The organism is Pseudomonas sp. H1h, assembly GCF_000633255.1.
Taxonomy (GTDB): domain Bacteria; phylum Pseudomonadota; class Gammaproteobacteria; order Pseudomonadales; family Pseudomonadaceae; genus Aquipseudomonas.
Genome location: NZ_AYMJ01000016.1, coordinates 114,474 through 164,636 on the forward strand (window position 1 = coordinate 114,474; position 50,163 = coordinate 164,636).

A 50,163-nucleotide genomic window follows, 5' to 3' on the forward strand; every position below is an offset into this window, starting at 1 on the left:
GCGTGTCCGGAATCAGGCTGCCGCCGATGCCGAAGCGGGTGCGGCTTTCGTTGCCGCTGTAGTACGACTGATCGATGTAACCGTGGGTCTCGTTGGTCGGCGCCTTGCTGGTGATGTTGAGCACACCGGCCGAGGCGTTCTTGCCGAACAGGGTGCCCTGCGGGCCGCGCAGTACTTCGACACGCTCCAGATCCAACAGATCGAGGGTCGACTGGCCGGGACGCGCATAGACCACGCCGTCAATCACCGTGGCCACTGTGGGTTCGACACCGGGTGAGGTAGAAATCGTACCGACGCCACGCACGAACAACGAGGTGTCCTTGTTCGACGCGCCGGTGCGGAAATTCAGCGACGGCACTTGCTGGACGATGCCTGCCACACCATTGCGGTTGTCGCGCTCCAGCTGTTCACCGTCGATCACCGAGACCGCCACCGGGACCTTTTGCAGCGACTCTTCGCGGCGGGTGGCGGTGACCGTCACCGACTTGAGGGTCGGCTCCTGATCGCTGCCGTCAGCTGCAAAAGCGTCGGCCAGCGGCAACGCCGCCAGCCCGGTAAAAATCCAGCCGGCAGCGCAAATCGATTGCGCCAGTTTAGGTGTCGCCCCAGGAATGTTGTGCATGTTTGCCCGCTCGAAATTGGCCCTGAACCGCTGCCGTTCTGCGACGACAGCGCCTGAATCGGTGTCTTGGGCATTCGCTCGAGCGAGTAGCAGACAACGCGCATTGTTAGCGCTAACATCGCCAGTATTGGCAAGCTGCACATAGAGCGTCCAATACTGAAAAATTACTTTTATATGCGTTTTTGTTTTTAACAAGGATCGAGACTTGAGCCAGGAAAAGCCCCGCAAACGCCGTGGCGCCGGACGTGTGACCCTCAATGCGGTAGCACGCCAGGCTGGCGTATCGGCGATCACCGTATCGCGTTATTTCAATCAACCGGAATCGGTCTCGCCCGAGCGCCGTGAGCGAATTGCGGCGGTGGTGGCCGAGTTGGGCTACGTGCCGAACCTGGTGGCCGGCGGGCTGGCTTCAGCACGGGGAAAAATCGTCGGAATGGTGATCCCGAACATCTCCGGGCCGATCTTTGCCAACACCATTCAAGGCTTCAGCGACACCCTCAGCCGCCACGGTTATCAGTTGCTGCTGGCGTCGAGTTACTTCAGCGCCGAACAGGAAGAAAACGCGGTGCGGGCCTTCCTCGGCTGGTCGCCGGCGGCGCTGGTGGTCACCAGTCACTTTCACAGCGCGGGCACGGAAAAAATGCTGGCCGAAGCAGATATCCCGGTGATCGAAACCTGGGATTACCAGCCGGAGCGCGAGCCGATGCAGATCGGTTTTTCGCACTTCGAGGTAGGTGTCAGCGCCGCCCGTTTTCTACACGACAAGGGCTATCGGCGAATCGCATTTGTGCAGAACAGCGCACCCGGCGACTTCAGCGCACTGGAGCGCCGTGACGGTTACGCCGCGACCGTGCGTGAACTCGGTCTGGAGCCCTGGGTGTTCGCACCGGACGCCGATCGCGCCCCGTTCGAGGCGGGCAAGCAAGCGATGGGAGCGCTGATGAACGCCTCGCCGCGCCCCGACGCGATCTTCTTCGCCAACGACAACCTCGCCGCCGGCGCCCTGCTCGCCGGGCAACGCGCCGGCCTCAACATCCCCGAAGACTGCGCCGTGCTCGGCTTCGGCGATTACCCGTTCGCCGAGATGCTGCTGCCCAGCCTGAGCACGATCAAACCGCCCGCGCTGGAGATCGGCGTACTGGCGGCGACACGAGTGCTGGAAAGCCTTGGCGTATTGCCGAGCAATGAGGTGCAGCGCCTGAATTTACTGCAATGCGAAGTGATCGAGCGCGAGAGCACCTGATTCTAAAACCACTGTAGGAGCTATCGAGCGCTGCGATCTTTCGCTCAAAGCCAGAATCAAAAGATCGCAGTCTGCTCCAGCGCAGGTTCTTCGTTATGCCGACAATTCGCGCAAAGCAGCAGCCGCCAGAAACCCGGAACGGGAGCTGTAGCGCTGATCACGCCGGACTGTCTGATCGATACGCTCGAGCAGTTGTTCGGGCAGCGTGGCGTTGAAGCGTACCGATTTGCCGAAATAGGGCGTGATATCAAAGTCGACAACACCCCAGATCCCACCCGCGTAATCCGGATTATCAAGATGAGCATCAATGTCCTGAACTCGGGGCAACGGTGCACCATCAGCGACGAGTCCCTCATAGTGCAGGGCCAGAGCCTCCTGAGTGTTTTCAAAAGCTTCGGCTACCGTAGTACCTGCGGAGAAGCACCCTGGTACATCCGGGACAATCACTCCGTAGTCTGAGTCGGCATCCTTGTGCAGAACGACCGGGAATTTCATAGACGTGAATCCTTCCTCTGACGTGTCCATAAAAGGACTTTCATTTCCAGTGACGGGCTTCATTTCAATCCCGCTTGTTTCAAAAATGCTGTTGATCGTCCCTTTGGGAAGGTCCGAATCCGGATGCTTGACCGTCACCCGTCCCGACTTGTGCGGATGCCTGTATTGATGGTGACTGCCCTTCACTGCAACCAGATACCAACCGTCGTCCTCGATCATCCTGATCATTTCCCGACTACGCATTGCCTTCGCCCTGTTCGACAGCAAGAGCTGGTCACTTTAGGGCGTGGACACTTGATTTATACACACGATACACACTCAGACAAATATTAGCTGACGGAACATGTCCGCCGTTTTTGGTCAGACCGATGGCAGGTGCGGGCCAGCGAGAAAGTGCCTCGCCGACCAGATACATTTGAACGAGTCGCGAAATATGTCCGATGACGAAAGTCCTGCGTGTATTGAGGCGGGCTGACTTAGCTATGCTCTAGTTGACACCGAGATGGCCCCTTCGCGGGCAAGCCCGCTCCCACAGTGTTTCGCGTCGTTTACAGACTCTGTATCCAACACAAAAAACTGTGGGAGCGGGCTTGCCCGCGAAGACGGCCGATCAAGCACCGCATATCCAGCAGGCACACCCATGCATACCGCCATCATCATCTTCTTCGGCCTGGTTCTGCTCGCCCTGATGCTCTACATCGGCGAGCGAATCGGCTTCAGCCGGCAGACTTTGGCCTACAGCTTCGCCGCGCTGTGGCTGGCGTTGACGGTGATCAATGGCGCGGTGGGAGTGGTGCATGCCGGGCAGCCGCTGGGGTCGGAAATTGCGGTGGGCAGTGCGGTGTTCGGGGTGCCGATGGCGGCGATGGTGTTGTTCATGGTGCTGAGCGCCGAGTCGTAAAACGTCCCGACGCCCAGCGGCCGATCAACGCACCAGATGCAGGAACTGCATGTGGCGTTCGTACTGGTCGAGGATGTCGTTGATGATCTGTTCCTTGGTGTAGCCCACCAGATCGTAGTCCTGACTGCCCTCGCTCAAATGCACTTCAGCGCGGTAATAGCGGCGGTTGTTGAGTTGCTTGGAACCCATGCCACCGCGCGCAAACGACGGCGTGAAATAGCCGCGCATCTGCACCTGGTAGATAAACGGATGCAACTCGCCATGGCCGATTTCCAGGCTGACGCTGTCATGCGCCGGGTCCGGCTGGGTGACCACGTTCAGGCCTTTTTCGACGAATACCGCCGTCACCTCTTCGATCGCCGGACGCACGGTGGTGTCCATGAAGCGATACACCTCGTCGCGTGACGGGAAATGCACGGCCTGACTCAGGCGCTGACGCCAGCCACCCTTGCCACGACGTGAACCGGACACCGGGGCCAGCGAATGCAGTTGCGCGATCTGTTTCTGCGACTCCAGATAGAACGCCTTGTGCAGGCCCCACATCATCAGCAACAAAATCAGCGAGAACGGCAACGAGGTCAGCACCACCGCCGACTTCAGCGCATCGATACTGCCGGAGAACAGCAGCGCACTGGTCACCAGCGCGGTCATCGCGCCCCAGAACACCCGCAGCCATTTCGGCCCGTCTTCGTCCGGGTTGCCACCCTTGGCCGAGAGGGTCGAGAGCACCACGGTGCCGGAGTCGGCCGAGGTGACGAAGAACACGAAGCTGATGAACACCGTCACGGCGATGACGGTCTTGCTCCATGGATAGGTTTCCAGCAGCAGATAAAGGCTCATCGACGGATTGTCGAGGGCCGACATGCCCAGCGCCGACATGCCGTGGTTGAGCACCTGATCGATGGCACTGTTGCCGAAGATCGACATCCACGCCAGGGTGAAACCGAGCGGGATCAGCAACACGCCGAAGACAAATTCACGGATGGTCCGGCCACGGGAAATCCGCGCAATGAACAGGCCCACGAACGGCGACCACGCGATCCACCAGGCCCAATAGAACACCGTCCAGCCACCGAGCCAGTCGCTCGGTTTGTCGTAGGCGTAGAGGTCGAAACTCTTCATCGGCAAGGCGCCGAGGTAGTCGCCGAGGTTCTGGATCAAGGTGTTGAGCAGGTGCTGGGTGGGGCCGGCGAACAGCACGAAGAGCAGCAGCGCACAGGCCAGCAGCATGTTGATGTCGGACATCACTCGCACGCCCTTATCCACACCCGACACGGCGACGATGATCGCCGCGCCCATCATCAATGTGATCAGGCCGACCTGAATCCACTGGGTGTGGGCGATACCGAACAGGTAATCCAGGCCGGAGTTGAGGTGCAGCACGCCGAAGCCCATGTCCGCACCGAGGCCGAACACCGTGGCAATGATGCCGAAGCCATCCACCGCGTAACCGATGGGGCCGTTGATGCGTTTGCCGATCAGCGGATACAGCGCTGAACGCAGGGCCAGCGGCAGGTTATGCCGGTAGGCGAAGTAGGCCAGGGCCATGCCGACGAAGGCGAACACGCCCCAGCCGTGCAGGCCCCAGTGCAGAAACAGGATCTGCATCGCCTGGCGCGCCGCGTCGGCGGTGCCGGCTTCGCCTTGTGGCGGTTGGGCCAGATGCGTCAGTGGCTCGGACACGCAGAAGAAAAACAGGGTGATGCTGATCCCGGCAGCGAACAGCATGCCGGCCCAGGACAAGTAACTGAATTCGGGCTCGTCGTGGTCGGCACCGAGTTTTATCTTGCCGTAGCCCGATAACGCGGTGACCACCACGAAGACCAGATACAGCGTCATCGCGAGCATGTAGTACCAGCCGACCGTATTGGCCGCCCAGTTTTGTGCAGCCAGCAACCAGGCTCCAGCCTGCTCCGGCATGGCGATGACAACGAGACCAAACAGCAGAATGACCGTCGCGGCGAAGTAGAACACCGGCGGATTCATGCGTACCAGACCGCTGGCGGGGGTGGACGATGCACTCATGGACGGTGCACCTCGTGGGGTTGAAACGTGGCTGAAATGATCGGACTCAGCAAAGGCAAGCCTCCTGTTGTGAGCGGGCAGCGAACCACCGGTTTAACTTGAATGAACGTTCAAGTTAAACATGGATAGGGTGGTAAGGACTAATCGCAGGGCTAGGCGGTAGTTTTCCTACAGTAGCCCAAGGAGGGGGTATGACGCGGATCAGAGGCAATTCGTTCACTGCACAATTGGCTGAATGCCATTATCTCGATTCGACCTGAAAACCATTCGCGAGCAGGCTCGCTCCCACATTGGATCTGTGATCGACACCCGTCCCCTGTGGGAGCGAGCCTGCTCGCGAAGCGGCCCGCTACAGCAACGCAGATTCAGCGCCTTACTTCTGCGTCCCGTCATCATGCTGCAGATTGGCCTGAGTCAGGTTGCTCCCCGCCGGCACGCTGCGCGTCAGCCAGACATTGCCGCCGATGGTCGACCCCTGGCCGATGGTGATCCGCCCGAGAATCGTCGCCCCGGCATAAATCACCACGTCGTCTTCGACAATCGGATGGCGTGGATGACCCTTCTGCAACTGCCCGTCCTCGTCTGCCGGGAAGCGCTTGGCGCCCAGGGTCACGGTCTGATAGATGCGCACGCGCTCACCGATGATCGTGGTCTCGCCGATCACCACACCGGTACCGTGGTCGATGAAGAAGCTGCGACCGATCTGCGCGCCCGGGTGAATATCGATGCCCGTCGCCGAATGCGCGATTTCTGCGCTGATCCGCGCCAGCAACGGCAGTCCGGCGCGATACAGATGGTGCGCCAGACGATGGTGGATCACCGCCAGAATCCCCGGATAGCACAGCAGCACTTCATCGACGCTGCGCGCCGCCGGGTCACCGTGATAGGCCGCCAGCACGTCGGTGTCGAGCAGGCTGCGCAGGCCCGGCAACGCCAGGGCGAAGTCCTGGATGATGCGGATCGCCTGCTTCTCGACGTCGCCGTTGTCCTGCGCGCTGTGCCGGGCGACGTAGCGCAACTCAAGTCTGGCCTGCGCCAGCAAGGCATTCAGCGCCGTGTCGAGGGTGTGACCGACATAGAAGTCTTCACTTTCCTCACGCAAATCCACCGGCCCCAGACGCATCGGGAACAAGGCGCCACACAAGGCTTCGAGAATTTCCGCCATCGCCGCGCGGGACGGCAACTCGCGCCCGCCCTGCTCGCCGGTGGCCCGGCCATTTTGTGCACGCCACTGATCCCGCGCACTGCGCAGTTGGCTGACGATGGTCTGCAGTTGCCAATGGCTGGAACGCTCGCTCACGGTAAAGACTCCTCAGGGCGGCCGGACGGTCTGGCCGCGTTAACGGCGACTACTTTACGGCATGCCCGCGAGGGCGAATTAAGAACCGATAGTGCTGGCCTAAGCACATTTGGCTATAAGCGATTGACGGTTGCCCCAAGAAAACCGCGTGCCTATAGTCCTTTCATCTTTCTCCGCCAGTACGGGCTCATGATCAAACAACAGCTGGAACGCTTTAACCGTCTCGACCTGCTCGGACAACCCACGCCGCTGGAAAAACTCGAACGTCTGTCCGCCTGGCTCGGTCGCGAGGTGTACATCAAGCGCGACGACCTGACGCCGCTGGCGATGGGCGGCAACAAGCTGCGCAAACTCGAATACCTCGCTGCCGACGCCCTCGCTCAAGGCGCCGACACGCTGATCACCGCCGGCGCCTTGCAATCGAACCACGTCCGCCAGACCGCCGCACTGGCGGCCAAGCTCGGCCTCGGCTGCGTGGCGCTGCTGGAAAATCCGCTGGGCACCGACGACAGCAATTACACCGGCAACGGCAATCGCCTGCTGCTGGACCTGTTCGACACCAAGGTCGAACTGGTCGACAACCTCGATAACGCCGACGAACAACTTGCCGCCCTCGCCGTGCGCCTGCGCAGCAACGGCAAGAAGCCGTACCTGGTGCCGATTGGTGGCTCCAATGCCCTCGGTGCGTTGGGCTACGTGCGTGCCGGTCTGGAGTTGGCCGAGCAAATCAAGGACACCGGCCTCGATTTCGCCGCCGTGGTGCTGGCCTCGGGCAGCGCCGGGACCCACAGCGGCCTGGCACTTGCCCTGAGCGAAGCCCTGCCGCAACTGCCGGTGATCGGCGTGACCGTCTCGCGCAGCGAAGAAGATCAGCGCCCGAAAGTGCAAGGGCTGGCCGAACGCACGGCGGACCTGTTGGGCGTGAAATTACCCGTGAACTTCAAGGTCGAGTTGTGGGACGAATACTTCGGCCCGCGCTATGGCGAACCGAATGCCGGGACACTGGCAGCGGTGAAACTGCTGGCGAGTCAGGACGCGGTGCTGCTTGATCCGGTGTACACCGGCAAGGCCATGGCAGGGTTGCTCGACGGGATCGGCCGTCAGCGCTTTGATGAGGGGCCGATCATTTTCCTGCATACCGGCGGGGCGCCCGCATTGTTTGCCTATAAAGGCTCACTGTCGAGCTGAGTTCGAGGCGAAGAAACTTTGTGGTGAGGGGATTTATCCCCTCACCACAAAGGATTACCCTGATATTCTATTTTCGAATATCAAATTTTATATTAAGTATTTTCAAGTCTAAAGCAGACATCTTATAGTCTCGCCGCAGGCGAATTTCGCGCAAGACGCATAAGCTGCTTTAGGGCACGATAACGCAGTCGTTCAAATCCCGAATTCGCCAACTTTCCTTAAGCGTCTTCCATAAGAAAACACAGGGGCTTGTCATGAATTTTTCCGCACTACGTCGCAATCTGCTGGTAGGTTCGCTGGGCCTTGCACTGAGCGCCGGCCTGATCAGCCAGGCGACTGCCGGTGAGCAGTTGCAGCAGATCAAGGACAAAGGCGTTATCAACGTCGGCCTGGAAGGCACTTACCCACCGTTCAGCTTCGTTGACGAGAACGGCAAACTTTCCGGCTTCGAAGTCGAACTCTCCGAAGCACTCGCGCAGAAGCTGGGCGTCAAAGCCAAGATTCAACCGACCAAATGGGACGGTATTCTCGCCGCGCTGGAATCCAAGCGTCTGGACGTTGTAGTCAACCAGGTGACCATCTCCGACGAGCGCAAGAAGAAGTATGACTTCTCCGAGCCGTACACCATCTCCGGGATTCAGGCGCTGGTGCTGAAGAGCAAAGAAGCCGCGTTGAACATCAAGACCGCTGCCGACCTGTCCGGCAAGAAAGTCGGTGTGGGTCTGGGCACCAACTACGAACAATGGGTCCGCGCCAACGTTCCCGGCGCTGACGTGCGCACCTACGACGATGATCCGACCAAGTTCGCCGACCTGAACAATGGCCGTACCGACGCCATCCTGATCGACCGTCTGGCCGCACTTGAATACGCCAAGAAAGCCCCGAAAACCGTGGCGGCCGGTCAAGCCTTCTCCCGTCAGGAATCCGGTATTGCCCTGCGCAAAGGCGAGCCTGAATTGCTGGCAGCTTTGAACAAGGCCCTCGACGAGCTGCGTGCCGATGGCACCCTCGAGAAGCTGTCCAAGAAATACTTCAACGCTGACGTCACTAAATAATGGAAGAAGCTTTCCAACTCGCACTGGACTCCGCGCCCTTTCTGCTCAAGGGCGCGTACTACACGGTCATCCTCAGCCTCGGCGGCATGTTCTTCGGCTTGCTGCTGGGCTTTGGCTTGGCGCTGATGCGCCTGTCGCGGTTCAAATCGGTCAGCTGGCTGGCCCGCATCTACGTGTCGTTCTTTCGCGGCACGCCGTTATTGGTCCAGCTGTTCGTGATCTATTACGGCTTGCCGCAGATGGGGCTGGAACTCGATCCGCTGCCGGCAGCCCTGATCGGCTTCTCGCTGAACATGGCCGCTTATGCCTGTGAAATCCTGCGCGCCGCGATCGGTTCGATCGAGCGTGGCCAGTGGGAAGCGGCTGCGAGCATCGGTATGACCCGCGCGCAAACCTTGCGCCGGGCGATCCTGCCGCAAGCGATGCGCACGGCGTTGCCGCCACTGGGCAACAGCTTCATTTCGCTGGTCAAGGACACGGCACTGGCCGCCACCATTCAGGTGCCGGAACTGTTCCGTCAGGCGCAGCTGATTACCGCCCGGACTTTCGAAGTCTTCACCATGTATCTTGCCGCCGCGCTGATCTACTGGATTCTGGCCACAGTGCTTTCGCACTTCCAGAACAAGTTGGAAGAGCGGGTCAATCGGCACGACCAGGAGTCCTGACCCCATGATTGTCGTGGAAAAACTGACAAAGCAGTTCAAGGGTCAAGAGGTGCTCAAGGGCATTGATCTTGAGGTGAAAGAAGGCGAGGTCGTGGCCATCATCGGCCCCAGCGGTTCGGGTAAAACCACGTTCCTGCGCTGCCTGAACTTCCTTGAACAACCCACCAGTGGCCGGATCAAGGTCGGCGATATCGAAATCGATACCAGTCGCCCGCTGAACCAACAGCAAGCGCTGGTGCGCAATCTGCGCCAGCACGTCGGCTTCGTGTTCCAGAACTTCAATCTGTTCCCTCATCGCACCGCGCTGGAAAACGTCATCGAAGGCCCGATCGTGGTCAAGAAGATGCCGCGCGAGCAAGCCATTGCCTTGGGCAAGAAGCTCATGGCAAAGGTCGGTCTGGCAGGCAAGGAGGACGCTTATCCGCGTCGTCTGTCCGGTGGTCAGCAACAGCGCGTGGCGATTGCCCGGGCGCTGGCGATGGAACCGGAAGTGATCCTGTTCGACGAGCCGACTTCGGCCCTCGACCCGGAGCTGGTCGGCGAAGTACTGGCAACCATTCGCGGCCTCGCCGAAGAAAAACGCACCATGGTCATCGTTACCCACGAGATGGGTTTTGCCCGCGACGTGGCCAACCGTGTGGTGTTTTTCGACAAAGGCGTGATCGTTGAACAAGGCGAAGCCAAGGCGCTGTTTGCCAACCCTAAAGAAGAACGCACCAGACAGTTTCTCAGCAAGTTTCTGAATCACGCCTGATAAACTTTACGCACGACCATTTAACTTCCATGGATGGAAGTTACATGTATCTCCCCTGCCGCGACACGCCCCCTCACAACAAGTCGTTCAAACACACTTATATATGTTCTGCAACAGATGCGCGCCATCCAGGGCGTACCTGATCGCCTGCACAACGGTTTAAACGGGCTTGCCGAAAAACACTGAATATCCGGAAAAACCGTAGTTCCATTCGTCAATTCAGTTAGGCAGCTTGCCTCTCAAGCGTAGGAAGCGTCTGATTAATTCGTAATTCACGGATTAACTAAGCCCGGCCATTGACACGCTTTACCGCACACTCTTATCTAGTCGCCACCCGGCACCACTTAGTTGAATCATTCCATACTCAGCCTGAACAAAAGTTCACGGTTGTATTACCGATTCATCACACCTTTTGTTTTTTCAAGAAACGGAATTCGCCGCAAGACTTCAAGGAGAGAACCCGATGACCCGCACTTCGCCTACCCCCGAACTGGCAGCGCCGACCCTGGCATCCGCGCAAAAAAACGCCATCAACCTGGCCGCTGCCGCGCATTTGCTGATTGACGTCCTGCCCTACCCCGGCATGGACGCCGGCGATCTGATCGAACTGTTCTGGAACAACTGCTACGTCGCCTCCCGGGTTTTGACCAGCGCAGACCTCGGTGCCTCGGTCAGTCTGCGGATTCCGGAGAGCTTCATCAGCAGTGGCACCGCACGCCTCCATTACCGGGTCATGCAGGTCGGACAGGGCCCAGCGCTGTCCGCGGCAACCCGGGTTCAGGTCAAGCTCGACTGCCCGGGCGGCCAGCCCTCGACATTATGCGCTGACGAGAATCAGCAACTGGCACCGGTCATGCTGCCCGACACCATCCGCCGTCAGGGGGTGAACCCGAATCAGATCAAGCGCGGCGTTCCGCTGACCATCGAGCCCTACCTGAACATGGCCGAGGACGACGAAATCACCTTGCGCTGGGGTGATGTGCGCATGGACCTGCCGAGGATCACCGCTGCAGATGTCGGCCAGCCGATCAATGTCTGGGTACCCCCGGCGATCATCGTCGAGGGCGGAGAAGATCTGCGCCTGGACGTGACCTATTGCGTCATCGACTGGGTGGGTAACAACTCCCGCTGGGCACCGCCACGGACGCTGAAGATTGGCTGTGTGAACCCGTATCTGAAGGTGCCGCTGCGGCCGGAGTTGAAGGTGGCCGAATCAACCGGAAGCTGACCATGGGACTGTTAACCAAACGGGCCACACACCCTTCTATGCATATTCCTAAAAGTTAGTTTATTTAATATTTATACGCGCTTAGGGTATATGAACCGGACCACCGGACATTCTTTCGTTCGCCGCACTTTTGCGGCGTTTTTCATGAGATGTGAGGTAGGTAGTATGGTCCGGAACACAATCACCCCAGTGCAGATCGCCAGGGCATTGCGTGCAGCCAAGGAGCGGCATTGATGTCCAGTCTGGCAGACGCAAACGTCCAGTCGGATCTGGACATCGCCCCACTGTTGTTGCCCGCGCAGGTGTTGCGCAACGACGCCCAAGCCATCAGGGCCGCCCATGAGCTGGCGCAAGTCGCCCGCGTGCAGGCCGCCAGGCGCGACCGCCAGCGCAAGCTGCCATGGTCGGAAATCGAACAGTTCACTCGTAGCGGCCTGGGCAGCATTGCCATCCCGCGTGAGTACGGTGGCCCACAGGTTTCGTTCGTCACCCTGGCCGAGGTGTTTGCGATCATTTCCGCCGCTGACCCAGCGCTGGGACAGATCCCGCAGAACCAGTTCGGCATTATCAACCTGGTGCTTGGCAGTGCCACGCAAGCGCAGAAACAGCAGCTGTTCCAGAGCGTTCTGCAAGGCTGGCGCATCGGCAACGCGGGCCCTGAGCGCGGCACCAAAAACACCCTGGAATTGAAAGCGCGCATCACCGCGGATGGTGATGATTACGTGATCAACGGCCAGAAATTCTACTCCACCGGCGCGCTGTTCGCGCACTGGGTCGCCGTCAAGGCGCTCAACGACGACGGCAAGCAAGTGCTGGCCTTCGTGCGCCGTGGCACGCCGGGATTGCGCATCGTTGATGACTGGTCGGGCTTCGGCCAGCGCACCACCGCCAGCGGCACGATTTTGCTGAACAACGTGCGGGTCGAGTCGAGCCTGGTGGTCGACAACTGGAAGATCAACGAAACCCCGAATACCCAAGGTGCGGTGTCGCAACTGATTCAGGCCGCCATCGACGCCGGCATCGCCCGTGGCGCTATCGACGATGCCATCGAGTTCGTCAAAACCCGCGCGCGGCCATGGGTCGACGCCAAGGTCGAACGCGCCAGCGATGACCTCTACGTGATCGCCGACATCGGCAAACTGAAAATCGAGCTGCACGCTGCCGAAGCACTGCTGCGCAAGGCCGGGCAAGTACTCGATCAGGTACACGCCGCGCCGCTGACCGCCGACTCCGCCGCCCGCGCCTCGATTGCCGTAGCCGAAGCCAAAGTGCTGACCACCGAGATTTCGCTGCAGGCCAGCGAAAAACTTTTCGAACTGGCCGGCAGCCGCGCGACCCTCGCCGAATTCAACCTCGACCGTCACTGGCGCAACGCCCGGGTGCACACCTTGCACGACCCGGTGCGCTGGAAATATCACGCGGTCGGCGCCTATCGCCTCAACGGCACGTTGCCGGCCCGCCACTCCTGGATCTGACGACCGCACACTTTCTCAAGAGCCTGGAGAAAACCTATGACCTTTTCCCATTCCGTCGCGGTCATCACCAGCGACGAGCAAGCCCTGATCGTCGCCAGCGACCTGGCCGAAGATTTCAAACGCGACAGCGCTGTACGCGACCGTGAACGGCGCCTGCCGCTGCCCGAACTCGACGTGTTTTCCCGCTCCGGCCTGTGGGGCATCAGCGTGCCCAAGGAGTACGGCGGCGCCGGTGTGTCCAACGTGACCTTGGCCAAAGTCATCGCCCTGATCGCTCAGGCCGACGGCTCGCTGGGGCAGATTCCGCAGAACCATTTTTACGCCCTCGAAGTGCTGCGAGTGAACGGCAGCCACGAGCAGAAACAACGCCTGTACGCCGAGGTGCTGGCCGGCCAGCGCTTCGGCAACGCCCTGGCGGAACTGGGCACCAAAACCGCCCACGAGCGTGTCACCAGCCTCAAGCGTGACGGCGATGGCTACCGCATCAACGGTCGCAAGTTTTATGCGACCGGGGCGATCTACGCGCAACGCATCCCGACCTCGGTGATCGATGAAAGCGGCGTGCAACAACTGGCGTTCGTCCCGCGTGACAGCCGAGGCCTGACCGTGATCGACGACTGGAGCGGCTTCGGCCAGCGCACCACCGGCAGCGGTTCGGTGGTGTTCGAAGACGTGTATGTCGCCGCCGCAGACGTGATCCCGTTCCAGAGTGCCTTCGAGCGTCCGACCACGGTCGGTCCGCTGGCGCAGATCCTTCACGCCGCCATCGATACCGGCATCGCCCGCGCCGCGTATGAAGATGCCTTGCACTTCGTGCGCAGCAAGACCCGCCCGTGGATCGACTCCGGCAACGACAAGGCCACCGAAGATCCGCTGACCTTGAAGAGCTTCGGCCACTTGAGCATCCGCCTGCACGCCACCGAAGCCCTGCTCGAACGCGCCGGCGAATTCCTCGACACCGCACAAGCCGAACTGAATGCCGAAATTGTCGCCGCCGCCTCGATCGCCGTCGCCGAAGTGCGGGCGATCAGCACCGAGGTTTCCCTGGCCGCCGGCAGCACGCTGTTCGAGCTGGCCGGCAGCCAGGCCACGTTGATCGAGCACGGCCTCGACCGCCACTGGCGCAACGCCCGCGTGCACACCCTGCACGACCCGGTGCGCTGGAAGTATCACGCGGTGGGCAATTACTACCTCAACGATGAAAACCCGCCGCTGCGGGGGACCATCTGATGGCGAAGAAAAAAATTCTGCTCAACGCGTTCAACATGAACTGCATCGGGCACATCAACCATGGCTTGTGGACGCATCCGCGCGACACCTCCACTCGTTACAACACCCTTGAATACTGGACCGAACTGGCGCAGTTGCTGGAGCGCGGACTGTTCGACGGGCTGTTCATTGCCGACATCGTCGGCGTGTACGACGTCTATCAGAACTCGGTGGATGTCACGCTGAAAGAGTCGATCCAGTTACCCGTCAACGATCCGCTGCTGCTGGTCTCGGCCATGGCTGCCGTAACCAGGAACCTCGGTTTCGGCTTGACCGCCAACCTCACCTACGAACCGCCGTATCTGTTCGCCCGGCGCATGTCGACGCTCGATCATTTGAGCCGTGGCCGCGTGGGCTGGAACATCGTCACCGGTTACCTCGACAGCGCCGCCAAGGCCATGGGCCTGAGTGAGCAGGTCGAGCATGACCGTCGCTACGATCAGGCCGACGAGTACCTGGAGGTGCTCTACAAACTCTGGGAGGGCAGTTGGGAAAACGGCGCAGTGCTCAATGACCGTGAGCAGCGGATCTATGCGCAACCGGAGAAAGTGCACAAGGTCGAGCACAAGGGCGAGTTCTATCAAGTCGAGGGTTATCACCTCTGCGAGCCGTCACCGCAGCGTACGCCGGTGCTGTTCCAGGCCGGCAGCTCCGATCGCGGCCTGCTGTTCGCCGGGCGTCACGCCGAGTGCGTATTCATCAGCGGCCAGAACAAACCGGCGACCAGGGCTCAGGTCGACAAGGTGCGCGCCAGCGCCGTCGAGGCCGGGCGCAACCCCGAGGACATCAAGGTGTTCATGGGCCTCAACGTGATTGTCGGCGCCACTGAAGAAGCCGCATGGGCCAAGCACGCCGAGTACCTGAGCTACGCCAGTGCCGAGGCCGGCGTCGCGCACTTTTCCGCGTCCACCGGCATCGACTTTTCCCAGTACGAAATCGACGAACCGATCCAGTACGTCAAGAGCAACGCCATCCAGTCCGCCACCAAAAACCTGCAGAACAACGACTGGACCCGGCGCAAATTGCTCGACCAGCACGCCCTCGGCGGCCGCTACATCACCGTGGTCGGCTCAGCCGAGCAAGTGGCTGACGAACTGGAGTCGTGGATCGCCGAAACCGGCCTCGATGGCTTCAACCTGACCCGCATCGTTACCCCGGAAAGCTATGTCGATTTCATTGAACGGGTGATTCCGGAATTGCAGCGGCGTGGATCGTACAAGACGGCGTATGACAGCGGCAGCTTGCGCGAAAAGCTGTTTCACGCCGAGGCGCAGCTTCCGCAGCAACACACCGGTTCTTCGTACCGGCGTTAAAAGCTTCGCGAGCAGGCTCGCTCCCACATTTGGAATGCGCATCCCCTGCTCGCGAAGAGGCCCGACCAGACACCACAATTTTTTGCATTGACTGGAAACCACACCATGACCCAGAAATTCCTGACCCACCCAGTCAAAGCACTGGCCCTGGCCTTCAGCCTGTTCAGTTCGGCGGTATTCGCCGCCGACGCTCCACTGAAAATCGGCACCACCGCCGCGTTCGCCATTCCGCTGGAAGCCGCCGTCGAAGAGGCTTCCAGACAAGGCCTGAAAGTCGAGCTGGTGGAGTTCACCGACTGGATCGCGCCGAACGTCAGTCTCGCTGCCGGCGACATCGACGTGAACTACTTCCAGCACATCCCGTTCCTCGAAAACGCCAAGGCCGCCGCCGGTTTTGACCTGGTGCCATTTGCCCCGGGGATCATCAACAACGTCGGTCTCTACTCGGAAAAATACAAAAGCTTCGACGAGCTGCCCGAGGGTGCCAGCGTCGCCATCGCCAACGACCCGATCAACAGCGGGCGCGGCCTGCAACTGCTGGCCAAGGCCGGGCTGATCACGCTGAAACCGGGCGTCGGCTACAAGGCCACCGAAGACGACATCATCGCCAACCCGAAGAAGATCAAAATCCTCCAGGTCGAAGCCGTGCAATTGGTGCGTGCCTATGACGACGCCGATCTGGTCCAGGGCTACCCGGCCTACATCCGTCTGGCGAAGACCTTCGATGCCGGCTCCGCACTGCTGTTCGACGGTCTCGACCACAAGGAATACGTGATCCAGTTCGTGATCCAGCCGAAGAGCAAGGACGATCCGCGTCTGATCAAGTTCGTCGACATCTATCAGCATTCGCCGGCCGTTCGTGCGGCGCTGGACAAGGCCCACGGCAAGCTGTACCAGGCCGGTTGGGAAAGCTGAGGATGACGGCCGCGATCCAACGGCGACTGGAGACTCCAGAGCCCAAGAATGCTGAAAGAACCGAACTGCACCCCGAGTTGAATCGCGCCCACGTACGCTTCATCGGCCTGGGTAAAACCTACGACGGCCGGCAAGGCCCGGTCGCGGCGCTGCAAGGCATCGACCTGGCAATCCGGCACGGCGAGGTGTTCGGCATCATCGGCCGCAGCGGCGCCGGCAAGTCGTCGCTGATCCGCACGATCAATCGTCTGGAGCAACCGACTGCGGGGCGGGTGCTGATCGATCAGGTCGACATCGGCGAGTTCGATGAAGACCGCCTGGTCGCCCTGCGCCGACGCATCGGCATGATCTTCCAGCACTTCAACCTGATGTCGGCCAAGACGGTTTGGCAGAACGTCGAACTGCCGTTGAAAGTCGCTGGCGTGCCGAAAGCGCAGCGCGACAAAAAAGTCCGCGAACTGCTGGAACTGGTCGGCCTGCAAGCCAAGCACAAGGCTTATCCGGCGCAACTGTCCGGTGGGCAGAAACAGCGTGTCGGCATCGCCCGCGCGCTGGTGCATGACCCGGATATTCTGCTGTGTGACGAAGCCACGTCGGCGCTGGATCCGGAGACCACCCAGTCGATCCTCGGCCTGCTGCGCGAAATCAACCAGCGTCTGAACCTGACCATCGTGCTGATCACCCACGAAATGGCGGTGATCCGCGAAATCTGCGACCGCGTGGTGGTGCTGGAACACGGGCGGATCGTCGAGCAAGGCCCGGTCTGGGAAGTGTTCGGCAACCCGCAGCACGAAGTCAGCCAGACCTTGCTCGCGCCGCTGCAACACGCCTTGCCCGAAGAGCTGCAAAGCCGTTTGCATGCCTCACCGCCCTCCTCCGAGGCGGCGGCGGTGCTGCGCTTGCAGTTCACCGGCAGTGCCAGTGACGAGCCGGATCTGGCGGCACTTTTTGCAGCGCTCGGCGGCCGGGTGAAGTTGCTGCTGGGCGGTGTGGAACGGATTCAGGGTCATGCGCTCGGGCAACTGCTGCTGGCCGTAAGCGGCTCGGCGGCGAGTGCCGAACAATTGCGTGAGCGCGCCGGGCAATGGGCGCAACGGGTGGAGGTGTTGGGTTATGTGGTTTGATCGTTTGCTGCAGGGTTTCATCGACACCTTTCTGATGGTCGGCGTGTCGTCGCTGATCGCCTTGCTGGTGGGGATTCCGATGGCGGTGATTCTGGTCACCAGCGACAAGGGCGGGATCTATCAAGCGCCAGTGCTCAACAAAGCGCTGGGCGCGTTCGTGAACCTGTTTCGTTCGATCCCGTTCCTGATTCTGATGGTCGCGCTGATTCCGTTCACCCGACTGATTGTCGGCACCACGTACGGTGTCTGGGCGGCAGTGGTACCGCTGACGATCGCCGCGACGCCATTTTTTGCGCGGATTGCCGAGGTCAGTCTGCGCGAGGTAGACCACGGTCTGATCGAGGCCGCGCAAGCCATGGGTTGCCGACGCTGGCACATCGTCTGGCATGTGCTGCTGCCTGAAGCGCTGCCGGGGATTGTCGGCGGGTTCACGATTACGCTGGTGACGATGATCAACTCGTCAGCCATGGCCGGGGCGATTGGTGCCGGTGGCTTGGGCGACATTGCTTACCGCTATGGCTATCAGCGGTTTGACAGCCAGATCATGCTGACGGTGATTGTGTTGCTGGTGGCGTTGGTGGCGGTGATTCAATTGGGTGGCGATCGCTTGGCGCGTGGCTTGAACAAGCGCTGATTTCAGCAGGGCTCATTCGACGCTTTTGAAACCGCTTTCGCGAGCAGGCTCGCTCCCACATTTGGAATGCGTTCCCCTGTGGGAGCGAGCCTGCTCACGAATGGCTGCGCAGCAGCCCCGGACCTGATGGCGTATATTCGGCAAATCCTCATTGCCCGCGCAGCCCTCGACCATGAAGCAAACCCCCACCGATCTGCAACAGATCACCGCCACCACCCTCGGCCATTACAACTCGGTGGCCGAAGACTTTCGCGAAGGCACCCGCGATCACGATGTCAGCCAGAACATTGACGCGCTGCTGCGGCATATCCACGGCACGGCGCCGTTCACGGTTCTCGATTTCGGCTGCGGCCCCGGCCGCGATCTGCAAACGTTCACCCGCATGGGCCACGTCGCGATCGGCCTCGATGGCGCAGAAAAATTTGCGCAGATGGCGCGGGCAGACAGTGGCTGCGAAGTGTGGTGCCAGGACTTTCTGAAACTTGATCTGCCGGCCGAGCGCTTCGACGGCATCTTCGCCAATGCGGTGCTGTTTCATGTGCCGCTGCAGGAGTTGCCGCGAGTGCTCAAGCAACTGCACGGCACGCTGAAACCGGGCGGGGTGTTGTTCAGTTCCAATCCGCGTGGGGATAACCGTGAGGGCTGGACCGGGCCACGGTATGGCTCGTATCACGACCTGGAGGCGTGGCGCGGGTTGCTGACGGCGGCGGGGTTTGTCGAGCTTGAGCATTACTACCGGCCGGCCGGGTTACCGCGGGAGCAACAACCTTGGTTGGCCAGCGTTTGGCGTAAAGTTGCGTAGACCGTTCTGACGCCTTCGCGAGCAAGCCCGCTCCCACAGTTGGAATGACTCTCCCTGCAGGAGTGAGCCTGCTCGCGAACAGAGTGCGCAGCACTCGCTTTTAGCGGGTCTCTTTCTGCGGCTCGCGAATCTTGTACCAGGCCACATACAGCGCCGGCAAAAACAGCAGTGTCAGCAGCGTCGCCACTACGATCCCGCCAATCATCGCGTACGCCATCGGCCCCCAGAACACTTCCCGGGCAATCGGGATCATGCCCATGCTCGCCGCCGCCGCCGTCAGCAGGATCGGCCGGCGCCGATGCTCGGTCGCCTCCACCACCGCATCCCACGGCGCGGAGCCGTTGCGCTCGAACTCATCGATCTGCGTCACGAGAATCACCGAGTTACGGATGATGATGCCGATCAGCGCCAGAATCCCGAGGATCGCCACGAAGCCCATCGGCGTGCCTGTCGGCACCAGCGCCAGCACCACGCCGATCAGCCCCAGCGGCGCGACACTCGCCACCAGGAACATTTTCTGCACGCTGTGCAACTGGATCATCAGGAAGGTCGCCATCAAAAACAGCATCAATGGCAGCACCTTGGCAATCGGCCCCTGGGCCTTGCCGCTTTCCTCGACCGTACCGCCAGTGGCGACCTTGTAGCCCACTGGTAGCTTGGCGGCGAAAGCGTCAATCGACGGCTTGAGGATTTTCACCAGGTCGGTCGGCTGAATCTCGTCACGCACCGAGGCCTTGATGGTGATGGTCGGCAAGCGGTCGCGACGCCACACCAGCGGCTGCTCCAGCTCATAACGCACGGTGGCGAACGCCAGCAGCGGGATCGACGTGCCGTTGGGCGTGACGATCTGCAGGTTCTGCAGGGTTTCCGGCGTACCGCGTTCGGAGCTCACCGCGCGGCCGACCACGTTGATCAGGTAGATGTCGTCGTTGACCTGGGTCAGCGGCGAACCACTGACGATGCTGTTCATCAGTTTCGCCACGTCTTCGGACGACAGCCCGAGCTGGCGCGCCTTGTCCTGCGCGATGTCGATGCGCAGGACTTTGCCCGGCTCGTTCCAGTCGTAAATGATCTCGCCGATGTGCTCGTTCTTGTCCAGTTCGGTCGCCAGGTCGATGGCGTGCCTGCGCACCTGATCGATGTCCTTGCCGCTGACCCGGTACTGGATCGGACGGCCTACCGGCGGGCCCATTTCCAGTGCTTGCACGTAACTGCCGATGCCGACGAAGTCCTTGTGCAAGCGCTCACGCAGGCGCTGGCTCAGGGCCTCGCGGGCCTCGAAGTTCTTGCTGACGATCACCAGTTGCGCGTAGTACGGGTTCTGCAGTTGCTGGTCGAGAGGCAAGTAGAAACGGATCGCGCCCTGACCGATGTAAGTGCTCCAGCGCACGATGTCGGGGTCACCCTTGAGCGTGGCTTCGAGCTTGTCGACAGCCTTGCGGGTTTCGTCGATGGAGGCGTTTTGCGGCAGGTTCAGGTCGACGAGGATTTCTGGGCGATCCGACGACGGGAAGAACTGGTTCTGCACAAAACGCATGCAGAACACCGCCAGCACAAACAGCAGCACGGTGATGCCGATGGCCCACCAGCGATTGCGCATGCACCACAGCAAACCGCCGTTGAAAGCCCGGCCGACTCGGCCCGGCTCGGCTTCATGGGGTTTCACGTTGGTGCTGAGAATGTGCACGCCGATGACCGGGGCAAAGAACACCGCCACCACCCACGACACCAGCATCGCCACTGCGATCACCGCAAAAAGGGTGAAGGTGTACTCGCCGGCGGAGCTGGCGTTGAGGCCGATGGGCACGAAACCGGCCACGGTCACCAGCGTACCGGTGAGCATCGGGAACGCCGTGGAGGTGTAGGCGAACGTGGCCGCCTGCTCCTTGCTCTCGCCCATTTCCAGGCGCGTGACCATCATCTCCACGGTGATCATCGCGTCGTCCACCAGCAGGCCGAGGGCGATGATCAGCGCGCCGAGGGAAATCCGCTGCATGGTGATGCCACTGTATTCCATGAACAAGAACACCATCGCCAGCACCAGCGGAATCGAGCACGCCACCACCAGCCCGGCACGCACGCCGAGGCTGATAAAGCTGACCACCAGCACGATCACCACCGCTTCGAACAGCGCACTGGTGAAACCGCCGACCGCCTCTTCCACCACCACCGCCTGATCGGACACGGTGTGCACGCCGACGCCCACCGGCAGGTCAGCGGTAACCTGGTCGATACGCGCGTGCAACGCCTTGCCGAACTCCTGAACGTTGCCGCCCTTCTGCATGGCAATCGCCAGACCGATTGCCGGCTTGCCGTCGAAACGAAATTCCGGCGTGGCCGGGTCGACGTAACCGCGACTGATATCAGCGATGTCCGCTAACCGGTAAAAACGGTCATTGAGCTTGAGATTGACCTCGGCCAGGTCTTTTTCCGAAGCGAACTGCCCCGAGGTGCGCACCGAAATGCGCTCCGGACCGGCCTCGATGACCCCCGCCGGAGTCACGGCGTTCTGCGATTGCAGGCTCTGCACCACTTGGCGCTGGTCGATGCCCAGGGCGGCGAGTTTGCGGGTGGAGAAGTTCAGGTAGATCACTTCGTCCTGCTGGCCGATCATCTCGATCTTGCCCAACCCCGGTACGTTGCGGATCTCGGCGCGTGCCTGCTCCACGTAGTCGCGCAACTGGCGCATGGTCAGGCCGTCGGCGGTAAACGCGTAGACCGAACCGTACACATCGCCGAACTCGTCGTTGAACCCGGGGCCTTGAATGCCCTGGGGAAACTGGCCGCGAATGTCGTCGATCTTCTTGCGCACCTGGTACCAGATTTCCGGGATGTCCTTGGCACTGGTGGTGTCGCGCAGGTACACGTACACCGTCGATTCGCCGGGACGCGTGTAACTTTTCACGTAATCGAGGGAATCGAGTTCCTCAAGCTTTTTCTCGATGCGGTCGGTGACCTGTTTGAGGGTTTCCTCCTGGGTCGCGCCCGGCCATTTGGTCTGGATTACCATGGTCTTGATGGTGAACGAGGGGTCTTCTTCGCGCCCCAGATTGAAGTACGAAAACACCCCCATCAACAACGCGACGAACATCAGATACCAGACGAACGACTGATGCTTGAGGGCCCATTCGGATAGGTTGAAAGAGCCTTTCATTGACTGTCCTCGTCGAGTTTCACGGCTTGTCCGGGTTTGAGACTGTTGACGCCTGCACTGACCACCCGCTCGCCGGACTTGACCCCGCCGGCCAGCACCACGGTGCCGTCAGTGCGGCTGATAACGCTGACATCACGCGGGGCTACGGTCTTGCTCTGTGTATCGATCACCCAGATGCGGGTCTTGCCGTCGGCTTCCTGCAGGGCGGTGGCGGGCAATTCGATCCGCGGCTTGATCGCCGAGCTGAGGGTCACACTGATTGCCGTGCCGAGTCGAAAGCCATCGGGGGTATTGGCCAGCGTCAACCGCGCGCGGCGGGTGCGCGTAGCGCTTTGGGCCTGTGGTTCGATTTCGCGAATGGTCGCCGTGGTATTGATGCTCGGATCGAGTTGCCCGGCCACCAGAAACACCACGTCGGAAGGGATCTGATCGACCAGCGTGTCCGGCAGATCGATCACCGCTTCCTTGATGTCCGGTTGCGCCAGAGTCACCACCTGTTGACCGGCCGTCACCACTTGCCCGGCTTCGGCGTTCCACGCGGTCACGACTGCTTTGTGGTCGGAGCGCAGTTCGGTGTAACCGAGTTGATCCTTGCTTTGATTGACCGCTGCCCGCGCCTGATCGAGCGAGGCCTGAGTGGTTTTCAGGTCGGTGTTGGCGATGTCCAGGTTCGCCTGCGCGCCAACCCCGCGATCGAACAGCGCCTGCTGCCGCCGGGCGTTGGCCTGGGCGTTGATCAGCTGCGCCTGGACCTTGGCCAGATCGCCCTGGGCCGAACGCAACTGGTTCTGTTGATCGGACGGGTCGAGAGTGGCAAGCAGCGTGCCCTTTTGCACCTCGGCGCCGACATCGACGTTACGGCTGGCGATGCGCCCGCCGACGCGGAACCCGGTGTTGCTCTCGTAACGCGCCTGAATGCTGCCGGCGAAACGCCCGAGGGTTTCCTCGTTCAGCGCTTGTACCTTGATCGACAGCACCGGCCGTACCGGCTCCGGTGGTGGCTCGCTTTTCGAGCAGGCGGCCAGCAGCACACCGATGGATAACAGCCCCAGACGCTTCATGGCTGTGCTCCCGATTGCAGATCTTTATAGGTGTTTTCGGCAATCTCGACTTTCATGCCCGGGTGCAGCAACTGCCCACCCGCGACAATCACTTTTTCCCCGCCCTTGAGGCCGTCGCTGATGATGACCTTGCCGATCAGATAGCGGCTGACGGTGACGTTGTGCAGCTGCGCTTCACCCTTGTCGTCGACCATCCACACGGCCGGATCGCTGATGTTTTTGGTCAGTGCCGACCACGGCAATTCCACCGCCGACTTGCCGCTGCCCTTGGCGGTCGCGCTGACCACTGAGCCCAGCTGCATGCCCTGCGGCAGGCTGTCGAGGCTGACTTTGACTTGCACCGTGCCGGACTGCGCCGACACCGCCGGGGTGATTTCACGCACCGTGCCGGTGGTCTTGATGGCGGGATTATCGAGCAGGCTGACGACAATCGAGCGATCCGAAGGACGCTCGGCCAGCAGCGATTCGTAAACGTTGAACACGGCGTCACGGTCGCCATCGCGGGCCAGCGAGAAAATCGGCGCGGTGGCCTGCACCACCTGACCGACTTCGGCCTGCCGCTGGGTGATCACCCCGGGAGCATCAGCGATCAGCGCGGTGTAGCTCAACTGGTCTTTGGCGTTGGCCAATTGCGCCTGCGCCGCACTCAGGGCGCTCTGGCTGCTGCGCAATGCGGCTTGCGCGGAATCGTATTCGCTCTGGCTGGTGTAGCTTTTGGGCAGCAATTTCTGCTGGCGCACGAACGCCGCCGCACTCTGTTTGACCCGCGCCTGTTCGGCGATAACCTGGGCTTGAGCAGAATCGACGTTGGTCTGCAGATCCTTGGGATCGAGTTTGGCCAGCACCTGTTTGGCGCTGACCCGGTCGCCGACATCGACCATGCGCTGGATGATCTTGCCACCGACCCGGAACGACAGTTCGGTCTGCACCCGCGCCTGCACATCACCGGTGAGGGTCACCGCAGCGGCGTAGTCGGCTGGCTTGACCTCTTGCACAAAAACCCGTGGCAGGTACTCCGCCGGCGCTTCTTTCTTGCCGCAAGCGGTCAGCAACGTGAGCAGGCTCAGCACGACAACTGTTTTCAATCCGGGACTCGCCATGCAGACTCCTTCCTGTGTACGAACGTGCAAGTGACGATACGACTGTGAGCTTAGAACAGGGTTCAACGTTCGCTCGCGGGAATAACGCATTTTTCAACAATGATTTCCGGGGCCGGCAAACACACCCGCCACCCAACCAGACGCACGGCAAACGGCCGTTCCGGTACAAGGATGCAGTCATGCTCAAGACACTGGCGGTGGCCAATTACCGCTCGATCAACAAACTGGTGATTCCACTGGGCCGGCTGAACCTGATCACCGGCCCCAACGGCAGCGGCAAATCCAATCTCTACCGGGCCTTGCGCCTGCTGGCAGAGACCGCTCAGGGCGGCGTGGTGAATGCGCTGGCCCGCGAAGGCGGGCTGGATTCGACGTTCTGGGCCGGCCCGGAAACCATCAGCCGACGCATGCGCAGCGGCGAAGTGGCGGTCGAGCCGACGGTGCGTCAGGGTGTCAAGCGTCTGCGTCTGGGTTTTGCCGGGGAAGACTTCAGCTACGCGATCGCCCTCGGTTTGCCGGAACCGAGCCGTTCGTTCTTCTCCCTCGACCCGGAGATCAAGAAAGAATGCATCTGGGCCGGCCCGCTCTATCGCCCGGCCAGCCTGCTGGTGGATCGCCACGGCCCGATGATCCGCGCTCGCGAAGGCCGCGGCTGGGACGTGCTGGCACAGCACACGCCGAACTTCGACAGCCTGTTCGATCAGGTCGGCAGCCTGCGCAGTTCACCGGAAGTGTTTCAGATGCGCGAGTTCATCCGCCGCTGGCGCTTCTACGATCACTTTCGCAGCGACGCGGACGCCCCGGTGCGCCAGCCGCAACTGGGCACCCGCACGCCAGTGCTGCACCACGACGGTCGCGACCTCGCCGCTGCCTTGCAGACCATCAATGAAATCGGCGACCCCGAGGCGTTGCAGGCGGCGATCAGCGATGCGTTTCCCGGCGCACGGCTGAACATCGCGCCTCTGGCCGGCGGACGCTTTGCCATCGAGTTCTTTCAGGAAGGACTGCTGCGGCCATTGTCGGCGGCGGAGCTATCGGACGGGACGTTGCGTTACCTGTTGCTGGTCGCGGCCTTGCTGACGCCGCGGCCACCGACGCTGATGGTGCTGAACGAACCGGAAACCAGCCTGCACCCGGATCTGCTGCCGGCGCTGGCGCGCTTGATCATTCGTGCCTCGCAGGAGTGTCAGGTTTGGGTGGTGTCGCACGCGCGCAGGTTGATATCAGCGTTGCAGGAAGATCCAGAATGCAATTGCATCGTGCTGGAGAAGACGCTGGGGCAGACCGGGATTGTCGGGCAGCGGGTGCTGGATGAACCGGCGTGGAACTGGCCGGATTGAGCGGCGCGACACAGATTCGCGAGCAGGCTCGCTCCCACAGTTGGTCTCGTACTCCTGTGGGAGCGGGCTTGCTCGCGATGGCAATTTCGTCACCGCTGACTCAATGAATCACCCCTGCCACTTGCCGCCTTCGACAATCACGCTCTCGGGTTTGGTGTCATCGCTCAGCTCTTTGCGCACATATTGGTCGTACAGCTTGAGCAGATATTTCTCTTCACCCAGCTTCGCCAACTCGGTATTCACCCAGTCCCGCAACTCGACGTTGCCTTTCTTCACTGCCGGTGCAATCGGTGCTTCGGCGCCGAGTTTTTCATCCAGCACGCGGTAGCCCGGGTTCTGCTTGGCCCAGCTGAACAACACCAGGTTGTCCTGCGCGTAGGCATCGCCACGGCCGTTGGCCAGGGCTTGCAGGGACTCGGAGTTTTTCTCGAATTTCAGCAGTTTCCAGTCCGGATGATTCTTGGTCAGCCAGATGTCCGCCGTAGTACCGGTGGTGACGATGGTGGTGCGAGTTGCCAGGTCATCAAGGTTTTTCACTGAGCTGCTTTGCGGCACCAACGCCTGCACCGCGACCTTGAGGTTCGGGTTGGTGAATTCCACCGCTTCCTTGCGCTCCGGGGTCACGGTCATGTTGGCGAGGATCAGGTCGACCTTGTCACTTTGCAGGAACGGAATGCGGCTCGCCGGCTCCACGGCAACAAACTCGACTTTGTTTTCATCGCCCAGCAAGTCCTTGGCGAAGCGCCGACCGATGTCGGTGTCGAAGCCGACATAGCGCCCTGCCTCATCGACGAAACCAAACGGCGGCTTGTCGGTAAACACGCCGACGATCAATTTGTCGCGGGCCTTGATCTTGTCCAGATAACCGGCCGGCGCGGTACTTTCACTGGCGACTTTCGGCTTGGCCGGTTCTTCCGATTTGTTGCAGCCGGCGAGCAGCGCAAGGCCGAGCAGTGGCAGTAAAAACAGGGATGACTTGGCAGTTTTCATAGCAGTTCCAGTTCCTTTGTCGGATTCGTTTCGGGCAGTGTTGCAACGAAGGAGAACTTCTCCAGGAACTGCTGCGCGCGTGCGGTTTGCGGGTTCGTAAAGAAAATCTCGGGCGGGTTCTGTTCAAGGATGCGCCCGGCATCCATGAACACGATGCGATCGGCCACCGCGCGAGCGAAGGCCATTTCGTGGGTGACGATCAGCAGGGTCATGCCCTCGCGGGCCAGGCCCTGAATCACTTGCAGCACTTCCTTGACCATCTCCGGGTCGAGGGCCGCAGTGACTTCATCGAAGAGCATCACTCGCGGGTTCATGCACAGCGAACGGACGATGGCGATACGTTGCTGCTGGCCGCCGGAGAGCTGGCGTGGATAGGCGTCACGCTTGTCCGCCAGGCCCACGCGTTCAAGCAAGGCTTCGGCTTGTTGCTGCGCTTCGCGGCGCTGGCGTTTCTGCACTTTGAGCGGGCCGAGCAGCAGGTTGTCGAGCACGCTCATGTGCGGGAACAGGTGATAACTCTGGAACACCATGCCGATCTGCTGGCGCACTTCACGCCAGTCAGTGGCCTTGTCCAACAGTTCACGACCGACAAATTTCAGGCTGCCACCGTGCGCCTGTTCCAGGCCGTTGAGGCAGCGCAGCAAGGTGCTTTTGCCGCAGCCGCTGGGGCCGAGAATGACGATCACTTCGCCGCTGCGCACTTGCAGGTCAATGCCCTTGAGCACCTGCTGCTCGCCGTAGAATTTGTTGAAGCCCTGAAACTCGATCAATGCGCTCATGCTTGCGTCCAGCGCCGCTCCAGCACGCGCGAGGCGGCCGACAGCGGGTAGCAGATAAAGAAGAAAAACAGGAACAGCGCGCCGTAGATCAGCACTGATTCGTAGGTGCGCTCGATGATCTGCTGTCCGACCTTGATCACATCGACCACGCCGATCAGCACCGCCAGCGAACTGGTCTTGATGATTCGCGTGTAGACGTTGATGGTCGGTGGCGTCATGCGTTTCAGCGCTTGCGGCAGCAGCACGTAGCTGTAGAGCTGCGCAGCGTTCAGGCCGATCGACAGCCCCGCTTCACGCTGCCCGCGCGGCAACGAATGCAGCGCACCGCGTGCCACCTCGCCAACCTCACTGGCGCCCCACAGCGACAGCACCAACACTGCGCACCAGAAGCTCGGCAGGCTCAGGCCGAAGAAAATCGGCAGGCCGAAGAACAGCAGGTACAGCCAGACCAGCACCGGAATCGCCCGGAACAACTCCAGATAGACCCGCAGGATCGCGTTCAACCACGTCACATTGAGCGTACGCAGCACGCCATAGAGCACGCCGCCAACGGTGCTGATGGCGATGCTCAGGAACGAGATCGACAGGGTTTGCCCAGCGCCTTTTGCCAGTTGCGGCAGCGACACCCAGAGCAGTTCAAGACCCGAACTGGCCATGCTGGAGCCTCCTTTCCAGACGGCTGAGCAGCAGCGACAGCGGCAAGAACAACAGCACACAGATCAGCGTCAGTACGGCGAGCATTTCGTAGGTTTTGTAGTAGAGCGCGATGTAGCTCTTGGTGGTGTAGAGGATTTCCGGCACCGCGACCGCCGAGACCACGGTGGTCTCCTTGAGCAGGAAAATGAAATTGGCGAACAGCGACGGCAGGCTGAGGATCCCCGCTTGCGGCAGGATCACGTAGCGCAGCAACTGGCCGTGCGACAGACCGATGGAGCGCCCCGACTCCAGTTGTGCCTGCGGCACCGCATCGACGCCCGCACGCAGCACTTCGGTGAGGTAAGCGCCGCCGAGAAAGGTCATGGTGACGATTGCGGCGGTGAAGCCGGAAACCTTGATACCGAGGGCCGGCAAGGCGAAGTAGACGAAGAACAGCTGGATCAGCAGCGGCGTGTTGCGCGCCAGCTCCACATACAGGCCGACGGCGCGATGCAGGTAAGGCGTGCGAAACACCAGAATCGTCGCGTTGAGCAGCGCCACCAGCAGTGAAGTGCCAATGGCAATGAATCCGACCTGCAGCGTCACGCCCACGGCTTTGAGAAACGCCGGCAGCGTGCTGAGGATAAATGCGTAATCGAAAGTCATGAAGCATCCTGGACGCCGCTCGGTAAGCGACGGTCATGCAGTCCATGGACAGCGGGTAACTGTCCGGCAGGTGCTGACTTTATAGGTATAAAAACAAGAATTTAAATACCGATAAAGCATATTGATATCACCCAAAAAACTATCTTGTGGGTTTGCCGGGAAGGAATAAGAAGGCTATTTTCCCCTGCGCTGTAGGAAGGATCTTTTTTGCATGAAAGCCCTCCAAGGACGAACAGCTTTTGGCCAGACTCCCCCGGCCAAACCATTACAAGGAAGACAACATGGACGTAAAAGTGCCGCAGCGACTGGATCCGCAGGACATCGTGAAATTGCTCGTGGCGTTGCGCCGGGCCTTGAAGACTCAAGTGGCCTGAGCCTGGAGCGAGGCACAGGTGTGGCGAGGGGCTTGCCCCCTCGCCACAAAAGCATTCATATGCCCCAAATCGAACAAGTACAAAAACGCCGATGACCATCACTGGCCATCGGCGTTTTCATACCTTGAAGGGGTGGTTCAAGCGTCGAATCAGAACGCCGGCAATACAGCGCCGTTGTACTTCTTCTCGATGAACGCTTTGACTTCCGGGCTGGTCAGGGCTTTGGCCAGTTTCTGGATCGCGTCGCTGTTCTTGTTGTCCTCACGGGCCACCAGGAAGTTCACGTAAGGCGAGTCAGCGCCTTCGATCACCAGCGCATCCTTGGTCGGGTTCAGCTTGGCCTCCAGCGCGTAGTTGGTGTTGATCATGTCCAGGTCAACTTCGTTCAGAACGCGTGGCAGCAGCGCCGATTCCAGTTCCTTGAACTTGAAGTTGTGCGGGTTCTTGGCGATGTCTTTCGGGGTGGCGAGAGCGTTTTTCGGGTCTTTGAGCTCGATCAGGCCAGCCTTCTGCAGCAGGATCAGGGCACGACCGCTGTTGCTGCCTTCGTTCGGGATGGCGATGGTGGCGCCGTCCGGCAGTTCAGCCAGGGTTTTGTACTTTTTCGAGTAGCCACCGAACGGTTCAACGTGGACGCCCTGCACGGTCACCAGATACTTGGATTTGTCATCCTTGTATTTGCCCTGGTTGAAGCTGTTCAGGTACGGCAGGGTCTGGAAGTAGTTGGCGTCCAGACGCTTCTCGCCCACCTGTACGTTTGGCTGCACGTAGTCAGTGAAGACTTTGATTTCCAGATCCACGCCTTCTTTGGCGAGGGTCGGTTTGATCAGCTCGAGAATTTCAGCGTGCGGTACCGGGGTCGCCGCGACCACCAGTTTCTCGCCAGCCTGGGCCAGACCAGCAGTCAGAGCAGCCGCCAATGCGGTAAACAACAGAACCTTTTTCATGCAGTGTCCTTATCGAGAATCACGATCGCGGATGGCGACGGCTATTAATACGAGTGCCAGTGAAGTGCTATCTCTGGCGTGAAGCGGACAATACCGGGATTTTTTATTCCCGGACAATAACGTTTATTCACGTTGATATTCCATTTTGTTCATACAGATCAAAACGGCTACAACCGCTGGCTTAATTCAATCAGCAAATCTTTCAAGGCCTTACGCTCATCAACGCTGCCGCCGATGTTTGTCTGCGCCACCAGTCGTTCGATCTGCAAGTGCGGGCCAGACGCTTCGGGCAGGTTCAGGTGTTCCGGGAGGATTTCATCGCCGGTGCTGACCAACAATGCAAAGTGAATGACGTTTTCCAGCTCGCGGGTATTGCCCGGCCAGCTGTGGCGCTCCAGCAGGTGTTGCGCCGCCTCGCTGATCAACGGCACAGGCAGGTCGAGGCGCTGGCTGTAGATGCCGAGGAAATATTCGGCCAGCGACAGGATGTCGCCGATCCGCTCGCGCAGCGCCGGCAGTTCCAGTTGCCCTTCGCTGAGGTAATGGTAAAGCCGTTCGTGGAATTTTCCTGCGTCCACCGCTTGCGCCAGATCGATACTGGTCGCCGCCACCAGCCGCACATCCACCGGGCTCGGCTGATGGGCGCCAACGCGGGTGACTTCGTGGTTTTCCAGGGCGGCTAGCAATTTGATCTGGATCGGCAGTGGCAGGTCGCCAATCTCGTCCAGATACAGGGTGCCGCCGTTGGCCGAACCGAACCAGCCGGCGCGGCTGCTGGCCGAGCCTGTGTAACTGCCGGCGGCATAGCCAAACAGTTCGGCATCGGCGTAAGTCGGGCTGATCGCGCCGCAATTGACCGAGACGAACAGCCCGCTGCGATCACTGGCGCGGTGGATGTGGCGGGCGAGCAACTCTTTACCGGTACCGGTCTCGCCACGGATCAACACCGAGATTGCTCGCGGCGCCAGGTGCTCCAACTCCTCGCGCAACTGGCGCGAACGTGGATCGACGAAGACCAGCGCTTTGGCGCGGATGCTCAGGGGACTTTTTTCCGCATCGGGAAAGGTCAGCAACGGCTGACCGAACGTTTCAACACTCATGGCAGACTCCCGCCCAGAACCGCCGGGAGACGGGGGCGATCAAAAAGAAAAAATACAACTCAAGCGCGACGCCGGGCGTGGTGTTCCAGGCGGTTTTGCAGGCGATAGAGATAAGCGAACCCCTGCTCCCAACGCTGATGCCCGGACTTGACGTTGATGTGCCCGGCCCCGGCAAGAATCCCCGCCTCGGCGCCCCAGTGACGCGCCAGTTCCAACGCGCGCGGGGCGCTGACGGCGGCGTCGTTGTCGGAGGCCACGACCTGACTGGGGAACGGCAACAGATCGCTCGGGATCGGTGCAAAATTGCGCAGCGCCGGCACGCAGGTCGGGCGCTCGACATCCGCCGGCGCGACCAGCAACGCGCCGCGCACCTGACGCAGGTATTGCACGGGCGCGGTGGCAGCCCAATGCGCAACAGTGATGCAACCCAGGCTGTGGGCGATCAGGATCACTGGCGCGCTGTCGGCGGCAATCGCCTCGGCCAGCGCGGCAACCCAGTCCTCACGGCGCGGCGTCAGCCAGTCGGCCTGCTCCACCCGAGCACTGTTGGGCAGGCTGTTTTGCCAGTGGGTTTGCCAATGATCTTCTGGCGATCCTTGCCAGCCCGGCACAATCAGATAGCGGATTGATTCGTTGCGCATGGGGGAGCTCTCCTGCGTCGTGTCTGTTCCTGATCGAGTATAGGGACGGGATTTATATTCGTTAAGGAATAAGAAGCTATTTATTAAGACTTATAATGCATATATAACGCACAACCTGTGGGAGCGGGCTTGCTCGCGAAAGCGGCGGATCAGTCAATTTGACTGCAACTGAAAAAACGCCTTCGCGAGCAGGCTCGCTCCCACAGTCGCTGGGGGGTGAAGGTCTTTTTGCGGGATAAAAAAAGGGCCGCACCCTGCCAAGGAGACGGCCCCGGAAAAACGAAAATCTTTTCACCGCGCAGTGATCACCGACAGCTTGGTAATCCCCGCCCGTTCAATCGAAGCCATCGCCCGTGCCACTTCGCCGTAGTTCACGCCGTCGTCGGCCTGCAGTTGCACGCGCACTTCCGGGTCTTTCGCCTTGGCTGACTTAAGATTGAATTCCAGCAGATCCGGCTGAATTTCATCCTTGTTGATAAACAGTTTGCCGGCGCCGTCGATGCTCACCACCAGCGGATCTTTCTGCTCCACCGGTGCTACCGCTTCGGTCTTGGGCAGGTTGATCGGAATCGCGTTGGTCAGCAGCGGCGCGGTGACGATGAACACCACCAGCAGCACCAGCATCACATCCACCAACGGCGTCACGTTGATCTCGCTCAGCACCTCGTCGCTGTCTTGCGTGGAGAAGGCCATATCAGGACGCCTCCTTCACTTTCGCCGCGTTGCCAGGTGCCGCCACCTTGTTTGCAGTCGGGTGGATCAGCACGCGGAACGCACTCTTCTGCGCCAGGCTGTAGAAGTCGTGGGCGAAGTCATCCAGATCCGCTGCGGTCAGTTTCAGACGCCGCAAAAAGTAGTTGTAAACCAGCACCGCCGGCACCGCGACGGCGATCCCCACACCGGTGGCGACCAGTGCCGCGCCAATCGGCCCGGCCACGGTTTCCAGACTCGCCGAGCCGGCTGCACTGATGCCTTTCAACGCTTCCATGATCCCCCACACCGTGCCGAACAGACCTATGAACGGCGAGGTACTGCCAATACTCGCGACCACCGCCAGACCGGTTTCCAGCGAACGGCGTTCGCGCACGATCTGCTGACGCAAGGCGCGCTCCAGTCGATCCTGATGGTTGATCGCCTGGCTCAGGTCATTGGCCTGCGGTGCTTCGCCGACCTGGATCGCCGCGTAACCGGCCTGCGCCACCCGGGCTGCAGCGCCAGGCTGGGTTTCGCTCAACTCGGCGGCGGAATCCAGACTCGACGCCGCCCAGAAGCGTTTATGAAACTTGCGATCCTGCGCCTTCAGACGACCAAACTGCACAGCCTTGAGCAGCGCCAGCCCCCAGGTGGCGACGGAAAAAACCACCAGCAGCCAGATCACCGCGCTTTCGATGGATTCCAGTGGAGATGCCAGTAACGTCATGATGTGTTCCCTCGTGTGTGGGAGCCGGGCTTGCTCGCGATGACGGTTCCAGACACACCGCGAGAATAAAGCCGGCTGATTACCAATTAATGAATCTTGAAATCGATGGGCACGCTGACCCAGCCGTCCTGGGCAACATCACCCTGCTTGGCCGGGACGAAGCTCCACTGCTTGACCGCGCTTAGCGCCGCATCGTCGAGTTGCTGCCGACCGCTGCTTTTCTGAATCTGGATCTCGCCCGGTTTGCCATTGGCCAACACGTGCACCCTCAGCATCACCGTGCCTTCCCAACCGCGACGCTGGGCCAGCGACGGATATTCCGGCGCCGGGTTCTTCAAATACGCGGCGTTGGCCGAGGCCGGCGTCACCGGCGCCGGGGCCGGGGGTGCGGGTGGCGCTGGCGCAGCGACCGGGGCTGCCGGTTGCGGCGGCGCGGGGGGTTGCTCCACGGCTTTGGGTGCCGGCTTCGGCACCGGTTTGGCCACCGGTTTCGGCTTGGGTTTGGGGATCGGTTTGGGCGGTGGCGGCTTCACGGCCAACTCGTCTTCAACCGGTGGTGGCGGCTCGACCACCGGAGCCGGTGGCGGCGGTTCAACCACGGGCGGTGCAGGCGGCGCCGGCCGCGAGAACTCGATGGTCATCGGCGGAATTTCCGGCGGCACGATTGGCAGCACCAGCGTTGGCTGCTGGTTGATCCAGTAGATCACCGCAGCGTGCACCAGCAGCGCCAGCACCCCGAGCAGGATCGCTTCGCGTCGGCTCAGAATGCCCTTGGGCGCACGCTGCAAACGCAACTGCCCCAATGGCACACGATGAGGCCGGCCAAGATCGACCAATTCGCCACTCGGTGCCTGGCGCCACAGCAATTCCTGTGCGCTGGCGGCGGTCTGGACATTGCCCATTGATTCACTCCCTGCGGTCTCTTTTGCGAAGTACCCGACCGGCCGCCACCTGTATCCCCCGTGCGACCGGTCGTTGGGTCAATCATTGGAGCAATCACTTATCTCCGAAAGTAACTTTTATTGATGTGTTTAGACGTTTTTTGAATATAAATTCTCAGCGATCTCCGCGAGGCCACGGCCTGCAAGGGCTTGCGCCGCAACGCAAATTTACAATGCTTTTCAAGCATGAAAAATATTCGGCCAAGGCATGCGAAAACCGTTTAATCCGGGCTTTTTCAGGGTGCTTGTCGAACAAACTCAAGGCCGGTCAACGCGACCTCTCCGCCCAGGTCGGCAGCGCTGCCCATTGCCCGCAGGCGTGCATAGGACTGGTCAGGCGAGAACATCACCCACGCTTGCCCCGTACCATCGGCCATCAACGTGCTGAACGCGATGGCAACCGCGCCCGTTGAAAAACCATGCCTGAAATGAAAATTGCCGAATGCGAGTGGGTAATCGATCCCGGACACAGACAGAGTGCCGGTGAAACTGCCGGTGCGATCATCGCCCTCGGTCAGGGTCAGGGTCGTTTCGGAAGGCTCGTGGCGATAAACGCCGTTGATCGTGGACATGTGCAGCATCCTTGCTGGGTTTAGTTTGGAGGGCGAGGCCTGAAGCAGGCGGCGCTCAGGCATTTCGAACGAAGTCACCCGGCAGGCTGCTGACCGCACCGTCGTAAGTGACGTGCACGCAATGCCCTGTCAGTTCGTGGGTGCCACGGCTGGGTGAAAACAGCGTCAAGGCGAAGTAGCCATGATCCTGATGAGCCGCAATGAGCGTGACCACCGTCGGTGGCTGATAGCCGTTGAGGCTGGCATAACGGCCATTGACGATGTCGTAGTTGATGCCTTGGTGATGCAACGTGCCGGCGAAGATTCCGGTGCGATCATCGGAGTCGACAATCGTCAGAGAGGGACCATTGTGAGTGTTGGAATAAAGTGCGTTTTGCATCTAAAGCGTCCTGATCGAATGATTAAGTTCACAGTGAGCTTAGAATCAAGCATGAGTAAACTCTGTCATCCACTGGAAGCACGACCGACATGAAAACGACTTATTTCATGTAAGAAAAAAGCCGCCCAGCTTAAATAGCTGGGCGGCTTTTTTACACAAAATTACTGTTTAATAAACTCTCCTGCCAGACCAACAACATCACCATCAAAATTATTGCGTGAACCCACCGCACGCACTTTCGAGTAATTGTGATCGGGTGAGAACAATGTCCAGGACTGATAGCCAGTGCCATCATTCAGAGCCGTGAACGTGATGATCGTAGGCTGCCCGGTGCTGTTCTGGAAATGGTAATGCCCGTAAGCGATGTCGTAGTTCACGCCGTTCTGGCTGAACTTGCCGCTGAAGGTGCCGTTGGAGTCGTTGCCATCGGTAATCGTCAGTTTGGCGCCAGCGTTAGCGTTTACATAGTTGCCATTAATGCTCGACATAACGAGATTTCCTTTATCGTTGGATAAGTGTCTTCCGATGAGAGCAAGTTTCCTCCTGGAAACTCACGACAATCAGGATGGTTCGGCATTCACTTATTGTCCATGCGACTTTTCAACGAAATTGCAATAAGCGCTGCCCAAATCTCACATAACTTATTGCCATTCATTCGAGCATTAATTCCTTTGCAACTAACGACTGGCGCTTGTCTGTTGCACGGCCGATGCCGGAGCAATGACGGCGCTCTCAGAGCGCGGCGTGCCCGCCGGCACCCAGTCGTAACTCACCGGCAAGGCGCGATAGACCCAGTTGCTGATTGCATCGCTGCCTGGCGCCTTGCCCAGGTAAGGGCTGACGTATTCCCAGACGTTTTCGCCGTTGGCCGTCACCTGGAAAAACCGCCCGTTCATGCCTTCGTCAATCAGCGTATTGCCGTTGGGCAAACGTCGCGCGCTGCTGATGAACGAGCTGTAGAACGCCCACCCCGGCTGCTTCGAATTGGCGGCGCTGTACTGCCAGACGATCTGGTTTTTCTGCGGATCGATTTCCAGCACTCGCGACCCGGAAATCAGCCCGAGAGTGACGTTCGGATACCCCGCCGAACCCTGGTTGTCAAACACCAGCAGATTGCCGGCGCCGGGCAGTCCTGCCGGGATGATGTGCGCATCATGCTGACCGACAAACTGGTCCACCGGACGCGGCAGTTTTTGCGCGGTTTTCGGGTTGATCAGCGGCAGGTTCGGACCGAGGCGCCAGACCACTTTGCCGCTGTGTTTGTCGATAATCGCAATGAAGTTGGCGTTGCGTGAATCGAGCAGCAGGTTGTCCGGATTGAAGCGTTTATCGCCGCCATCGAACCACTTGTTCGGCCCGACCACACTGAGGTTGTTGATGTGCAGGTAATCCGGATTGTCGCTGGCGCGCACCAGTTTCAGTTGCTCCGGGGTGAAGCCGAATTCGCTCAGGTGTTCCGAGGCCAACCATTGCCATTTCACCGCACCGTCAGGGCTGACTTCATAGATCGCATCGTCGATCACCTCGGGTACTTTGAAGCCCTTGACCTGGTGCACCTTGTTCGCCAGCACGACGGTGTTGCCGTTACTCAAACGACGTTGGTCATGATGTTGTTGCGCCGCGCCACCAGGGGCCTTGTCGCCCCACTGCCAGATAACTTTGCCGCTCCAGTCCAGCTCGCCGACGCTCTGGTTGCCCAGGCCGTTGCCGGCCGAACCGAGCTTGCCCGGATCCTTGTCGCTCAGTTGCAGCAGCACATGCCCGCGCTCGCCACCGACCAGTTGCGGGTCGATGATTGCCGACGGAAACCCCGCCTGCGGCCAGGTTTTAACCTCGTTGCCATTCATGTCGATCAGGTGCGTCTGCTTGTCGGCGCCACTGAAGATCACGTACTGATTAAACGCCTTGTTCGGGTCGTAGCGGGTAACGCCGGTCGGGTACACGCTGGGCGCGGCAAACGCCCCGCTACTGAGTACCGCGCCGGACACCAACAGCGCTAAAGCGGTTTTGCCTGGCAACATGATGCAGCTCCTTGAACGATCAAATCAGAAGTCGTAGCGACCGGTCACGCCCAGGGTGCGCGGCGTGCCGAGCAGGCCTTCGTAGCCGCCATTGCCGCCGGTCCACAGGGTCGTGTAATAGGTTTTGTCGAAGGCGTTTTTCAGCCACAGCGAGACGTCCCACTGTCCCTGATGGAAATCGCCGCGCAGGCCGGTGGAGAGATTGACCACCGCATAACTCGGGATTTGCCCGTAGTCGGAATCCTCGACCGTGCCCACCGCTTTGGAGCGGAATGCGTAGCTGCCGGTGACGTAAGGTTGCAGGCCGTTGGCCAGATTCCATTCGTATTTGCCGTTGGCATTGCCAATCCATTTCGAGGCACCGACGACCTGGTGACCGCTGAGGTCGCAAGAGGCCGGTGCACCCGGTGCCTGGCTGACTTCAGGTGGGCATGGTGCATCCTTGTACGAGAGGTAGCTTACGTCGTTGTACGAACCGTTGAAGTTCAGGGTCAGGCCGCGCAGCGGGATCACCGTGCTTTCAAACTCGACGCCGCGCGAGCGCACGGAGCCGGCGTTGGTCAGGTACTGCACACGATTGACGTCGTCGTAGGCGTTGGTCTGGTAGGCGTTGACCTGGGTCCAGAACAGGTTGGCGTTAAACTGCAGACGGCGGTCCCACAGGGTGCTCTTGAAGCCGAGTTCGGCGTTGTTGGCGCGCTCGGTGCCGATTAGCAGCGAGTCGGCGCCGGCAGTTGGCGCAGACCCCACCGCGAGGTTCACCCCACCGGATTTTTCACCGTGGGACAGGGTGGCGTATCCGAGCAGATCATCGGTGATGCGATAGCTGAGGTTGAGCAACCCGGACGGGCTGGAGCTGTACTGATTGAGATCGCCGGAGTCGTAGGCGCCGGTACGTCCGCGTCGAGCGGTCGCCGCCGCGCCGGTGACCACAGCACCACCGACTGGCGCATCGCGAGTGACCCAGGCGTTTTTCTCTTCGTAGGTGCCACGCACCCCGGCGGTGAAATCCAGACGTTCGGTGAGGTGCCAGGTGCCTTGGGCAAACAGCGCGAAACTGTCGGTCTTGATGTGGCCGTTGCCGACGCTGCCGACATTGGCCAGGGCACCGCGCGGCGTGCCATTCCAGATGTCGGCCTGCGGCCCGTAATAGGCGAAGGATTTGTTGTCCAGATCCGAGCCGAAGTAGTACGCGCCGACCACATAATCGAAGAACTCGCCCTTGGGCGAAGCGAGGCGAAATTCCTGCGAGTACTGTTTGTCTTCCACCGAGACACCGGCGTTATAGGTCGCCGCGACGTTGAGGCCATCGTCGTTGGCCGGGGTGAAATTCCAGAAGCGGTAGGAGCTGATCGAGGTCAGGGTGAAGTCGCTGGGCAACGTCCAGTTGGCTTCTACCGACGTGCCGCCCTGATGCACGGTGACGTGCTGGTCGTTGTCCAGATTGACCTTGCGGTGCGAACCGTTGACCAGCGTCGCACCGGCGGCGTTGGCCCGCGATTGATAGAGGTTGACGCCGTTGATGGTCGGCCCGGTGTCGTACAGCACGCGGGTACCGGCGCTGGAATCCTCTTCGTTGTAGTCGCCGATCCAGCGCAGATTGAAATCTTCGCTGGGCTTGAACAGCAACTGCGCACGGAAACCGTCGCGCGATCCGCCATTCAGATCATGGCCGTTGTACTCGTTCTTGATGTCGCCGTCGCTGCGGGTGCGATAGGCCGAAAAGCGTCCGGCCAACTGATCGTTGAGCGGCCCGGAAATCGTGCCCTTGGTCTGGAAATAGCCATCCTCGCCGACCGAGGTTTCGATGCTGCGTTCCGGCGTGAATGTCGGCGCGCGGGTGCTGATGTTGATCACCCCGGCGGTGGTGTTCTTGCCGAACAGCGTGCCCTGCGGCCCGCGCAGGACTTCGAGCTGTTCGATGTCCATCAGGTCGAACACCGCCATTCCCGGGCGACCCAGATACACGTTGTCGATGTACAGGCCGACGCTGCCTTCCAACCCGTCACTGGCCGGGTTGTTGCCCAGGCCGCGAATCGACACGCTGGACTGACGGGCGTGCATGTAGGCGACGTTGACGCTGGGCACCAGTTGCTGCAAATCCTGAATCCGGTAGACCCGCTGCGTCTCCAGGGTCTGGCCGCTGACCACGCTCATCGGCGTCGGCACGTCTTGCGAACTTTCTTCACGACGGCGGGTGGTGACCGTCACGGTTTCCAGTTGCGAACTGTTGGCCGCCGACTTGCCGGCCGGCGCCGGTTGTGGGGTTTCAGCGTCGGCGGCATAGCCGTGTGTCCAGCTGGCGCTGCCCGCCAGCAACAAGGCCAGAGGCAGGCGTTTGAGCCGTCGTGGCGTTAAGGGTGACGCAAGGTTCAACGGACTCATGGCGCGGCTCCTGGTCAAAAAACACACAGACATCTTCAGCGCTGCATATTCTTTTAAGTTATTTATTTATGGATTTACAAATATTTACTGCATAAGAGATTGCCTTTATAAGGAGTCGACCTAATGCATATCCAATGCATTTCCCGGATATTTTTTATGTGAAAAATGCATATCGACTTGCGCCAGTTACGACACTTCATCGCCCTCGCCGAACAACGCAGCTTCGTCGCTGGCGCGCAGGCGGTGAACCTGTCGCAGTCGGCGTTCAGCCGCAGTATTCAGGCACTGGAGCACAGCGTCGGCTGCCAGTTGGTCGATCGCGGGCGCAAGGATTTGCCGCCAACGAAACAAGGCCAGGTGCTGCTCGAACATGCACGACGACTGGTCAGCGGTGCGCAGCAAATGGCCAACGAGATCAATCAGTTCAATGGCCTGGAGGCCGGTGAGCTGCGCTTCGGTTGCGGCCCGGCGCCGGCGGCCGGATTGATCCCGCGAGCGATCGGCGCGTTCATCGGGCGTTATCCGAAGGCGCGGGTGCAGTTTCAGGTCGATGACTGGCAGAGCCTGAGCAAACGCCTGCTCAACGAGGAGTTCGAATTCTTTGTCGCCGACACCCGGTACTTCGAGGCCGATCCGGATTACCTGACCTATCGATTACGTCCGCGCAAATGGCATTTCTGTTGCCGCGCCGGGCATCCGCTGGCCACTTGTGAACGGGTCACGGCCGAGCAACTGATGAGTTATCCACTGGCGGTGAGCATCCGTCCGCCGAACCTGCGCAAGGTCATCGTCGATCTCAGCGGCCGCCCGGACTTCACGCCCAATGTGGAATGCGAAAACAGTTCCAGCCTGCTCAGCGTTGTTTTGCGTTCGGACGCAATCGGGATCGTTGGCGCGTACTCCGATGCTCTGCATCAGGCCAAGGGTGAGCTGGTGTGCCTGAAGATCGAGGGCCTGGCAGATGATCTGGAGGAGCTGTACACCCGTTATGGGATTGTCAGCCGCGCGGGGTATCGGTTGTCGCCGCTGGCGGAGGCGATGATTGAGCAGATCAAGGCGATTGATGCGGTGGATGATGAGGTGTGTTCGCTGGAGAATTTTGCAGTCTGAGCGACCGCCTTCGCGAGCAAGCCCGCTCCTACATCTGGATGTGCGTACGCCTGTGGGAGCGGGCTTGCTCGCGAAGGCGTCGTCACAGACACCGATGCATCCACTGCATAAAGCCCATTCCCAAAATGCACTTGCCGAACACCCCCGCCGAAAGCGAAAACCCTCGCCTGTCTCTCTGACCGGTGAACCCCATGTCCAACCCGCCAAACCCCGTGCGCAACGTGCTGTACATCATGTGCGATCAACTGCGCCGCGATTACCTGTCCTGCTACGGACATCCGCATTTGCACACGCCGAACATCGATCGCCTGGCCGCCGCCGGCGTGCGCTTCAGCCGTGCCTACACCCAAGGCACGATCTGCGGGCCATCGCGAATGTCGGCCTACACCGGGCGTTACGTCAGCAGCCACCAAGTGGCGTGGAACGCCGTGCCGTTACCGCTGGAAGAACTGACGATCGGCGACTACCTGCGCCCCCACGGCATCCGCACCGCGCTGGTCGGCAAGACCCACGCCACGGCCAATGTCGACGCGCTGCAGCGCCTGGCGATCAACCCGGACAGCGCGCAGGCCGAGGTGCTCAACGAGGTCGGTTTCGAACCGTACTTTCGCCACGACGGGATCTTCCCCGACGACCCGCTGTTCGACGCCAAGCGCGAATCCGCGCCCTACACCCATTACCTGCGCGAGCAGGGCTTCGACGGGCGCAACCCCTGGCACGACTGGGCCAACGCCGCCGAAGGCGAGAACGGCGAAATCCTCAGCGGCTGGCAGATGCGTCATGCGCATTTGCCAGCGCGAATTCCCGAGCAATTTTCAGAGACTGTCTACACTACAAATCGAGCCATCGACTTCATCGGTGAGCAAGGTGACAAATCCTGGTGTTTGCACCTGTCCTACATCAAACCGCACTGGCCCTACATCGTACCGGCGCCATACCACACCTTGTACAGTACGAAATCGATTCTCGAACCGGTCCGCGCGACGCCCTCCGAAGCCAGCAAACACCCCGTATACACGGCGTTTCGCCAGCATGAGGAAAGCCTCAACTTCTCCCGTGACTCAGTACGATTGAACGTAATCCCCACCTACATGGGCCTGATCAAGCAAGTGGATGATCAGCTCGGGCGGCTGTTCGATTTTCTGCAGAGCAACGGCCGCTGGGAGGACACGCTGATCGTGTTCACCAGCGATCACGGCGACTTTCTCGGTGATCACTGGCTGGGCGAGAAGGAGTTTTTGCTGGAGCAGGCGGTGGGCGTGCCGCTGATCGTGCGCGATCCTCGCGCGGCGGCAGACATCACTCGGGGCACGGTGGATGAGCGCCTGGCGGAAACCATCGACGCATTGCCGACGTTTCTGCAGGCACTGGGTTTGCCAAAGGCCGAACATCGACTGGAAGGGCGCTCGCTGATCCCGCTGTTGCACGGCGAAAATCCTGAATGGCGCCGCTATGCAATCAGCGAATACGACTACGCCTTTCAAGCCCCGGCACGTGAGCGACTCGGCCAGCCGATCGACCGTTGCCGCATGACCATGGTGCGCAGCGAACGCTGGAAATACCTGGCGTACGACGGCTTCCGGCCACAGTTGTTTGACCTGCTGAATGATCCGCAGGAGCTGCGTGATTTGGGCGAAGATCCGGCGTGCGCGGCGGTGCGCGAGGAGCATGCGGGGTATTTGTTTGAATGGGTGCGTGGGTTGAAGCGGCGCACCACGATCAGTCATCAGGAGATTGATTCGCGCGGGCAGCGGTTTCGATATGGGGAGCCGGAGGGCGAGAAGGTGGTGCAGATCGGTGTCTGGTGATTAAAAGCTTCGCGAGCAAGCCCGCTCCCACAGGGTTATGTGTCGTTCACATCCATTGTGTTCCACACATTCCCACTGTGGGAGCGGGCTTGCTCGCGAAGAGGCCCGATCAGACGCCGACGAGCTCGGCACCTTTAATCGTTTGACTGCGCTGCCCCGAAGCCCCAACCGGCACTTCACCCTTGAGCGTCACCCGCCGCACGATGCGATCCTGGGTGCCGTAATCATCAATCGCGTAATGCTGGGTCGAACGGTTATCCCAGATCGCCACGTCACCGGCCTTCCAGCGCCAGCGCACGGTGTTTTCCTGACGAATCACGTGGCTCTGCAACAACCCGAACAGGTGCGCCGAATCAGCCTGCGAGTAACCCTTGATACGTTTGACGAAATGCCCCAGCAGCAAGCTTTTTTCGCCACTGATCGGATGCACACGCACCACCGGATGCTCGGTCTCGTAGACGGTCGAGGTGAAGATTTTGCGATAGCGCTCGAGCTTCTCCGCCGACACGTCCGGCTTGGCTCCGGCGTAGTCGTATTCGTTACTGTGCACAGCAACCAGTTTGTCCGCCAGTTCACGCAGCTCGCTTGGCAGTTCGTTGTACGCGGTCGCAGTGTTGGCCCACAGGGTGTCGCCACCGAAAGCCGGGGCCACCACCGAGCGCAGGATCGAGGCTTTCGGGTAGGCGTCGACGAACGTCACGTCGGTGTGCCAGGAGTTGGCGCGCTGGCCCTCGGCGCCGTCCAGTTCCAGCAGATAACGCGTGCCCTCACGCACCGGCACAGTTGGATGCGCCACAGGTTCGCCGAGCAGATGGGCGAAGGCTTCCTGGCGCTGGTCGTCGAGTTGGGTCTGCTCGCGGAAGAACACGACCTTGTACTGGATCAGCGCCTGCTGAATGGCTTCGACCGTAGCGGCGTCCAGCTCACCGGACAAGTGCACGCCACGAATCTCGGCGCCGATACGACCGGCCACCGGATGGATTTCCAGCGCGTGGACAGCGGGTTTTACAGCGAGTGCGGCATTGCTCATGGGTAGACCCTCATCGACTGCTTGCGGTTGGGCGGCAGCGAAACATCGCTCTATCTATATTCCATTTACATCTAATAGATATTCACATGCTTCGTTGACGGAATAAGAGCTTGCATTTAAAACCTCAAGCAACCCTCGTCGCAAATGCCTTCGAGCTATTTTTAGGATGCCGGAAAAGCATATGGATCTTCGCCAGTTGCGTTACTTCATCGCCCTCAACGAACACCGCAGTTTTGTCCGTGCGGCGGACGCGATGGGCATCACCCAACCGGCGTTCAGCCGCAGCATTCAGGGGCTGGAGCAGGAGTTCGGTTGCGTGCTGGTGGATCGCGGCAACAAGGATCTGCGCCCCACGCCCGAGGGCCAGGTGGTACTGCAACACGCCCTGAGCCTGGTGCAGGGCGCCGCGCTGCTCAGTGCCGAGGTGACGCAGATGACCAAGCTCGATGCCGGTGAACTGCACTTCGGTTGCGGCCCGGCGCCGGCGGTGAAGCTGGTGCCCGATGCGGTGGCGCAATTCATCAACGCGCACCCGAAAGTGCGCACCTGTTTTCAAGTGGATAACTGGGAAAAACTCAGCCGCGCGCTGAGCCGCGAGGAAATCGAATTCTTCATCGCCGACATCCGCCATTTCGAGGCCGACCCAAACTTCCAGACCCAGGCCCTGACGCCCAAGCGCGGGGTATTTTTCTGCCGCCCGGGGCATCCGTTGCTGGCCAAGGAAAGTCTGTCGACCAACGACATGTTCGATTACCCGCTGGCGACCACGCTGATCCCGCCGGGCATCCGCAAACTGCTGGCGAACCTCAGTGGCAGGATCGATTTTTCGCCGACCATCGAGACCGAGCATTTCCCGGCACTGGTCAAAGTGGTGCTGCAATCGAATGCGATTGGCGTGGGCACGGAAGAGGCGTTCGTCGAGGACATTGCCCAGGGTTCGCTGGCGCTGCTGCACTGGCGCAACCTGCCGCAGAATCTGGAGAGCATGAATGCACGCTGCGGGATTGTCAGTCGCACCGGATTCAGGCTGTCGCCGGCGGCGCGGGCGATGATCGAGACGTTGGTGGCGGTGGATAAGCAGGAGGTCAGCGTCGCGGTTTAGGGCCCTTTCGCGAGCAAGCCCGCTCCCACAGTTGGAATGCATTTCCAGGTGGGAGCAAGCGCACTCGCACAGTTGGAATGCATTTCCAGGTGGGAGCGGGCTTGCTCGCGAAGAGGCCCGACCAGACGACGGAGATTCAGAGCTTGGCTGCCGCCAATTCAGGCGCCACCCAATCGCTGACCTTGAACGGCTTGCGAATCAGCTTCTGCTGCGCCGCCAGGTCCACCGAGTCCTGCAATTTGCCGAGGAACACCGGGTCCAGCGTCGACGGGAACACTTCGCTGAGTTTCTGATCCTGCAGATCCTGCGACAGGATCACCGGTGGATAACTTGCCAGCCCCGACACCAGTTGCACATAGGCCTCCTTGTTGCTGTCCTGGGTCAACCACTCCACCGCCTGCTGCTGCGCCTTGAGCAGTTTCGCCACGACTTCCGGATGCCCGTCGACAAACTTGCCGGCCCCCACCAGCACCGACTGCACGCTGCCGGCGCCGCCCAGGTCTTTGGTGTTCAGTGGCAATTCCGCCAGCCCCTTGGCTTGCAGCGCCGTCAGCCCTGAGCTGCCCCACGACGCGTCGATCTGTTTGGCCGCCAGTGCCGCGACCGCGCCGCTGAAGTCGAGGTTGATCACCTTCAAGTCCTTCTCGCTCAAACCCTGGCTGGCCAGTGCCGCGTCAAACGACAACTGCGTGGCGGTGCCACGGAAGATCGCCACGCGCTTGCCCTTGAGATCCTGCAAGGTCTTGATCCCCGACCCCGGCACCACGCCAAGATACTGCTTCACCCCGCGCGCGCTGGCGCTGAGCAAACGCGTATCGAGGCCATTGGACTTGCCGATGATCGCCGCCAGATCGCCCAGATACGCCAGATCGACCTGCCCGTTGGCGAACGCCTCATTGATCACCGGCCCGGCGCCCTTGAAGAAACTCCACTGAATCTTGATGCCCTGATCGGCAAAGGCCTTTTCGAAGATCTGCCGATCGCGCAGCACGTCCACCACGCCGCCACCGCTGTGCTGGGTGCCGGCGCTCAAGTCGGGCACGGCGATCCTGATTTCCTTGAGTTCGTCGGCGTGCGCGGTAAAGGCCAGCAGCCCCGCCAGCGCCGGGATGGTCAACAGGCTGAAGACACGTTTGAAGGGAAGGTTCATGGGTGCGGCTCCTTGATCACGACGGGCGTTGAGGAGCCGAAAGTAGGCCGAAGCAGGACCTTCGCTTAAATACTATAAATGCACATTTTTATATCTTTTTACGCTAAGCGAGCAAAAACGCGGCTTGCAGCGGCCTATGCATTAACAGCATCGAAAATATTCTTCGAATGCATTGGATGCGCATCGCGCTGGAGGCCTTAAATGGTCTTGCTTATCTCTTAATAGAATTGATTTGAATTTTATTAGACCAATTTTGCATACACCGCTAACCCACTGCGGGAGCAGGCTTGCTCGCGAAGAGACCGTGTCATCCACCATCACTGGCGCCTGACACTCCACCTTCGTGAGCTAGCCCACGCCCACACCCGCACAGCGGTCAGCCATGCAACCCGACAACGGAGGTCACCCATGGCCCGTGATTCCCTGCTCAGCCTGTCGCTGCCTGCGCCGCCGCTCAAACGTCGGCGGGCGTGGCCAAGCCTCAACCAGCGTCTGTTGCCCTGGCTGCTGCCGATCAGCCTGTTCACCCTGTGGTGGCTGGCGGCGCGCAATCAATGGATGAGCGAACAGATCCTGCCGGCGCCATCACTGGTGTGGAACAGCGCCATCGAGCTGTCCCAGGGCGAGTTGTGGAGTCATCTGTGGATCAGCCTGCAACGCCTGCTCTGGGGTTTGCTGGCAGGCATATCCACTGGGGCAGTTCTGGGTGCCGCGCTGGGTTTCAGCCGGCGCCTCGAACGGCTGGTCTTTCCGACGTTCGCCGGTCTGGCACAGGTGCCGACGCTGGCGTGGATTCCGCTGTTCATGGTGTTTTTCGGCATCGGCGAAGTGCTGAAACTGGTGGTGCTGATCAAGGCCATCGTGGTCCCGGTGACCCTGCACACACTGGTCGGCGTCCGTGATGCACAACCGAAACTGCGCGAAGCCGCCGCCGTATTGCGCCTGCCGCCCTATCTGCTGATCCGCCGCCTGGTGCTGCCCGCCGCACTGCCGGCATTCATGGCCGGCGTGCGCCTCGCTCTGGCCGCTGGCTGGACTTCATTGCTGGCGGTGGAGCTGCTGGCGTCCAGCGAAGGCATCGGTTACCTGATGGTCTGGGCGCGGCAACTGTTCATGCTCGACATCGTGTTCGTGTGCATCGTAGTCATCGGCCTGCTCGGCGTGGCGATGGATCGCGGCATCGGCTTGCTCGACCGCAAACTGGTGCACTGGCCGCACCCGGCCACCGCAGAAATCCGCCGCGGCCCGCGCTATGAAGGCTGGCAACGTCTGCAACCGTGGCTGTTGCCGCTGGGCCTGATTGGCGTGTGGCAAGTGGCGAGCGATCAGCAGTGGATCGACGCGAACATTCTGGTCAGCCCGGTGGCAGTGCTGGAAACGACTAAAAACGGCCTGCTCGACGGCACGTTGATCAGCGGCATGGCCTTGAGCCTCGGCCGCACCGTCGGTGGATTGTTGCTGGGTGGCGGACTCGGTTTCGCCCTCGGCCTGCTGCTGGGCCTGTCGCGCACCAGCGAACGGTTGCTCGGCCCGACACTCGCCGCCCTGCGGCAGATTGCGATTTTTGCCTGGGTGCCGCTGCTTACCGCGTGGTTCGGTCTCGGTGAACTGGCGAAGTGGGTATTCGTCGCCCTCGCCGCGTTCTTCCCGCTGTTCATCGCCACCCAACGCAGCGTCGCCAACCTCTCGCCACAACTCAACGAAGCCGCGCAGGTGCTACGCCTGAACCTCGGTCAGCGCTTGCGCCGACTGGTGTTGCCGGGGGCGGCGCCGGGAATTTTCGCCGGGCTGCGCCTGAGCCTGATCTACGCCTGGCTCGGCACCATCGGCGCCGAATATTTCATGCCGTCCAACGGCGGCATCGGCAGCCAGATGATCGGCGCCCAACAGCTGCTGCGCATGGACCTGATCATGGCCGGAATGCTCCTGGTCGGGTTGACCGGCGCCCTGCTCAACCTTGTTGGCCAACGCCTGGAAATTCGCGCCACCCGCTGGAGACACGCATGAACGCACCGATTGTCAGCTTCACCCACGTAGGCAAATCCTTCGACGTCGACGGTTTCGAACTGGAGGCGATTCGCGAATTCAACCTGGACATCGCCGAGGGCGAATTCGTCGCCATTGTCGGCTCCAGCGGCTGTGGCAAATCCACACTGCTGCGCTTGCTGGTGGGCCTCGACACGCAGTTTCGCGGGCAGATCACGGTGGATGGCAAAGCCGTCAGCGGCATTGGCGGCGAACGCGGCATCGTGTTTCAGGAACACCGTTTGTTTCCGTGGTTGACCGTGGCCGACAACATCGGCCTGGGCCTGGTCAACGAGCCACTGGCTGCCGCCGAAAAGCAGCGGCGCATCAACGATTTCATCGAGCTGGTCGGCCTGCGTGACTTCACCCGCGCCTATCCACACCAGCTCTCTGGCGGCATGGCGCAGCGCGTGGCGATTGCTCGCGGGCTGGTCGCCAGCCCAAGGATCCTGTTGCTCGACGAACCCTTCGGCGCGCTCGACGCACTGACCCGCCAGCAGATGCAGGACGAGCTGCTGGCGATTCGTGCCCGGGCGAAAATCACCACGATTCTGGTCACCCACGACGTCGAGGAGGCGATCTTTCTCGCCGACCGCGTGGTGGTAATGGAGCCGCGTCCGGGACGGATCAAGCAAGTGGTCGAGATTGCCCTGCCGCATCCGCGCCAGCGCAGCAGTTTCGACTTCCATCAGCTGCGCGAAGAGCTGCTGCACGAGCTGACCAGTGATGACCATTACCAACCGAGCGTACCGGTGCAGATCCGCGATCTGCCGCTGTCGTTCATTGCCTGTTGAGAGGAGCTTTATCGATGCCGCAACGTCCCAATTTTCTGGTGATCCTGGCCGACGATCTCGGCTTCTCCGACCTCGGTGCCTTCGGCGGCGAAATCGCCACGCCGAACCTTGATGCCCTGGCCAGCAACGGCCTGCGATTGACCGATTTCCACACCGCGCCAACCTGTTCGCCAACCCGTTCGATGTTGCTGACCGGCACCGATCACCACATCGCCGGCATCGGCACCATGGCGGAAACCCTGACCCCGGAGCTGATCGGCAAACCGGGTTACGAGGGCTACTTGAACGACCGCGTTGTCGCCCTGCCCGAGCTGCTGCGCGAGGCCGGTTACCAGACGTTGATGAGCGGCAAATGGCACTTGGGCTTGAAGGCTGAACAGGCGCCGCAGGCCCGTGGTTTCGAGCGTTCATTCTCGCTGCTGCCGGGAGCGGCCAACCACTACGGTTCCGAGCCGACTTACGATGAGCACACCCCGGGCCTGCTGAAATCGACCCCGGCGCTGTACATCGAAGACGACACATTCCTCGACGAATTACCCAAGGACTTTTACTCGTCGGACGCCTTCGGCGACAAGCTGCTGCAGTACCTCAAGGAGCGTGATCAGAGCCGGCCGTTCTTCGCCTATTTGCCCTTCTCCGCACCGCACTGGCCGTTGCAGGCGCCGGCCGATATCGTCGAGAAATACCGTGGCCGCTACGACTCAGGTCCCGAGGTGCTGCGCCTGGAACGCCTGGAAAAACTCAAAACCCTCGGGCTGATCGAGCCCGACGTCGAACCGCACCCGCTGATCCAGCTGAGCGCGCAATGGGATGCGCTGAGCGCTGAGCAAAAACAGATTTCCGCACGGGCGATGGAGGTCTACGCAGCAATGGTCGAGCGCATGGACTGGAACATCGGCCGGGTGGTCGATTACCTGCGCCAGCAAGGGCAACTGGACAACACCTTCATCCTGTTCATGTCCGACAACGGAGCCGAAGGCGCGCTGCTGGAAGCCTTCCCCAAGTTCGGCCCGGAGTTGATGACCTATCTGAACCAGCACTACGACAACAGCCTGGACAACATCGGCCGGGCCAATTCCTACGTCTGGTACGGGCCGAACTGGGCGCAGGTGGCCACCGCGCCGTCACGGCTGTTCAAGGCCTTTACCACCGAGGGCGGGATTCGTGTGCCGGCGCTGCTGCACTACCCGCAACTGCCAATCAAAGGGCAGATCAGCCACGGCTTCGGCACGGTGATGGACATCACGCCGACCATCCTCGACCTGGCCGGCGTACGCCACCCGGGCAAGCAATGGCACGGCAAACCGGTGGCGCCGTTACGCGGCAAATCGTGGCTGGGCTTTTTGTCCGGCGAGACGGCGCAGGTGCATGACGAGCACACCGTCACCGGTTGGGAATTGTTTGGACGGCGGGCGATTCGGCAAGGGTCGTGGAAAGCGGTGTGGATCCCCGGGCCGGTGGGGCCGGCGACCTGGCAGCTTTATGATCTGGCGAGTGATCCGGGGGAGATTCATGATCTGGCGTTGAGTCAGCCGGATCGGCTCAGCAGCTTGATCGGGCATTGGCAGCAGTATGTGGAGGAGACCGGGGTGATTCTCAGTGCTTCGCCATTCCAGCCGGATTGAGGTTG

Annotated in this window: 45 protein-coding genes and 1 pseudogene (1 of these 46 cut by a window edge); 21 read left to right on the top strand and 25 right to left on the bottom strand. The window is 60.7% G+C overall.

The annotated features are described in order from the left end of the window. Positions 1-622: the 5' portion of a TonB-dependent receptor gene (locus U862_RS0114190; protein WP_025110991.1), read on the bottom strand. The gene continues 1,604 nt to the left of window position 1, outside the view; only the first 622 of its 2,226 coding nucleotides appear in the window; it begins with the start codon at positions 620-622; its stop codon lies off the left edge, out of view. Between the two features lie 205 nt (positions 623-827). Here U862_RS0114190 and U862_RS0114195 point away from each other — a divergent pair, with 205 nt between their 5' ends. Next, positions 828-1,865, top strand: coding sequence for a LacI family DNA-binding transcriptional regulator (locus U862_RS0114195; RefSeq protein WP_025110992.1), 1,038 nt, complete (start codon positions 828-830; stop codon positions 1,863-1,865). Between the two features lie 93 nt (positions 1,866-1,958). Here U862_RS0114195 and U862_RS31160 read toward each other — a convergent pair whose 3' ends face one another. After that, positions 1,959-2,423 (bottom strand): type II toxin-antitoxin system HicB family antitoxin, encoded by a 465-nt coding sequence (locus U862_RS31160; RefSeq protein WP_025110993.1) that lies wholly within the window; start codon positions 2,421-2,423, stop codon positions 1,959-1,961. A gap of 15 nt (positions 2,424-2,438) precedes the next feature. Then, positions 2,439-2,603, bottom strand: a pseudogene (locus U862_RS31165) (type II toxin-antitoxin system HicA family toxin); the annotation flags it as partial. Between the two features lie 397 nt (positions 2,604-3,000). Here U862_RS31165 and U862_RS0114205 point away from each other — a divergent pair. Next, the gene (locus U862_RS0114205; protein ID WP_025110994.1) at positions 3,001-3,261 is read left to right on the top strand and encodes a hypothetical protein; all 261 of its coding nucleotides are present in this window, start codon (positions 3,001-3,003) and stop codon (positions 3,259-3,261) included. 24 nt (positions 3,262-3,285) lie between these two features. Here U862_RS0114205 and betT read toward each other — a convergent pair whose 3' ends face one another. Continuing rightward, on the bottom strand, positions 3,286-5,247 hold the full coding sequence (gene betT / locus U862_RS0114210) for a choline transporter BetT (protein ID WP_177327341.1): 1,962 nt from the start codon (positions 5,245-5,247) through the stop codon (positions 3,286-3,288). Between the two features lie 412 nt (positions 5,248-5,659). Continuing rightward, on the bottom strand, positions 5,660-6,586 hold the full coding sequence (gene epsC, locus U862_RS0114215; RefSeq protein WP_025110996.1) for a serine O-acetyltransferase EpsC: 927 nt from the start codon (positions 6,584-6,586) through the stop codon (positions 5,660-5,662). Between the two features lie 189 nt (positions 6,587-6,775). Between epsC and U862_RS0114220 the strand changes: the two genes are divergently transcribed. From U862_RS0114220 to U862_RS0114275, 12 genes are all read left to right on the top strand, one after another. After that, the gene (locus U862_RS0114220; protein WP_025110997.1) at positions 6,776-7,774 is read left to right on the top strand and encodes a D-cysteine desulfhydrase; all 999 of its coding nucleotides are present in this window, start codon (positions 6,776-6,778) and stop codon (positions 7,772-7,774) included. Between the two features lie 254 nt (positions 7,775-8,028). Next, positions 8,029-8,829 carry a cystine ABC transporter substrate-binding protein gene (tcyJ, locus tag U862_RS0114225; RefSeq protein ID WP_025110998.1) on the top strand — a complete coding sequence of 267 codons (801 nt, stop codon included), beginning with the start codon at positions 8,029-8,031 and terminating at the stop codon, positions 8,827-8,829. Next, positions 8,829-9,494: a cystine ABC transporter permease gene (gene tcyL / locus U862_RS0114230; RefSeq protein WP_025110999.1), complete on the top strand. Its 666-nt coding sequence runs from the start codon at positions 8,829-8,831 to the stop codon at positions 9,492-9,494. The genes tcyJ and tcyL overlap by 1 nt, the downstream gene beginning before the upstream one ends. A gap of 4 nt (positions 9,495-9,498) precedes the next feature. Then, complete coding sequence (gene tcyN, locus U862_RS0114235; RefSeq protein ID WP_025111000.1) at positions 9,499-10,248, top strand: L-cystine ABC transporter ATP-binding protein TcyN; 750 nt, start codon at positions 9,499-9,501, stop codon at positions 10,246-10,248. 463 nt (positions 10,249-10,711) lie between these two features. Continuing rightward, positions 10,712-11,476 (top strand): hypothetical protein, encoded by a 765-nt coding sequence (locus tag U862_RS0114240; protein WP_025111001.1) that lies wholly within the window; start codon positions 10,712-10,714, stop codon positions 11,474-11,476. Positions 11,477-11,709: 233 nt separating this feature from the next. Then, positions 11,710-12,951, top strand: coding sequence for an SfnB family sulfur acquisition oxidoreductase (locus U862_RS0114245; protein WP_025111002.1), 1,242 nt, complete (start codon positions 11,710-11,712; stop codon positions 12,949-12,951). A gap of 36 nt (positions 12,952-12,987) precedes the next feature. Continuing rightward, positions 12,988-14,181 (top strand): SfnB family sulfur acquisition oxidoreductase, encoded by a 1,194-nt coding sequence (locus tag U862_RS0114250; protein ID WP_025111003.1) that lies wholly within the window; start codon positions 12,988-12,990, stop codon positions 14,179-14,181. Continuing rightward, positions 14,181-15,533, top strand: a complete 1,353-nt coding sequence (locus tag U862_RS0114255; protein WP_025111004.1) for an LLM class flavin-dependent oxidoreductase — start codon at positions 14,181-14,183, stop codon at positions 15,531-15,533. The genes U862_RS0114250 and U862_RS0114255 overlap by 1 nt, the downstream gene beginning before the upstream one ends. Before the next feature lie 105 nt (positions 15,534-15,638). Further along, positions 15,639-16,448 carry a MetQ/NlpA family ABC transporter substrate-binding protein gene (locus U862_RS0114260; RefSeq protein ID WP_025111005.1) on the top strand — a complete coding sequence of 270 codons (810 nt, stop codon included), beginning with the start codon at positions 15,639-15,641 and terminating at the stop codon, positions 16,446-16,448. Between the two features lie 2 nt (positions 16,449-16,450). Beyond that, entirely contained in the window at positions 16,451-17,572 is a 1,122-nt protein-coding gene (locus U862_RS0114265; RefSeq protein WP_025111006.1) for a methionine ABC transporter ATP-binding protein, read from the top strand. Beyond that, positions 17,562-18,206 carry a methionine ABC transporter permease gene (locus U862_RS0114270; RefSeq protein ID WP_025111007.1) on the top strand — a complete coding sequence of 215 codons (645 nt, stop codon included), beginning with the start codon at positions 17,562-17,564 and terminating at the stop codon, positions 18,204-18,206. Before U862_RS0114265 ends, U862_RS0114270 begins: the two co-directional genes overlap by 11 nt. Positions 18,207-18,378: 172 nt before the next feature. Beyond that, on the top strand, positions 18,379-19,008 hold the full coding sequence (locus U862_RS0114275) for a bifunctional 2-polyprenyl-6-hydroxyphenol methylase/3-demethylubiquinol 3-O-methyltransferase UbiG (RefSeq protein WP_025111008.1): 630 nt from the start codon (positions 18,379-18,381) through the stop codon (positions 19,006-19,008). A 100-nt stretch (positions 19,009-19,108) separates the two neighbouring features. Here the strand turns inward: U862_RS0114275 and U862_RS0114280 are convergent, their stop codons facing one another. From U862_RS0114280 to U862_RS0114290, 3 genes are read right to left on the bottom strand one after another with little or no spacing between them, the layout of a single operon-like run. Then, positions 19,109-22,162, bottom strand: a complete 3,054-nt coding sequence (locus U862_RS0114280) for an efflux RND transporter permease subunit (protein WP_025111009.1) — start codon at positions 22,160-22,162, stop codon at positions 19,109-19,111. Further along, entirely contained in the window at positions 22,159-23,223 is a 1,065-nt protein-coding gene (locus U862_RS0114285) for an efflux RND transporter periplasmic adaptor subunit (RefSeq protein WP_025111010.1), read from the bottom strand. The genes U862_RS0114280 and U862_RS0114285 overlap by 4 nt, the downstream gene beginning before the upstream one ends. After that, positions 23,220-24,323 (bottom strand): efflux RND transporter periplasmic adaptor subunit, encoded by a 1,104-nt coding sequence (locus U862_RS0114290; RefSeq protein ID WP_025111011.1) that lies wholly within the window; start codon positions 24,321-24,323, stop codon positions 23,220-23,222. The genes U862_RS0114285 and U862_RS0114290 overlap by 4 nt, the downstream gene beginning before the upstream one ends. A 179-nt stretch (positions 24,324-24,502) precedes the next feature. On the opposite strand from U862_RS0114290, the gene U862_RS0114295 reads away from it, so the two are divergent. Next, positions 24,503-25,663, top strand: coding sequence for an AAA family ATPase (locus U862_RS0114295; RefSeq protein ID WP_025111012.1), 1,161 nt, complete (start codon positions 24,503-24,505; stop codon positions 25,661-25,663). Positions 25,664-25,771: 108 nt separating this feature from the next. Here U862_RS0114295 and U862_RS0114300 read toward each other — a convergent pair whose 3' ends face one another. The 15 genes from U862_RS0114300 to U862_RS0114375 form a co-directional block, all read right to left on the bottom strand. Continuing rightward, entirely contained in the window at positions 25,772-26,653 is an 882-nt protein-coding gene (locus tag U862_RS0114300) for a transporter substrate-binding domain-containing protein (protein ID WP_025111013.1), read from the bottom strand. Next, positions 26,650-27,432: an amino acid ABC transporter ATP-binding protein gene (locus tag U862_RS0114305; RefSeq protein ID WP_025111014.1), complete on the bottom strand. Its 783-nt coding sequence runs from the start codon at positions 27,430-27,432 to the stop codon at positions 26,650-26,652. The genes U862_RS0114300 and U862_RS0114305 overlap by 4 nt, the downstream gene beginning before the upstream one ends. Then, positions 27,429-28,088, bottom strand: coding sequence for an amino acid ABC transporter permease (locus tag U862_RS0114310; protein ID WP_025111015.1), 660 nt, complete (start codon positions 28,086-28,088; stop codon positions 27,429-27,431). The genes U862_RS0114305 and U862_RS0114310 overlap by 4 nt, the downstream gene beginning before the upstream one ends. Beyond that, positions 28,069-28,734, bottom strand: coding sequence for an amino acid ABC transporter permease (locus U862_RS0114315; RefSeq protein WP_025111016.1), 666 nt, complete (start codon positions 28,732-28,734; stop codon positions 28,069-28,071). The genes U862_RS0114310 and U862_RS0114315 overlap by 20 nt, the downstream gene beginning before the upstream one ends. 523 nt (positions 28,735-29,257) lie before the next feature. Continuing rightward, entirely contained in the window at positions 29,258-30,055 is a 798-nt protein-coding gene (locus U862_RS0114325; RefSeq protein ID WP_025111017.1) for a MetQ/NlpA family ABC transporter substrate-binding protein, read from the bottom strand. A 167-nt stretch (positions 30,056-30,222) separates the two neighbouring features. Further along, a complete protein-coding gene (locus U862_RS0114330; protein WP_025111018.1) occupies positions 30,223-31,155 on the bottom strand; it encodes a sigma 54-interacting transcriptional regulator in 933 nt (310 codons plus the stop codon). A gap of 59 nt (positions 31,156-31,214) precedes the next feature. After that, positions 31,215-31,796, bottom strand: coding sequence for an alpha/beta hydrolase (locus U862_RS0114335; protein WP_025111019.1), 582 nt, complete (start codon positions 31,794-31,796; stop codon positions 31,215-31,217). A gap of 291 nt (positions 31,797-32,087) precedes the next feature. Further along, a complete protein-coding gene (locus U862_RS0114340; protein WP_003220570.1) occupies positions 32,088-32,489 on the bottom strand; it encodes a biopolymer transporter ExbD in 402 nt (133 codons plus the stop codon). Between the two features lies 1 nt (position 32,490). Then, positions 32,491-33,216 carry a MotA/TolQ/ExbB proton channel family protein gene (locus tag U862_RS0114345; protein ID WP_025111020.1) on the bottom strand — a complete coding sequence of 242 codons (726 nt, stop codon included), beginning with the start codon at positions 33,214-33,216 and terminating at the stop codon, positions 32,491-32,493. Positions 33,217-33,302: 86 nt separating this feature from the next. Continuing rightward, a complete protein-coding gene (locus U862_RS0114350; RefSeq protein ID WP_025111021.1) occupies positions 33,303-34,118 on the bottom strand; it encodes an energy transducer TonB in 816 nt (271 codons plus the stop codon). Positions 34,119-34,393: 275 nt separating this feature from the next. Beyond that, positions 34,394-34,729, bottom strand: a complete 336-nt coding sequence (locus U862_RS0114355; protein ID WP_025111022.1) for a hypothetical protein — start codon at positions 34,727-34,729, stop codon at positions 34,394-34,396. Positions 34,730-34,784: 55 nt separating this feature from the next. After that, positions 34,785-35,108, bottom strand: coding sequence for a hypothetical protein (locus tag U862_RS0114360; RefSeq protein WP_025111023.1), 324 nt, complete (start codon positions 35,106-35,108; stop codon positions 34,785-34,787). A 161-nt stretch (positions 35,109-35,269) separates the two neighbouring features. Further along, a complete protein-coding gene (locus U862_RS0114365; protein WP_025111024.1) occupies positions 35,270-35,596 on the bottom strand; it encodes a hypothetical protein in 327 nt (108 codons plus the stop codon). Positions 35,597-35,785: 189 nt separating this feature from the next. Then, on the bottom strand, positions 35,786-37,129 hold the full coding sequence (locus tag U862_RS0114370; protein WP_025111025.1) for an aryl-sulfate sulfotransferase: 1,344 nt from the start codon (positions 37,127-37,129) through the stop codon (positions 35,786-35,788). A gap of 24 nt (positions 37,130-37,153) precedes the next feature. Next, positions 37,154-39,514, bottom strand: a complete 2,361-nt coding sequence (locus U862_RS0114375) for a TonB-dependent receptor (protein ID WP_025111026.1) — start codon at positions 39,512-39,514, stop codon at positions 37,154-37,156. Positions 39,515-39,679: 165 nt separating this feature from the next. On the opposite strand from U862_RS0114375, the gene U862_RS0114380 reads away from it, so the two are divergent. Both U862_RS0114380 and U862_RS0114385 read left to right on the top strand, forming a co-directional pair. Beyond that, positions 39,680-40,624 carry a LysR family transcriptional regulator gene (locus U862_RS0114380; protein ID WP_025111027.1) on the top strand — a complete coding sequence of 315 codons (945 nt, stop codon included), beginning with the start codon at positions 39,680-39,682 and terminating at the stop codon, positions 40,622-40,624. Between the two features lie 191 nt (positions 40,625-40,815). Then, positions 40,816-42,432, top strand: a complete 1,617-nt coding sequence (locus U862_RS0114385) for an alkaline phosphatase family protein (protein WP_025111028.1) — start codon at positions 40,816-40,818, stop codon at positions 42,430-42,432. Positions 42,433-42,541: 109 nt separating this feature from the next. On the opposite strand, the gene U862_RS0114390 is transcribed toward U862_RS0114385, so the two are convergent. After that, positions 42,542-43,462: a TauD/TfdA family dioxygenase gene (locus tag U862_RS0114390; RefSeq protein ID WP_025111029.1), complete on the bottom strand. Its 921-nt coding sequence runs from the start codon at positions 43,460-43,462 to the stop codon at positions 42,542-42,544. Between the two features lie 181 nt (positions 43,463-43,643). On the opposite strand from U862_RS0114390, the gene U862_RS0114395 reads away from it, so the two are divergent. Further along, positions 43,644-44,564, top strand: coding sequence for a LysR family transcriptional regulator (locus tag U862_RS0114395; RefSeq protein ID WP_025111030.1), 921 nt, complete (start codon positions 43,644-43,646; stop codon positions 44,562-44,564). Positions 44,565-44,700: 136 nt separating this feature from the next. On the opposite strand, the gene U862_RS0114400 is transcribed toward U862_RS0114395, so the two are convergent. Continuing rightward, positions 44,701-45,714, bottom strand: coding sequence for an ABC transporter substrate-binding protein (locus U862_RS0114400; RefSeq protein WP_025111031.1), 1,014 nt, complete (start codon positions 45,712-45,714; stop codon positions 44,701-44,703). 408 nt (positions 45,715-46,122) lie between these two features. Between U862_RS0114400 and U862_RS0114405 the strand changes: the two genes are divergently transcribed. Genes U862_RS0114405 through U862_RS0114415 form a run of 3 tightly spaced genes read left to right on the top strand, consistent with a single transcriptional unit; the run spans position 46,123 to position 50,158 of the window. Beyond that, positions 46,123-47,721: an ABC transporter permease gene (locus tag U862_RS0114405; protein WP_025111032.1), complete on the top strand. Its 1,599-nt coding sequence runs from the start codon at positions 46,123-46,125 to the stop codon at positions 47,719-47,721. Continuing rightward, positions 47,718-48,533 carry an ABC transporter ATP-binding protein gene (locus U862_RS0114410; RefSeq protein ID WP_025111033.1) on the top strand — a complete coding sequence of 272 codons (816 nt, stop codon included), beginning with the start codon at positions 47,718-47,720 and terminating at the stop codon, positions 48,531-48,533. Before U862_RS0114405 ends, U862_RS0114410 begins: the two co-directional genes overlap by 4 nt. 14 nt (positions 48,534-48,547) lie before the next feature. Further along, positions 48,548-50,158 (top strand): arylsulfatase, encoded by a 1,611-nt coding sequence (locus U862_RS0114415; protein ID WP_025111034.1) that lies wholly within the window; start codon positions 48,548-48,550, stop codon positions 50,156-50,158. Positions 50,159-50,163: the final 5 nt, after the last annotated feature.

Bases quoted from the DNA above. Each gene is read 5' to 3' on its own strand.
- U862_RS31160 (WP_025110993.1), bottom strand. From the start codon at position 2,423: ATGAAGCCCGTCACTGGAAATGAAAGTCCTTTTATGGACACGTCAGAG.
- U862_RS0114205 (WP_025110994.1), top strand. From the start codon at position 3,001: ATGCATACCGCCATCATCATCTTCTTCGGCCTGGTTCTGCTCGCCCTG.
- betT (WP_177327341.1), bottom strand. From the start codon at position 5,247: ATGAATCCGCCGGTGTTCTACTTCGCCGCGACGGTCATTCTGCTGTTT.
- U862_RS0114220 (WP_025110997.1), top strand. From the start codon at position 6,776: ATGATCAAACAACAGCTGGAACGCTTTAACCGTCTCGACCTGCTCGGA.
- tcyJ (WP_025110998.1), top strand. From the start codon at position 8,029: ATGAATTTTTCCGCACTACGTCGCAATCTGCTGGTAGGTTCGCTGGGC.
- tcyL (WP_025110999.1), top strand. From the start codon at position 8,829: ATGGAAGAAGCTTTCCAACTCGCACTGGACTCCGCGCCCTTTCTGCTC.
- tcyN (WP_025111000.1), top strand. From the start codon at position 9,499: ATGATTGTCGTGGAAAAACTGACAAAGCAGTTCAAGGGTCAAGAGGTG.
- U862_RS0114240 (WP_025111001.1), top strand. From the start codon at position 10,712: ATGACCCGCACTTCGCCTACCCCCGAACTGGCAGCGCCGACCCTGGCA.
- U862_RS0114245 (WP_025111002.1), top strand. From the start codon at position 11,710: ATGTCCAGTCTGGCAGACGCAAACGTCCAGTCGGATCTGGACATCGCC.
- U862_RS0114250 (WP_025111003.1), top strand. From the start codon at position 12,988: ATGACCTTTTCCCATTCCGTCGCGGTCATCACCAGCGACGAGCAAGCC.
- U862_RS0114255 (WP_025111004.1), top strand. From the start codon at position 14,181: ATGGCGAAGAAAAAAATTCTGCTCAACGCGTTCAACATGAACTGCATC.
- U862_RS0114260 (WP_025111005.1), top strand. From the start codon at position 15,639: ATGACCCAGAAATTCCTGACCCACCCAGTCAAAGCACTGGCCCTGGCC.
- U862_RS0114265 (WP_025111006.1), top strand. From the start codon at position 16,451: ATGACGGCCGCGATCCAACGGCGACTGGAGACTCCAGAGCCCAAGAAT.
- U862_RS0114270 (WP_025111007.1), top strand. From the start codon at position 17,562: ATGTGGTTTGATCGTTTGCTGCAGGGTTTCATCGACACCTTTCTGATG.
- U862_RS0114275 (WP_025111008.1), top strand. From the start codon at position 18,379: ATGAAGCAAACCCCCACCGATCTGCAACAGATCACCGCCACCACCCTC.
- U862_RS0114280 (WP_025111009.1), bottom strand. From the start codon at position 22,162: ATGAAAGGCTCTTTCAACCTATCCGAATGGGCCCTCAAGCATCAGTCG.
- U862_RS0114285 (WP_025111010.1), bottom strand. From the start codon at position 23,223: ATGAAGCGTCTGGGGCTGTTATCCATCGGTGTGCTGCTGGCCGCCTGC.
- U862_RS0114290 (WP_025111011.1), bottom strand. From the start codon at position 24,323: ATGGCGAGTCCCGGATTGAAAACAGTTGTCGTGCTGAGCCTGCTCACG.
- U862_RS0114295 (WP_025111012.1), top strand. From the start codon at position 24,503: ATGCTCAAGACACTGGCGGTGGCCAATTACCGCTCGATCAACAAACTG.
- U862_RS0114300 (WP_025111013.1), bottom strand. From the start codon at position 26,653: ATGAAAACTGCCAAGTCATCCCTGTTTTTACTGCCACTGCTCGGCCTT.
- U862_RS0114305 (WP_025111014.1), bottom strand. From the start codon at position 27,432: ATGAGCGCATTGATCGAGTTTCAGGGCTTCAACAAATTCTACGGCGAG.
- U862_RS0114310 (WP_025111015.1), bottom strand. From the start codon at position 28,088: ATGGCCAGTTCGGGTCTTGAACTGCTCTGGGTGTCGCTGCCGCAACTG.
- U862_RS0114315 (WP_025111016.1), bottom strand. From the start codon at position 28,734: ATGACTTTCGATTACGCATTTATCCTCAGCACGCTGCCGGCGTTTCTC.
- U862_RS0114325 (WP_025111017.1), bottom strand. From the start codon at position 30,055: ATGAAAAAGGTTCTGTTGTTTACCGCATTGGCGGCTGCTCTGACTGCT.
- U862_RS0114330 (WP_025111018.1), bottom strand. From the start codon at position 31,155: ATGAGTGTTGAAACGTTCGGTCAGCCGTTGCTGACCTTTCCCGATGCG.
- U862_RS0114335 (WP_025111019.1), bottom strand. From the start codon at position 31,796: ATGCGCAACGAATCAATCCGCTATCTGATTGTGCCGGGCTGGCAAGGA.
- U862_RS0114340 (WP_003220570.1), bottom strand. From the start codon at position 32,489: ATGGCCTTCTCCACGCAAGACAGCGACGAGGTGCTGAGCGAGATCAAC.
- U862_RS0114345 (WP_025111020.1), bottom strand. From the start codon at position 33,216: ATGACGTTACTGGCATCTCCACTGGAATCCATCGAAAGCGCGGTGATC.
- U862_RS0114350 (WP_025111021.1), bottom strand. From the start codon at position 34,118: ATGGGCAATGTCCAGACCGCCGCCAGCGCACAGGAATTGCTGTGGCGC.
- U862_RS0114355 (WP_025111022.1), bottom strand. From the start codon at position 34,729: ATGTCCACGATCAACGGCGTTTATCGCCACGAGCCTTCCGAAACGACC.
- U862_RS0114360 (WP_025111023.1), bottom strand. From the start codon at position 35,108: ATGCAAAACGCACTTTATTCCAACACTCACAATGGTCCCTCTCTGACG.
- U862_RS0114365 (WP_025111024.1), bottom strand. From the start codon at position 35,596: ATGTCGAGCATTAATGGCAACTATGTAAACGCTAACGCTGGCGCCAAA.
- U862_RS0114370 (WP_025111025.1), bottom strand. From the start codon at position 37,129: ATGTTGCCAGGCAAAACCGCTTTAGCGCTGTTGGTGTCCGGCGCGGTA.
- U862_RS0114375 (WP_025111026.1), bottom strand. From the start codon at position 39,514: ATGAGTCCGTTGAACCTTGCGTCACCCTTAACGCCACGACGGCTCAAA.
- U862_RS0114380 (WP_025111027.1), top strand. From the start codon at position 39,680: ATGCATATCGACTTGCGCCAGTTACGACACTTCATCGCCCTCGCCGAA.
- U862_RS0114385 (WP_025111028.1), top strand. From the start codon at position 40,816: ATGTCCAACCCGCCAAACCCCGTGCGCAACGTGCTGTACATCATGTGC.
- U862_RS0114390 (WP_025111029.1), bottom strand. From the start codon at position 43,462: ATGAGCAATGCCGCACTCGCTGTAAAACCCGCTGTCCACGCGCTGGAA.
- U862_RS0114395 (WP_025111030.1), top strand. From the start codon at position 43,644: ATGGATCTTCGCCAGTTGCGTTACTTCATCGCCCTCAACGAACACCGC.
- U862_RS0114400 (WP_025111031.1), bottom strand. From the start codon at position 45,714: ATGAACCTTCCCTTCAAACGTGTCTTCAGCCTGTTGACCATCCCGGCG.
- U862_RS0114405 (WP_025111032.1), top strand. From the start codon at position 46,123: ATGGCCCGTGATTCCCTGCTCAGCCTGTCGCTGCCTGCGCCGCCGCTC.
- U862_RS0114410 (WP_025111033.1), top strand. From the start codon at position 47,718: ATGAACGCACCGATTGTCAGCTTCACCCACGTAGGCAAATCCTTCGAC.
- U862_RS0114415 (WP_025111034.1), top strand. From the start codon at position 48,548: ATGCCGCAACGTCCCAATTTTCTGGTGATCCTGGCCGACGATCTCGGC.